The 57,671-nt window shown below is 72.5% G+C and carries 46 protein-coding genes (2 of these 46 only partly in view); 26 read left to right on the top strand and 20 right to left on the bottom strand.

The annotated features are described in order from the left end of the window. Nucleotides 1–379: the 5' portion of an FMN-binding negative transcriptional regulator gene (locus miv_RS04380; protein WP_207181604.1), read on the bottom strand. 245 nt of this gene lie to the left of the window's left edge; 379 of the gene's 624 nt are visible here — the first part of the coding sequence; the start codon lies at nucleotides 377–379; its stop codon lies off the left edge, out of view. A gap of 97 nt (nucleotides 380–476) precedes the next feature. Here miv_RS04380 and pdxR point away from each other — a divergent pair, with 97 nt between their 5' ends. Next, nucleotides 477–1,922, top strand: coding sequence for a MocR-like pyridoxine biosynthesis transcription factor PdxR (gene pdxR / locus miv_RS04375; protein WP_207181603.1), 1,446 nt, complete (start codon nucleotides 477–479; stop codon nucleotides 1,920–1,922). 173 nt (nucleotides 1,923–2,095) lie between these two features. Beyond that, a complete protein-coding gene (locus miv_RS04370; RefSeq protein WP_244748862.1) occupies nucleotides 2,096–4,648 on the top strand; it encodes a putative bifunctional diguanylate cyclase/phosphodiesterase in 2,553 nt (850 codons plus the stop codon). 200 nt (nucleotides 4,649–4,848) lie between these two features. Here miv_RS04370 and miv_RS04365 read toward each other — a convergent pair whose 3' ends face one another. Next, entirely contained in the window at nucleotides 4,849–5,910 is a 1,062-nt protein-coding gene (locus miv_RS04365; protein ID WP_207181600.1) for an HD-GYP domain-containing protein, read from the bottom strand. A gap of 1,005 nt (nucleotides 5,911–6,915) precedes the next feature. On the opposite strand from miv_RS04365, the gene miv_RS04360 reads away from it, so the two are divergent. Then, entirely contained in the window at nucleotides 6,916–10,515 is a 3,600-nt protein-coding gene (locus miv_RS04360) for an autotransporter family protein (protein WP_244748860.1), read from the top strand. A 130-nt stretch (nucleotides 10,516–10,645) separates the two neighbouring features. Here the strand turns inward: miv_RS04360 and miv_RS04355 are convergent, their stop codons facing one another. Then, nucleotides 10,646–10,849, bottom strand: a complete 204-nt coding sequence (locus miv_RS04355) for a hypothetical protein (protein WP_207181598.1) — start codon at nucleotides 10,847–10,849, stop codon at nucleotides 10,646–10,648. Nucleotides 10,850–11,239: 390 nt separating this feature from the next. On the opposite strand from miv_RS04355, the gene miv_RS04350 reads away from it, so the two are divergent. Both miv_RS04350 and miv_RS04345 read left to right on the top strand, forming a co-directional pair. After that, entirely contained in the window at nucleotides 11,240–12,613 is a 1,374-nt protein-coding gene (locus miv_RS04350) for an MFS transporter (protein WP_207181597.1), read from the top strand. A 169-nt stretch (nucleotides 12,614–12,782) separates the two neighbouring features. Continuing rightward, nucleotides 12,783–14,426 carry an OFA family MFS transporter gene (locus miv_RS04345; RefSeq protein ID WP_207181595.1) on the top strand — a complete coding sequence of 548 codons (1,644 nt, stop codon included), beginning with the start codon at nucleotides 12,783–12,785 and terminating at the stop codon, nucleotides 14,424–14,426. A 965-nt stretch (nucleotides 14,427–15,391) separates the two neighbouring features. Here miv_RS04345 and miv_RS04340 read toward each other — a convergent pair. Both miv_RS04340 and miv_RS04335 read right to left on the bottom strand, forming a co-directional pair. Then, nucleotides 15,392–15,808: an SWIB/MDM2 domain-containing protein gene (locus miv_RS04340; RefSeq protein WP_207181593.1), complete on the bottom strand. Its 417-nt coding sequence runs from the start codon at nucleotides 15,806–15,808 to the stop codon at nucleotides 15,392–15,394. 168 nt (nucleotides 15,809–15,976) lie between these two features. After that, nucleotides 15,977–16,996 (bottom strand): aldo/keto reductase, encoded by a 1,020-nt coding sequence (locus miv_RS04335; RefSeq protein ID WP_207181591.1) that lies wholly within the window; start codon nucleotides 16,994–16,996, stop codon nucleotides 15,977–15,979. A 298-nt stretch (nucleotides 16,997–17,294) separates the two neighbouring features. Between miv_RS04335 and miv_RS04330 the strand changes: the two genes are divergently transcribed. Next, nucleotides 17,295–18,467, top strand: a complete 1,173-nt coding sequence (locus miv_RS04330) for an MFS transporter (protein ID WP_048430470.1) — start codon at nucleotides 17,295–17,297, stop codon at nucleotides 18,465–18,467. Between the two features lie 26 nt (nucleotides 18,468–18,493). On the opposite strand, the gene miv_RS04325 is transcribed toward miv_RS04330, so the two are convergent. After that, nucleotides 18,494–19,132 carry a glutathione S-transferase gene (locus miv_RS04325; protein WP_048430499.1) on the bottom strand — a complete coding sequence of 213 codons (639 nt, stop codon included), beginning with the start codon at nucleotides 19,130–19,132 and terminating at the stop codon, nucleotides 18,494–18,496. 236 nt (nucleotides 19,133–19,368) lie between these two features. On the opposite strand from miv_RS04325, the gene miv_RS04320 reads away from it, so the two are divergent. Both miv_RS04320 and miv_RS04315 read left to right on the top strand, forming a co-directional pair. Beyond that, complete coding sequence (locus miv_RS04320; RefSeq protein WP_207181590.1) at nucleotides 19,369–20,172, top strand: polyamine aminopropyltransferase; 804 nt, start codon at nucleotides 19,369–19,371, stop codon at nucleotides 20,170–20,172. Between the two features lie 96 nt (nucleotides 20,173–20,268). Further along, the gene (locus miv_RS04315) at nucleotides 20,269–20,928 is read left to right on the top strand and encodes a sigma-70 family RNA polymerase sigma factor (RefSeq protein WP_207181589.1); all 660 of its coding nucleotides are present in this window, start codon (nucleotides 20,269–20,271) and stop codon (nucleotides 20,926–20,928) included. A 414-nt stretch (nucleotides 20,929–21,342) separates the two neighbouring features. Here miv_RS04315 and miv_RS04310 read toward each other — a convergent pair whose 3' ends face one another. Further along, nucleotides 21,343–21,621, bottom strand: coding sequence for a hypothetical protein (locus miv_RS04310; RefSeq protein WP_207181588.1), 279 nt, complete (start codon nucleotides 21,619–21,621; stop codon nucleotides 21,343–21,345). Between the two features lie 494 nt (nucleotides 21,622–22,115). Here miv_RS04310 and miv_RS04305 point away from each other — a divergent pair, with 494 nt between their 5' ends. From miv_RS04305 to miv_RS04295, 3 genes are all read left to right on the top strand, one after another. Beyond that, nucleotides 22,116–22,427, top strand: a complete 312-nt coding sequence (locus miv_RS04305; protein ID WP_048430467.1) for a hypothetical protein — start codon at nucleotides 22,116–22,118, stop codon at nucleotides 22,425–22,427. Between the two features lie 80 nt (nucleotides 22,428–22,507). Continuing rightward, nucleotides 22,508–23,677, top strand: coding sequence for a mandelate racemase/muconate lactonizing enzyme family protein (locus miv_RS04300; protein ID WP_058616949.1), 1,170 nt, complete (start codon nucleotides 22,508–22,510; stop codon nucleotides 23,675–23,677). After that, nucleotides 23,674–24,168, top strand: a complete 495-nt coding sequence (locus miv_RS04295) for a GNAT family N-acetyltransferase (protein WP_207181587.1) — start codon at nucleotides 23,674–23,676, stop codon at nucleotides 24,166–24,168. Before miv_RS04300 ends, miv_RS04295 begins: the two co-directional genes overlap by 4 nt. Nucleotides 24,169–24,190: 22 nt before the next feature. On the opposite strand, the gene miv_RS04290 is transcribed toward miv_RS04295, so the two are convergent. Together miv_RS04290 and miv_RS04285 are read right to left on the bottom strand one after the other, a co-directional pair. Beyond that, nucleotides 24,191–25,198 (bottom strand): TRAP transporter substrate-binding protein, encoded by a 1,008-nt coding sequence (locus miv_RS04290; protein WP_207181586.1) that lies wholly within the window; start codon nucleotides 25,196–25,198, stop codon nucleotides 24,191–24,193. A 106-nt stretch (nucleotides 25,199–25,304) separates the two neighbouring features. Beyond that, nucleotides 25,305–26,588 carry an alpha/beta hydrolase gene (locus miv_RS04285; RefSeq protein WP_048461084.1) on the bottom strand — a complete coding sequence of 428 codons (1,284 nt, stop codon included), beginning with the start codon at nucleotides 26,586–26,588 and terminating at the stop codon, nucleotides 25,305–25,307. Nucleotides 26,589–26,883: 295 nt separating this feature from the next. Between miv_RS04285 and miv_RS04280 the strand changes: the two genes are divergently transcribed. Then, complete coding sequence (locus tag miv_RS04280; protein WP_207181585.1) at nucleotides 26,884–27,678, top strand: glycosyltransferase family 2 protein; 795 nt, start codon at nucleotides 26,884–26,886, stop codon at nucleotides 27,676–27,678. Between the two features lie 12 nt (nucleotides 27,679–27,690). On the opposite strand, the gene miv_RS04275 is transcribed toward miv_RS04280, so the two are convergent. Then, nucleotides 27,691–29,139, bottom strand: coding sequence for a peptidoglycan-binding domain-containing protein (locus tag miv_RS04275; protein WP_207181584.1), 1,449 nt, complete (start codon nucleotides 29,137–29,139; stop codon nucleotides 27,691–27,693). Nucleotides 29,140–29,376: 237 nt separating this feature from the next. Between miv_RS04275 and miv_RS04270 the strand changes: the two genes are divergently transcribed. After that, nucleotides 29,377–34,692, top strand: a complete 5,316-nt coding sequence (locus tag miv_RS04270; RefSeq protein WP_207181583.1) for an alpha-2-macroglobulin family protein — start codon at nucleotides 29,377–29,379, stop codon at nucleotides 34,690–34,692. A 51-nt stretch (nucleotides 34,693–34,743) separates the two neighbouring features. Here miv_RS04270 and miv_RS04265 read toward each other — a convergent pair whose 3' ends face one another. After that, nucleotides 34,744–35,424 carry a spermidine synthase gene (locus miv_RS04265; protein WP_048426218.1) on the bottom strand — a complete coding sequence of 227 codons (681 nt, stop codon included), beginning with the start codon at nucleotides 35,422–35,424 and terminating at the stop codon, nucleotides 34,744–34,746. Between the two features lie 258 nt (nucleotides 35,425–35,682). On the opposite strand from miv_RS04265, the gene miv_RS04260 reads away from it, so the two are divergent. Then, the gene (locus tag miv_RS04260; protein WP_048426219.1) at nucleotides 35,683–35,886 is read left to right on the top strand and encodes a hypothetical protein; all 204 of its coding nucleotides are present in this window, start codon (nucleotides 35,683–35,685) and stop codon (nucleotides 35,884–35,886) included. Between the two features lie 285 nt (nucleotides 35,887–36,171). Further along, the gene (locus tag miv_RS04255) at nucleotides 36,172–36,432 is read left to right on the top strand and encodes a hypothetical protein (protein WP_058616954.1); all 261 of its coding nucleotides are present in this window, start codon (nucleotides 36,172–36,174) and stop codon (nucleotides 36,430–36,432) included. A 22-nt stretch (nucleotides 36,433–36,454) separates the two neighbouring features. Here miv_RS04255 and miv_RS04250 read toward each other — a convergent pair whose 3' ends face one another. Further along, complete coding sequence (locus tag miv_RS04250; RefSeq protein ID WP_207181581.1) at nucleotides 36,455–37,348, bottom strand: LysR family transcriptional regulator; 894 nt, start codon at nucleotides 37,346–37,348, stop codon at nucleotides 36,455–36,457. 96 nt (nucleotides 37,349–37,444) lie between these two features. On the opposite strand from miv_RS04250, the gene miv_RS04245 reads away from it, so the two are divergent. Continuing rightward, nucleotides 37,445–38,437, top strand: a complete 993-nt coding sequence (locus miv_RS04245; protein ID WP_207181579.1) for an aldo/keto reductase — start codon at nucleotides 37,445–37,447, stop codon at nucleotides 38,435–38,437. A gap of 222 nt (nucleotides 38,438–38,659) precedes the next feature. On the opposite strand, the gene miv_RS04240 is transcribed toward miv_RS04245, so the two are convergent. Next, nucleotides 38,660–39,439, bottom strand: a complete 780-nt coding sequence (locus miv_RS04240; protein ID WP_207181578.1) for a DUF1499 domain-containing protein — start codon at nucleotides 39,437–39,439, stop codon at nucleotides 38,660–38,662. A gap of 271 nt (nucleotides 39,440–39,710) precedes the next feature. On the opposite strand from miv_RS04240, the gene hisC reads away from it, so the two are divergent. The 4 genes from hisC to miv_RS04220 all read left to right on the top strand — a co-directional run bounded on the left by hisC (nucleotide 39,711) and on the right by miv_RS04220 (nucleotide 43,799). Next, complete coding sequence (gene hisC / locus miv_RS04235) at nucleotides 39,711–40,823, top strand: histidinol-phosphate transaminase (protein ID WP_048426224.1); 1,113 nt, start codon at nucleotides 39,711–39,713, stop codon at nucleotides 40,821–40,823. Continuing rightward, complete coding sequence (locus miv_RS04230) at nucleotides 40,816–41,745, top strand: prephenate/arogenate dehydrogenase family protein (protein ID WP_207181577.1); 930 nt, start codon at nucleotides 40,816–40,818, stop codon at nucleotides 41,743–41,745. The genes hisC and miv_RS04230 overlap by 8 nt, the downstream gene beginning before the upstream one ends. A gap of 107 nt (nucleotides 41,746–41,852) precedes the next feature. Continuing rightward, nucleotides 41,853–43,049 (top strand): patatin-like phospholipase family protein, encoded by a 1,197-nt coding sequence (locus miv_RS04225; RefSeq protein WP_207181576.1) that lies wholly within the window; start codon nucleotides 41,853–41,855, stop codon nucleotides 43,047–43,049. Nucleotides 43,050–43,070: 21 nt separating this feature from the next. Next, on the top strand, nucleotides 43,071–43,799 hold the full coding sequence (locus miv_RS04220; RefSeq protein WP_207181575.1) for an SDR family oxidoreductase: 729 nt from the start codon (nucleotides 43,071–43,073) through the stop codon (nucleotides 43,797–43,799). A gap of 289 nt (nucleotides 43,800–44,088) precedes the next feature. Here the strand turns inward: miv_RS04220 and miv_RS04215 are convergent, their stop codons facing one another. Beyond that, nucleotides 44,089–44,568 (bottom strand): cupin domain-containing protein, encoded by a 480-nt coding sequence (locus miv_RS04215; RefSeq protein ID WP_207181574.1) that lies wholly within the window; start codon nucleotides 44,566–44,568, stop codon nucleotides 44,089–44,091. Between the two features lie 311 nt (nucleotides 44,569–44,879). On the opposite strand from miv_RS04215, the gene miv_RS04210 reads away from it, so the two are divergent. From miv_RS04210 to miv_RS04195, 4 genes are all read left to right on the top strand, one after another. Continuing rightward, nucleotides 44,880–45,431: an SCO family protein gene (locus tag miv_RS04210; protein WP_207181573.1), complete on the top strand. Its 552-nt coding sequence runs from the start codon at nucleotides 44,880–44,882 to the stop codon at nucleotides 45,429–45,431. 168 nt (nucleotides 45,432–45,599) lie between these two features. Beyond that, entirely contained in the window at nucleotides 45,600–46,169 is a 570-nt protein-coding gene (locus miv_RS04205) for a QcrA and Rieske domain-containing protein (RefSeq protein WP_207181572.1), read from the top strand. Between the two features lie 221 nt (nucleotides 46,170–46,390). Next, on the top strand, nucleotides 46,391–48,193 hold the full coding sequence (locus miv_RS04200; protein ID WP_207181571.1) for a PQQ-dependent dehydrogenase, methanol/ethanol family: 1,803 nt from the start codon (nucleotides 46,391–46,393) through the stop codon (nucleotides 48,191–48,193). Next, complete coding sequence (locus tag miv_RS04195) at nucleotides 48,190–48,699, top strand: hypothetical protein (protein WP_048426229.1); 510 nt, start codon at nucleotides 48,190–48,192, stop codon at nucleotides 48,697–48,699. The genes miv_RS04200 and miv_RS04195 overlap by 4 nt, the downstream gene beginning before the upstream one ends. A gap of 76 nt (nucleotides 48,700–48,775) precedes the next feature. Here the strand turns inward: miv_RS04195 and miv_RS04190 are convergent, their stop codons facing one another. After that, nucleotides 48,776–50,449 carry a methyl-accepting chemotaxis protein gene (locus miv_RS04190; RefSeq protein WP_207181570.1) on the bottom strand — a complete coding sequence of 558 codons (1,674 nt, stop codon included), beginning with the start codon at nucleotides 50,447–50,449 and terminating at the stop codon, nucleotides 48,776–48,778. 378 nt (nucleotides 50,450–50,827) lie between these two features. Here miv_RS04190 and miv_RS04185 point away from each other — a divergent pair, with 378 nt between their 5' ends. Both miv_RS04185 and miv_RS04180 read left to right on the top strand, forming a co-directional pair. Next, entirely contained in the window at nucleotides 50,828–52,039 is a 1,212-nt protein-coding gene (locus tag miv_RS04185; RefSeq protein WP_058620728.1) for an acyl-CoA dehydrogenase family protein, read from the top strand. A gap of 76 nt (nucleotides 52,040–52,115) precedes the next feature. Next, entirely contained in the window at nucleotides 52,116–53,090 is a 975-nt protein-coding gene (locus miv_RS04180; protein ID WP_207181569.1) for an alpha/beta hydrolase, read from the top strand. Between the two features lie 124 nt (nucleotides 53,091–53,214). Here miv_RS04180 and miv_RS04175 read toward each other — a convergent pair whose 3' ends face one another. The 5 genes in view from miv_RS04175 to miv_RS04155 are tightly spaced (at most 52 nt apart) and all read right to left on the bottom strand, a layout consistent with a single transcriptional unit that may run on beyond the window. Further along, a complete protein-coding gene (locus miv_RS04175; RefSeq protein WP_048426231.1) occupies nucleotides 53,215–53,640 on the bottom strand; it encodes a helix-turn-helix domain-containing protein in 426 nt (141 codons plus the stop codon). Further along, a complete protein-coding gene (lnt, locus tag miv_RS04170; RefSeq protein ID WP_207181568.1) occupies nucleotides 53,637–55,337 on the bottom strand; it encodes an apolipoprotein N-acyltransferase in 1,701 nt (566 codons plus the stop codon). Before lnt ends, miv_RS04175 begins: the two co-directional genes overlap by 4 nt. Nucleotides 55,338–55,389: 52 nt before the next feature. Further along, nucleotides 55,390–56,430, bottom strand: a complete 1,041-nt coding sequence (locus tag miv_RS04165; RefSeq protein WP_048426233.1) for a hemolysin family protein — start codon at nucleotides 56,428–56,430, stop codon at nucleotides 55,390–55,392. Nucleotides 56,431–56,460: 30 nt separating this feature from the next. After that, on the bottom strand, nucleotides 56,461–56,949 hold the full coding sequence (ybeY, locus tag miv_RS04160; protein ID WP_207183389.1) for an rRNA maturation RNase YbeY: 489 nt from the start codon (nucleotides 56,947–56,949) through the stop codon (nucleotides 56,461–56,463). A 20-nt stretch (nucleotides 56,950–56,969) separates the two neighbouring features. Then, nucleotides 56,970–57,671 carry the 3' portion of a PhoH family protein gene (locus miv_RS04155; RefSeq protein WP_207181567.1) on the bottom strand. It continues 423 nt past the right edge of the window, so the window shows 702 of its 1,125 coding nt (coding positions 424–1,125); its start codon lies beyond the right edge, outside the window; its stop codon occupies nucleotides 56,970–56,972.

Below are 57,671 nucleotides of genomic sequence, written 5' to 3'. Positions count from 1 at the left end.
TGACGACGGCCAGCAGCCGCTCCGGCTCGTCGAAGAACTCGGCGGTCCCGTAGGCGTGGACCGCGACGTAGTTCCAGGTCGGCACGACCTTCCCCGTCTCCCGCTTGGTCGCGTACCAGGACGGCGTCACGTAGGCGTCGGGCCCGGAGAAGATCGCCAGCGACTCGGCCAGAGCCGGCTCGCGCCAATGCGGGTTGGCGCGGGCGAGGTGGCCGTAGAGCACGCCGCGCTCGCCCTCCTCCGGCGCGAGGAGGAGCGGCAGCGGCGTGCACAGGAGACCGACCGCCGTCGCGGTCACGAGGCTCGCGAGCGGCGCGGCCCGCATCGTCTCGTGGATCGCGGCCTCGTCGGTCTCGCGGAAGGCGGGCGGGACGTACATCGAAACTCTCCTCGGCCGCGACGGGGCCGGTACTGGTCCTTGCCCCGAAACCGGCCCATGCTGAACGGCCAGTTCGCCACGAAATGGGTGGGCCAGTTTGACCGAAGCCTCACGCCTCCCCGCCCCGGTCGGCCGCCGGATCGGCGCCGACCTGAAGGCGCAGATCGCCCAGGGCGTCTATCCGCCGGGGACGGCCGTGCCGTCGAGCCGGGCGCTCGCGATCGAGCTCGGGGTCTCGCGCACCACCGTGACGGCGGCCTACGACCAGCTCGTCGCCGAGGGGTGGCTCGAGACCCGGCCCGGGGGGCGGACGCGGGTCGCCGCCGGCATCCTGCCGGTGCCGCCCCCGGGGCCCGGCGAGGCGACGGCACCGCCGCGCCTGTCCGCCTTCGGTCACCGCCTCATGGCCGAGCCGCCGCCCGAGACGCGGCCGGGACCGGCGATCGATTTCCGCTACGGCGACCTCTCGGGCCGCGACTTCCCGGTCCTCGCCTGGCGGCGGGCGCTCACCGCCGCCGTCCTGCGCCGGCCGGCCCGTCTCGGCTACGACGATCCGCGGGGACTGCCGGAGCTGCGGGCGGCGCTCCAGGCCTATCTCTGGCGCGCCCGCGGCCTGCGCTGCGACCTCGACCAGATCGTCGTCGTCAACGGGTCGCAGCAGGGCATCGACCTCTGCGCCCGGCTGTTCGTCGATCCGGGCGACCGGGTGGTATTCGAGGAGCCGGGCTACGGCACGGCGCGCCGGACCTTCGCGGCGGCGGGCGCCGCGATCATCCCGGTCCCGGTCGATGCGGAAGGGATGCGGACCGGAGGGCTCGGCCCGGCGCGGCTCGCCTACGTCACGCCCTCGCACCAGTTCCCCCTCGGCGGCGTGATGCCGGTCGCGCGGCGTCAAGCCCTGCTCGCCTGGGCGGAGGCCTGCGGGGCCATGATCGTCGAGGACGATTACGACGGCGAATACCGCTTCGACGGGCAGCCCGTGGAATCGCTGCTGAGCCTCGATCGCACCGGCCGCGTCGTCTATGTCGGAACGGTCTCCAAGACGCTCTCGCCGCAGTTGCGCCTGGGCTACCTCGTGGTGCCGCCGGCCCTGGCTCCGGCCATGGCCGAGGCCAAGCGCCTCGCCGACCGGCAGGCGCCGGGGCTGGAACAGGCCGCCCTCGCCGCCCTGCTCGCGGAGGGCGGCTACGAGCGCCACCTGCGCCAGGCCCGCCGGCGCAACGCCGCCCGGCGCGCCGCCATGCTGGCCGCCCTCGCCGAGCATGTCGGTGCCGCGGTCCGGGTCGAGGGCGCGGCGGCGGGGCTGCACCTCGTCGCCTGGCTCCTGCGCGAGCCCGCCGCGCGGGAGGCCGCGATCGTCGCGGCGGCCAGAGCCGCGGGGATCGGCGTCTACCCGGTCGGCCCGCTCTACCACGACGCGGCGGTGCGGCCCGACCGGGCCGGACTGATCCTGGGCTTTGCCGGGAGCGAGCCCGCGGCGATCCGGGAGGGCATCGGCGCCCTCGCCGCCGTGCTGGCCTCCGGGTGCCCCGCGGCGGGCTGAGCCGGTGGCATCTCGGCCTTGCGCAATCGGGTCGGGGATAAGCGTTTCGGCAACGCTTTGCCTGTAAGCCCTAGCAGCGCCCGGGCGCGGTGCCGGTTCAGCATGACCGGGGGACCTTCTTGCAGCATCCACCTCGGGAGCCGGCCGCCACCGTCAGAATGGTAGGCCGTCGATTGGCAAATCTCCGGCTGGCAGGCAGACGGGACGTCGGGCTCGGGCGCCGGCTGTGGGTCACGGCCCTGCTCCTCGCGGCGGGTCTGCTCGCCCTCACGGCCATCGTCATCGCCCCCTCGGTCACGGCCTACCGCGACAGCCAGAGCAACCTCGCGCGCATCGGCCGGCTGCGGCAGGTGCTCGAGGCCGCCAACCGCCTCTCGGCGGAGCGCGGCCCCTCGAACGTGGTCATGGCGATCGCCCCCGGCAGCGATCCGGCGGCGGAGGCGCGGCTCGCGGCCTTTCGGGTGGCGAGCGACAGGGCACTGATGGGCATTGCGGCCCTCGAACAAGCGGACCCGGCCGCCCCGGCAGACGAGACCGATCGCCTCCTGCCGGATCGCATCGTCGCGGCGACGGGGGCCCGGCTGGAGGAGGCGCGGCGCGAGGTCGACCGGGTCGCCGGGGTGCCGGTCTCCGAGCGCCGCGCCGCGGACATCGCCGCAGCGGTCGCCCGGATGGTGGCGGTGGTCGACATGTACCAGGACGCCGTCGCCTGGGAGATCCGCGCCCTCGGCCAGGCCGACCCCCGCCTGATCGGTCCGGGGCTCGTCGGCCACGTGGTGAGCGACCTGCGCGAATATGGCGGCCGGATCGGCTCGGCCATCATCCCGGCGGTGGCGGTGCAGCAGCCGCTCGATCCGCTCCAGATCGCCGAGGCGGTGCAGATCCGGGGCCGCATCGTCGAGCTGATGCGGCTGCTGCGCGGCCAGGCGGCGTTCGGACCCGGCCAGCCGGTGGCGGATCTCCTGGCCGAGGTCGAGGCGACCTTCTGCGAGACGGGGCTCGGCCTCATCGACACGGCGATCGCCGAGGGACGCAGCGGCGGCCGCTACACGCTCTCGGCCGACGAACTCACCCGCCGCTACGTCCCGACCCTGAAGCCGGTCGAGGCCCTGCGCGACCGCTACCTCGCCGGAATGGTCGCGGGCTTCGCCGCCGAGCGCGACGCCGTGCGCACCCGGCTCGTCGCCGTGGCCTGCGGCACCGTGACGGTCCTGACGGTCCTCGTCGCCCTGCTGCTGTCGCTGCGGGCCTCGGTGCTGCGCCCGTTGCTGATCGCTCGCGAGACCGTCATGGCCTTGTCGGAGGACGGCGCGCCGGCCCCGCGCCGGCTGCCGGCCCTGCGGGTGACCGAGATCCGGCGCCTGTTCGACGCCCTCGCGGTGCTGGACGAGCGGATGCACGAGCGCGGTCGCCTGATGGCGACCCTGCGCCGGCAGGCCGAGACCGACGGCCTGACCGGAATGAGCAACCGCCGGGGCCTCGCCGTCGCGATGACGCGCCTCGCCGGGGCGTCCGGGGGCCTCGGGGCCGCCGCCCTGATGATCGACCTCGACGGCTTCAAGAAGGTCAACGACAGCCTCGGCCACGAGGCCGGCGACGACCTGATCCGGCAGGCCGGTGCGCGGCTCGCGGCCTGCATCGGCGGGGACGGCCTCGTCGCCCGCATGGGCGGCGACGAGTTCGCGGTTCTGCTGCCCGGCTGCGGCGAGCCCGAGCAGGCCACGGCCTTCGCCGAGACGTTCCTGCACAGCCTCTCCGAGCCGTTCCCGATCGCCGGCCAGACCATCCATCTCGGGGCGAGCGTCGGCATCGCGCTCAGCCCGCTCCACGGCCCCCTCGACGACGCGCTCCTCGCCTGCGCCGACATGGCGCTCTACGAGGCCAAGCGCGCCGGGCGGCACTGCCACCGCCTGTTCACGCCGGCCCTGCGCGACGCGACCCTGTCCTGGACCGCGCGCCAGCAGGAGCTGCTGCGGGCGCTGGCCGCCGGGGAGTTCGTGCTGTTCTACCAGCCGCAGCTGCGGCTGGCGGATCGCCGGGTCGTCGGCGCGGAGGCGCTGATCCGCTGGCGCCACCCCCGGCTCGGCCTCCTCGCCCCGGCGGAGTTCCTGGCTCCCCTCGAGGCGAGCCGGCTCGCCGTGCCGGTCGGCCGCTGGGTGCTGCGCGAGGCCTGCGCCCAGGCCGCCGCGTGGCGCCGGGCCGGCGCGGGCGACCTGAGGATCGGCGTCAACCTGTTCGGGGCGCAGTTCCACTCGGCGAGCCTCGTCGACGAGGTGAAGGCGGCGCTCGCCGATTCCGGCCTGCCGGCCTCCGCCCTCGAGATCGAGATCACCGAGACCATCATCCTGCGGCACGACGAGGGCCTGATCGCACCACTGCGGGCGCTGCGCGACCTCGGCGTCGGCCTCGCCTTCGACGATTACGGCACCGGCTACGCCTCGCTCAGCCTGCTGAAGCGCTTCCCGCTCACCCGGCTGAAGATCGACCGCTCGTTCGTGCAGGGCATGGTGGCCTCGCCCCAGGACCGGGCGATCGTGCAGTCGGTGCTGACGCTCGGGCGCAGCTTCGGGCTCGCCGTCATCGCCGAGGGCGTCGAGACCGAGACGATGGCCGAGAGGCTGCGGGCGAAGGGCTGCGAGGAGGCGCAGGGCTACCTGTTCGGCCGCCCGATGCCCGCCGAGGCGTTCACGGCTTTGTGCTGCGCCGACGAGCGGCGGAGCGCCTGAGGCCCGGCCGGGAGGCGCGCGTCCGGCCATCCCCGCGGACCGGTCGATGGGGCCGCCGCATCGACGATCGGCCCATACGGTGCGGGGGGTGGCGAGGGGATCGGCGATGGGACGATCGAGGGTCGAGACCGGCCCCCGCTTGCGGTCCCCCTGCCCCCTATGACCTGCCCCCCATTGAAAGAGGTGGCGGGCCGGCGGCCTCAGCCTGCAGCCTTCAGCGACTCGCCGAACGACTGCACGAGGCGCGCTTCGAGCTTGCCGTCCATGGCGGACAGGATCGCCATCGCATCGGCCATCGGCATCGGCGCCTTGTAGGGGCGACGCTCCGTCAGGGCGGCGTAGATGTCGCAGATGGTGAGCAGGCGCACGATGTCGCCGATCTGGCTGCCGGCGAGGCCGTCGGGATAGCCCGACCCGTCGAGCATCTCGTGGTGATGGCGCGCGGCGGCGAGCGTGATCGGGTCGCGCTCGCCGCCGGCCACCAGGATCTCGTGACCGATGGCGGCGTGGGTGCGCATCACGCTCATCTCGTCCGGCGCGAGCCGGCCGGGCTTGTTGAGGATCTCGAGCGGGATGCGCGCCTTGCCGACGTCGTGGATGAGCGCGGCGCGCACGAAGCGGAACTGGTCTTCGTGGCGAAAGCCCAGATGCAGCGAGAATTGCGCGGCGTGGCCGGCGACCAGAAGGCAATGCTGGTAGGTGGCATCGTCGTGGGTCCACACCGTGTCGAGCCAGCGGGCGAGGCCGCCCTCGCGGACCGCGGTGAGGATCGGGCCGAGGCCGGCCTCGACGGCGCCCATGCGGATCGGCTGGCCGGCCCGCGCCTCGGCGAGAAGGCCGCTCAGCGCCTCGCCGGCCCGGGCGACCCCCTGGCTGACCGTCTGGCCCGCACCCTCGGCGATGATGCCGACCTGGTTGGCGAGCGCCGCCACGATCGTCTCGGGCGGCACGTAGGCGGGCATGCACACCGTCGCCCCGAGGGTCTTGGCGTGGCGCAGCGCGTCCTGGGTCGCCTTGCGCAGCAGGCAGATCACCGGCAGGTGCTTGTCGGCGAAGCGGCGCTGAAGCGCGCGCAGGCAGTGATCGGCTTCCGGCCGGGACAGGGTCATGTCCGACACCACGCCGGCGAGCGCCCCCCGGCCTCGCCACGTCTCGTCCGGGCCGACGACGTCGCAGATGCCGATCCCCCGCAAGGCCGCACTGATCGCGGCACTGCGGTCCGGCCTGTCGGTCACGAGGACGAAGGTCCTCTCGTCGGGCATCGCGTCCCTCCTGGCGGCCGCACGGCTCCTCTGCGGTCCCTGATCTACAGGTTTACTCCCGAACAAATGCTTACGCCGATCGCGACCATCACCGGGCCGCCGCAAGCAGACCCAGCTCGGCGGCTGGTATCGGCGCGTCGTCGGCGCCACCCTCGTGGCGTTTCGTGGCCGCCCCCCGCCCGGCGCGACGCCCGGGGCCGGCGCGACGTCGCTTGTCGTTCTCCGATACAACCTATGAATGTTATCGGCCTAGAATGAACTCATCCTGCGATAACGTCGCCGTAACTGTTAGGCACGGCAGGCCCGGTCCGGCCGGGATCTCCATCCGGCGTGCCACGCATCCTCCGGTTCGGCGACCGGGCCCGTGCACCTCACGAAGTCCCGGCAGGGCCGACACTGCCCCGGCTGCGGGCGGCTCCGAATCGGCCGCTTTCACGGGCGCGGCGTTGGCGGTCGCGGCCGAGGGGCCTTCCGATGAGGCGCCTGCCCTCGGCAGCCTTCGCCGTGTCGTGCCGGTCCGAGCATCCCGGCCTTCAGGGCGCGCATGTCCTCGCCATCATCGTGGCGGCAAGGAGCGGGTCTCTTCCTCCATGCCGTCGTGACGATGTCGAGAGAGATGGAAAACGGGCGCGATACTATCGAATGAACCGGAACCGACCGGAATAGAACCGGGCAGGATTGCTCCGCACGGCCGAAGAAAGCTTTCCCGTGCGCGACGGGCAGCCGGGATCTCGACCCGGGCGGTGGTAGCCCGTCGATATCGGGTCCACGGCCCCGGTCATCGCGAAACCGCACCGTATGCTGTTTGTCTGACGCTAGGTCAGTCGATATCCCGGCCCCGAAGATCATCGATGGTCGATCTTTCATTGCGCGAGGCAGGATCCACCGTCTCCCGATCGTCGCCGTTGGTGTTTCTCGATATTTCTCAGGCCGCCCCGTCATCGGGACTTCATGCGGCCAAGCTAGGCGCCGGCCCGCAACAGAGAACATCGTCTCGAGGGGTCCATGCGTCCGACGCTCCACGCCGCGCTGCTTGCGGCGACCTGCCTGTTTCCGATCGATGCGTGGGCGCAAGGCGTTCCGACCTCGCCGCCGGTCGGCTTCCCGAACAGCACGTCGGTCACTCCCGGCACGGTGATGAACCGGGTGCTCGATTCCTATGCCGGGCTCCTTGCCGGCGATCCCGCGGCGCTGACCCGGAACTACCAGACCGTCGTCGCGATGACGCAGGGGCGCACCGACGCCCAGACCCTGGCGGCGATCCACGACGACCGCACGGGCCAGGCCTACAGCATCCTCAACGGCCTCGGACCGCTGACCTCGGCCTACCTCACGGGCGCCGGCGCGTCGGTCACCGGAACGTCCCCGAACAGCCTGACGCCGACGGCCTACGTCGCCACGACGCTCGCCGACTACGCGGCCAGCATCCGCACCGGCAACGACGCCAGCGCGGGCGCGACGACCTTCGGCAATGGCACGGCGACGCCGCTCGCCGCGGCGGTCGGCTTCATCAACGACGTGGCCCGGGCCAACGCCTCGACCGAGCCGGCCAAGCGGATCTTCGCCCGCTCCCAGGGCGACGCTCCCGCCATCAACCCGCTCGATCCCCGCTTCAACGCCTACAGCGCGACGACCAACAAGACCGGCCTCTCGACCCGCGACACCGCGGGCCTGGTGGTGCCGACCTACCTCCAGAACTTCCCCGTCCCGGCGGTCTACGGCACGGCGGATCGCTGGGTGCGCGGCTTCACGGTCACGCAAGCCATGATCGACGCCAATGGCGGCCGGCCGCTCACCGTGCCCAACGTCGGCACCTTCTCGGGGAGCACCTTCACGCCGACGACCTTCTCGGTCGGCGATTACGTGCCGGGCATCGGCACCTCGCCGCGGCCCTACCGGGTCTCGACCGGCGTCGCCGTGCCGACGCTGCTGCAGCCGGTCATCAACAGCACCAACCCCTATGCCGACGGCGCCTATCCGAGCGGCCACACCAATTCGGGCTACCTCCAGGCGCTGGCCACCGCCTTCCTGGTGCCGGAGCGGGGCCAGCAGCTCCTGACCCGGGCCTCGGAACTCGGCAACAACCGCATCCTGGCCGGCATGCACTCGCCCTTCGACGTGATGGGCGGCCGGATGGAATCGAGCGCGATCGTCGCCACCAACATCTACGGCGCGCTCTACGATTCGGCCGGCAACCGGCTCGACTGGACCGACCCGGCGAACAAGGCCGCCTACGGGGTCTACCAGGCCTACCGGCAAACGCAGTCCTATCTCGCCTCGACCTGCGGCGCGGCGAGCGTCGCGTCCTGCCTCAACGCGGCCGCCGCCGCGGGCACGACCGACGCCTTCGGCGACGCGGCGCGCAACAAGGCCGACTACACCGCCCGCCTGACCTACGGCTTCCAGCCCACCGGCACCGTCGCCCCGATGACGACCGCCGACGTGCCGCTGCAGGCACAGGTGCTGCTGCTCACCCGCTTCCCCTACCTCACCGACGCGCAGCGCACCGAGATACTGGCGAGCACCGGCCTTCCCTCCGGCTACCCGGTTCTCAGCGGCAACACCTATGACGGCTGGGGCCGGCTGAACCTCTACGCCGCCTTCGACGGCTACGGCGCCTTCACCCGCGCCGTCACCGTGACGATGGATGCAGGCCAGGGCGGCACCTCGGCCTTCGACACCTGGCGCAACGACATCGCGGGCCAGGGTTCGCTCACCAAGGCCGGCAGCGGCACCCTGGTGCTGACCGGTGCCAACACGTATGCGGGCGGCACCACGGTGGCGGGCGGCACCCTCGTCGGCCACGCCCGGGCCTTCGGTTCGGGCGCGATCCGCAACGATGCCAGCCTCGTCCTCGATCAGGCCGTCGACGGCACGATGGCCAACGCGCTTTCGGGCACCGGCACGCTCGCCAAGATCAATGCCGGCACCCTCACGCTGACCGGCCAGAGCGCCTTCACCGGCGCCACGGCGGTGCTCGGCGGCGGCCTCGCGGTGAACGGGTCGCTCGCCGGCTCGGTCGTCACGGTCGGCGCCGGCGGCCTGCTCGGCGGCACCGGCACGGTCGGCGGGGTGGCGGCGCAGTCCGGTGCGACGGTCGCCCCCGGCGGCTCCCTCGGCACCCTCACGGTCGCCGGCAATGCCAGCTTCGCCGCCGGCTCGACCTTCCAGGTCGAGGCCAATGCGAGCGGCCAGTCCGACCGCCTCGCCGTCACCGGCGCCGCCACGATCCAAGGCGGTACCGTCCAGGTGCTCGCCGCGAACGGCGCCTACGCCCCCCGCACCGGCTACACCATCCTGTCGGCCGCGGGCGGCATCTCCGGCACCTTCGCGGGCGTCGCCTCCAACCTCGCCTTCCTCACCCCGACGCTCCGCTACCAGCCCGCCGAGGTCGATCTCACGCTCACCCGCAACGACGTCGCCTTCGCCGCCATCGCCCGGACCCGCAACCAGGCCGCCGTCGCCACCGCCATCCAGGGCGCGGGCGCGGGATCGGGCGTCTACGACCGCACGGTGGGGCTGACGACGCCGGAGGCCGTCACCGCCTTCCAGGCGCTCACCGGCGACATCCACGCCAGCGCGGTCTCGGCCGCCTACGAGACCGCCTTCTTCGTCCGCGAAGCCATCCTCGACCGGCTGCGCTGGTCGGGCGAGGCGACTCGCGACTACGGGAGCCTCCCCGCCACCTACACCGCCGACCTCCCCGGACGGGCCGCGCCCGTCGCCCCGGTGCCGGTGCGGGTGCTCGATCCCCGGGTGTTCGGCCTCTGGGGCCAGGGCTTCGGCAGCTTCGGCCAGGCGCGAAACGACGGGAATGCCGTCACCCTCAACCGCGACACCGCCGGCTTCGTGCTCGGTGCCGATATCCGGCTCGAGAGCGGCCTCCGCCTCGGCGTGGCCGGCGGCTATACCCGCACCACCCTCGACGCGCCCGGCCAGACGGCGAGCGGGTCGATCGAAAGCGGGTTCGGCGGCGTCTACGGGGGCTACGAGGCCGGTCCCTTCGCCCTGCGGCTCGGCGCGGTCTATGCCGACAACAGCCTGCGCCTGCGCCGCTCCGTGGTGTTTCCCGGCGTCTCGGAGACCGAGAGCGCCCGCTACGGCGGATCGACGGTGCAGGGCTTCGGCGAGATCGGCTACCGGATCGCGCTTGCGGCGGGGACGCTCGGCAAGGCCTCCGCGTCCTTTATCGAGCCGTTCGTCGGCGGGGCCTATGTCGGCATCGACCGGGACCGGTTCGCCGAGACTGGCGGCGTCGCGGCCCTGAGCGGCGCCTCGCGGCTCGCCGAGATCCCGACGCTGACGGCGGGTATCCGCGGGCAGACCGAGGTGGATCTCAGCTTCGGCGCGCCGGTGTCGCTGCACGGGCTGGTGGGCTACCGCCGCGCCTTCGGCGACGTGATCCCGACGGCGCTCCTGGCCTTCGGGACCGGACCCAGCTTCGTGACCGCGGGGATCCCGATCAGCCGGGACGCGCTGGTGGCCTCGGCGGGCCTCGACCTGCGGGTGTCGCAGGCGGCGACGATCGGCGTGTCCTATACAGGCCAGGTCGGATCGCGGGCCGAGGACCACGCGATGAAGGGCAGCTTCACCTACCGGTTCTGAACTTTGGCGCAGGCCAGAAAAAGAGGGCGCGGCGCGAGCCGCGCCCTTCTTCGTTCGTAGGGTTGTCGCGAGGCGGCCGTCTCTAAGCCTCCTATGCGCAAGAGCTGCCCGAGGACGGGCCCGGGCCGGCCTACGCCGCCTTGAGACGCGGGACCGGGCAGCGGGCCGGGGTTCCCTCGTCGTCCGTGCTCCAGCGGCAGACCGGGCGGCCGGTCTCCGGATCGAGGGACCAAGTGGCGCGCAGGACGGTCTTGGGCACCGGAACGGCGGGAGCCGCGGGCAGGCGCACGGACACGGCGCCCTTCGGCGCGAAGGGCAGGATGGTGAAGGTCATGATGCACCTCTCGGGGGCGGCCGTCCGCGCGGCCGACGCCTCCGAGAGCGCCCGGTCAGGCGTCCCTGCGAGAAGCGGCCGGCACGAACGGCGCGGTCGATCGACTGTGACTGTCGCTCGGCATGGGGTTGATGGTTCCTGGATGGGCATGGCGTGGCGACGACGCGCCCGGGGCCACGGATGCTCCATACGCCCGTGGGCAAGCGTGTCAACGCGTTTGCGTGCCGCCGATGTCGCAGCATCTCCGCCCCTCGCGCAGGGCCGGGATGAGGCCGGGAGCGATGCGCGGGCGGCAGCTTTGCGTTAGGCCTCGGATCGGGCGCGAGGCGCGGCTCGCGTGAAAGAGTCGGCGGCGGGGGCGCGGCGCCGGCGTCAAGGAGAACCGGACGGATGACGGGAGCGGCGGGACCGGCGACGGCGGAGGTGGCCGACGGCCTGCCGACCCGGGCGAGGCTATGGGCGATGCTGGCGATCGGCATCGCCATGTCGATGGCGGTGCTCGACGGCGCGATCGTCAACGTCGCCCTGCCGGTGATGGCGAAGGACCTCCAGGTCACGCCGGGCGCCGCGATCTTCATCACCAACGGCTACCAGCTCGCGGTCACCGCCGCCCTGCTGCCTCTGGCCTCGCTCGGCGACATCCTCGGCTACAAGCGGGTCTACTGCACCGGCCTCGCGCTGTTCACGGCGGCCTCGCTCGCCTGCGCGCTCGCCGGCTCGCTGCCGATGCTGGTCGCGGCCCGCATCGTCCAGGGGCTCGGTGCCGCCGGCATCATGAGCGTCAACATCGCGCTCGTGCGCTTCGTCTACCCGCACCGCATGATCGGGCGGGGCGTCGGCACCATGGCGCTGATCGTGGCGATCGCCTCGGCGGCGGGGCCGAGCGTGGCGGCCGCCGTGCTGTCGCTGACGAGCTGGCCGTGGCTCTTCCTCGTCAACGTGCCCCTCGGCCTCGCGGCCCTGACGCTGGCGACCCGGATGCTGCCGGCAACGCCCCGCAGCGGCGCCCGGTTCGACGCCCTGAGCGCGCTCCTCAACGCCCTGGTCTTCTGCCTGCTCATCACCGGCGTCGACGGGCTCGGCGAGGCGGGACGGGGGGGCACGGCGCTCGCCCTGCTCACGGCGGCCAGCCTCGTCGGCATCGCCTTCGTGTGGATGCAGGCCCGCCTGCCGGCCCCGCTCCTGCCGATCGACCTCCTGCGCATCCCGGTCTTCGCGCTGTCGATGGTGAGCTCGGTCTGCTCGTTCTCGGCCCAGATGATGGCCTACGTCGCCCTGCCCTTCTACTTCCAGGACGTGCTCCACCTCACCAGCACCCAGACCGGGTTGCTGATGACGCCCTGGCCGATCGCCATCGCGGTGATCGCCCCCTTCGCCGGGCGGCTCGCCGACCGCTACCCGCCGGGCCTTCTCGGCGCCATCGGCCTCGTCGCCCTCTCGGCGGGGCTCGCCCTGATGGCGTCCCTGCCGGCCGAGGCCTCGCCGCTCGCGATCGCCTGGCGGCTGACGGTGTGCGGCCTCGGCTTCGGACTGTTCCAGTCGCCCAACAACAAGGTGATCATCACCAGCGCGCCGCGGGAGCGCAGCGGCGGCGCGAGCGGGATGCAGTCGACCGCCCGGCTGCTGGGCCAGTCCCTCGGCGCCGCGGTCGTCGCGGTGATCTTCGGGCACCTGCATGCCGGCGGCACCGCGACGGTGCTGTGGCTGTCGAGCGCGCTCGCGCTGACCGGCGCACTCGCCAGCGGATTGCGAGTCCGGCGTTGATGCAACGTCGTCCCGGGCCGGCGGATCGCAAACCCGCCCGCCCCCAAAGGCAACGCAACGATTTGGACGAAACCCGCCCCAGCACGCGCGACGACTATCCGGGATGAAAATCTTGCCGTAGACGTGCTGCGTCAACGGCCCGCCACGGGGCCGAAACCGGAGGACGTTCATGGACGCACGGGTCGTCGATCGCTCAACGGGTGCGCCCGGTCTCCTCGACCGCGAACGCATCGTCGCCCGCGCGGGCTTCAACCGCTGGCTCGTCCCGCCGGCGGCGCTGGCCATCCATCTCTGCATCGGCATGTCCTACGGATTGTCGGTGTTCTGGCTGCCGCTGTCGCGCGCTCTCAGCGTCGGCCAGCCGGCTCCGGCGGCCTGCCCGGAGATGGGCCTCCTGACCGCGCTGGTCACCACGACCTGCGACTGGCGCGTCAGCGACCTCGTCCTCACCTTCTCCATCGGCATCGTGATGCTCGGTCTCTCGGCCGCCCTGTTCGGCGGCTGGCTCGAGCGCGCCGGGCCGCGCAAGGCCGGGGTCGCCGCCGCCCTGTGCTGGGGCGGCGGCTTCCTCGTCGGGGCGCTCGGCGTCTCCCTCCACCAGCTCTGGCTGATCTGGCTCGGCATGGGGCTGATCGGCGGCATCGGGCTCGGGCTCGGCTACATCTCGCCGGTCTCGACCCTGGTGAAGTGGTTCCCGGACCGGCGCGGCATGGCGACCGGCATGGCGATCATGGGCTTCGGTGGCGGCGCGATGATCGGTTCGCCGCTCGCCGACATGCTCATCACCCGCTTCAGGGGCCCGGACGGCGCCGGCGTGTGGCAGACCCTCGCGCTGATGGGCGCGGGCTACCTCGTCGTCATGCTCTGCGGCGCCTTCGGCTACCGCGTGCCGCCCGCGGGCTGGCGGCCGGACGGCTGGACCCCGCCGGCAGCGAAGAACCGGATGATCACCAGCGGGCACGTCCACCTGCGCGACGCCCACAAGACCACGCAGTTCTGGCTGCTCTGGGCGATGCTGTGCCTGAACGTCTCGGCCGGAATCGGCGTGCTCGCGCTCGCCTCGCCGATGCTCCAGGAAATCTTCGGCGGCGCGCTGATCGGTCGGCCCGACCTCGGCCTGGCGCAGCTCGATGCCGGGCAGAAGGCGCAGGTCGCCGCCATCGCGGCCGGCTTCGTCGGCCTGCTCTCGCTGTTCAACATCCTCGGCCGGTTCTTCTGGGCCACGCTCTCGGACCGCATCGGCCGCAAGGTCACCTACGCCACCTTCTTCGCGCTGGGCTGCGTCCTCTACGCCGCGGCCCCCTGGGCCGCGGGCATCGGCTCGCAGGCGCTGTTCGTGCTGTTCTTCTGCGTGATCCTGTCGATGTATGGCGGCGGCTTCGCGACGATCCCCGCCTACCTCGCCGACGTGTTCGGGACCCAGTTCGTCGGCGCGATCCACGGCCGGCTGCTCACCGCCTGGTCGACGGCGGGCGTCGTCGGCCCCTTCGTGGTGACGGCGATCCGGCAGGCCCAGGTCGATGCGGGCGTGCAGGGCGCCGCCCTCTACGGCCGGACGCTCCTGATCCTCGCCGGCTTCCTGGCGGCCGGGTTCGTGGCGAACCTCCTGGTCCGGCCGCTCGCCGAGCGCTGGTTCATGCGCCCGGCCGACGCGACGGCCGGCGCCGCGGGGGCTTCCAACCCGTCCGGCTCCTTCGGGATCGGCCGCGGCGGCCTGACGCCGGTGGCGGTCGTCGCCTGGGCGGCGGTCGGCCTGCCGATCCTGTGGGGCGTGTGGATCACCCTGTCGAAGGCGCTGATCCTGTTTCGGTAACGCGCGCGGGCTGACTGCCCGCGATCCGCGACCTCGTCACGAGGCTCATAAGCCGTTCGACGAGGTCGCGAGCGGGACAAGGACTTTGGCTCGGGTCGGACAGGCACGGAGAGCCTGTCTGATGAACATCGATGGATTTCAACCCCTCCGGGTCATTCCGTGCCGCGAAAGCAGAGCCCGAAATCCAGAGCCGCGGACGTCAGAGGAAAGAACGACCAAACATTTAGAGCTTGTTTGACTGATCGGCATACCCTCTCCTATGAGCAACCTCATCCTGAGGTGTTGGCGATCGAAGATCGCACGCGATCAAAGATCGACTGACCTCGAAGGAGGACTCCAGAAATCTCCGAGATCCCTGGAGCCCTCCTTCGAGGCTCACTCCGTTCGCACCACAGGATGAGGCAGGAGGATGGGAGATAAAATCCCGTTGTCATCGTGTCGCAGCAAATCAAAGAGGCTCTCAGCTTTATCAAAGAAAAGCCGAGTGTCCGGATTCCGGGCTCCACTGCGTGGCCCCGACATGACGGGTAGGTTATCAGTACGGTCGAACAGGCCTTGGAATCCGGCGTCATCCGCGAGAGGCATCGAACGGCGATCAGAGACGGCACGACGCCGCTCCATCGAGCGGCATCGCCGTCCACACCACCAAGGCTGCATTTTCAGCGCTGCGCTACCGATCAGAGCGCATCACGTCGCAATCCCGCCGGCCGGCTGCCAGGCAATCCTCGCGGGCCGATTCCCGGCGCAGGACGCCGGCGAGCCAGACGCAGGCAACCACCAGGATAGCCAGAAAAAGGAGGGCGGCGAGAGCGCGGCCTCGGCCGGCATCGCCTGGATCGAGGGTTTGGGTCATCGGCTCGCGGATGGGCCCGGGGCGGGCGATCCGGCGGCCGGGAGCGCGGATGGCCGCGCTGGGCGGCCATCCGGGGAGAGACGGACCGGAGGAAGCCGGTGGCCGGGCAGTCCTACTTCAGGTGCTGGGCGAGGTACTTGTTCATCTCGAACATCGTCGCCTTGTCCTTGCCGAAGACCTTCTTCAGCTTGTCATCGGCGAGGATCTCGCGCTTGTTCTCGGGGTTCTGGAGCGAGTGCTTGCGGATGTACTCCCACACCTTGCTCACCACCTCGCCGCGCGGGATCGGGCTGTCGCCGACGATGGCGGCGAGCTCGGGCGTCGGCTGCAGGGGCTTCTGCAGGGCGTTGGGCTTGTCGCCGGATTTCGGCGCCGCGACCTTCTTGCCCTTGGCCGCGCCCTTGGCCTCGCCGGCGTCGTCGTCCTTCGCCGTGTCCTTGGCGGCCGCCTTCGTGGCCTTGGGAGCGGCCTTCGGGGCGGCTTCGGGTTCGGCCTTGGTCTCGGCCTTCTTGGTGGTCTTGATCGCCATCGGTCTCCTCCGGTCTGCAACCCGTCTCCCAGGGTCGAACAGTGGACATGCCTGGGCACATAGCGTCAACAACTAAGCCGTGGACGGCGCGTTCCAAGAGGAAATCGCCGTCGAACCGGAGTCATCCACATCGGATCACGCCGCGAGCCTGACGCTGAGGAGCGTGGCTCAGCCGCGGGCCTGCGTCCAGGTGGTCCGTCCCTCGAGCGGATAGGCCGGATCGGTGTAGCCCGGGGTCGAGGGATGGCCGGCCGGCACCAGGCGGTCGACCAGGGCCTCGTCCTCGGGGGTGAAGCGGTAGTCGAGGGCCCGGGCGTAGGAACGCCACTGCTCGAAGGTCCGGGGTCCGGCGATCACCGCCGTGACGGCACGGTTGTTGAGCACCCAGGCCACCGCGAAGTCGATCACGGAGGCGCCCTTCCCCTCCGCGTGGCGTTTGAGCTCCTCGGCGATGTGCAGGCTCTCGGGCCGCCACTCGGTCTGCATCATCCGGGTGTCGCCCCGCCCGGCGCGGGTGCCCTCGGGCGGGGCCTCGCCGGGGCGGTACTTCGCGGTCAGCACGCCGCGGGCGAGCGGCGAGTAGGGCACGACGCCGAGCCCGTAATGGGCGCAGGCCGGCAGGTGCTCGACCTCCGGCATCCGGTTGAGGGCGTTGTAGTAGGGCTGGCTCGCCGCCGGCCGGTCGATGCCGTGCTCGTCGCACAGCCGGCAGATCTCGGCGACCCGCCAGGCCCGGTGGTTCGACACCCCGAAGTACCGGACCTTGCCGGCCCGGATCAGGTCGGCCATCGCCCGCACGGTCTCGGAGAGCGGCGTGTCGTGGTCCTCCTTGTGGAGGTAGTAGAGGTCGATCCGGTCGGTGTTCAGGCGCTTGAGGCTGGCCTCGCAGGCCTGGACGATATGGGCGCGCGACAGGCCGCGGTCGTTCGGGCCTTTCCCCATCGGGTTCGCGACCTTGGTGGCGAGCACCCAGGCGTCGCGGTCCTGCGCGATGGCCCGGCCCACCACCTCCTCGGAACGCCCTTCCGTGTAGGCGTTCGCGGTGTCGATGAAGGTGATCCCCCGGTCGCGGGCATCCGCCACGATGCGGGCCGCCTCGTCGTCGGGGGTCGGCCCGCCGAACATCATCGTACCGAGGCAGAGCGGCGAGACCTTCAGGCCGGACCGGCCGAGCGTGCGGTACTCCATAGGGCGTCCCCCGTCCCGAAAATGGCGTTTGCGTGGCCGCGGCGCCATCCCGGCGCCGTCCCGCATCCGCGTTGTGGATGCTGGGGTTTTCCCCTTCTTCATCCGGTTCGGCAAGGTCGCGTTAAGCACGGGATCGCAAAGCTCCCACCCATGATCATCGCAGCCCTCTCCCTCGCCTTCTGCGCCGCCGGCGCCCTCGTCCTCGGTCTGGGGACCATCGTCACCGTCGAGCCGCCGCGGGACCATCCCCACGGCGCCGGCCTGATCTGACGACGGCGCGCGCCCGGTCACGGCCCCCGTGCCGACGGGAGCGCTGCCGCGCTTCCTTCTCGTCTACGCCGCGCTCTATGCCGGTTACGGCCTGACGACGCCGTTCCTGCCCGCGCTCCTGTCCGAGCGCGGGCTCTCGCCGACCGAGGTCGGGCTGGTGCTCGCCGCCGGAACGGCGATCCGGCTGGCCGCCGGCCCGCTGGCGGGCGGGATCGCCGACCGGCTCCGCGCCGGCCGCGGCGTGCTCGCGGCCTGCGGGCTCCTCGCGGGCTCGAGCGCCCTCCTCTACCTCGCCGGCCACGGCTTGTCCGGTCTGCTCCTCGCCGGCCTGGCGCATGCCGCCGCGACGGCGCCGCTCGCTCCGCTGGCCGATGCCCTGGCGCTCCCGGCCGCCGCGGCGTCCCGCTTCGCCTACGGCACCGTGCGGGGCGCCGGCTCGGCCGCCTTCATCGCCGGCACGCTCGCGGCCGGCCAGGTGACGGGCTTCGTCGGCCTGTCGGCCCTGCCGGTGGCGGGCGCCGCCGCGTTCGTGCTGCTGGCCGCCGCGACGCTGGCCCTGCCGGCCGGCCCCACCCGGGTCGAGGCGCCGAGCGCGGGACGGCCCGGCCTCGCCGAGTTGCGGGTGCTCCTGCACGCGCCCGCCTTCCGCCGCCTTGTCGCCGTCGCCGCCCTGGTGATCGCCAGCCATGCGGTGCACGAGGCCTTCGCGGTGATCCGCTGGCGCGAGGCCGGCCTCTCCCCCGGCACCGCGAGCCTGCTTTGGGCCGAGGCGGTGGCGGCGGAGGTGCTGGTCTTCCTGGTCGTCGGTCCCCGGCTGCTGGCCCGCCTCGGACCGGCCGGGGCGCTGGCGCTCGCGGCCGGGGCGGGAGCCTTGCGCTGGTCGGTGGCGGCGCTCACCGTCGCGCTGCCGGCGCTCGCGGCGATCCAGGCCCTGCACGGGCTCACCTTCGCGCTCCTGCACCTCGCGGCGATGCAGGTTCTCGCCCGGACGGTGCCGCCCGCCCTCGCGGCGACGGCCCAGACCCTCTACGGCACCCTCGGCCTCGGGCTCGCCACCACCCTGGCGACCCTCGCGGCCGGGCCGCTCTGGGCGCGGCTCGGCCCCGGCGCCTTCTGGGTCATGGCGGCGCTCTGCGCGGCGGCGCTGCCGCTGGTGCGGGGCCTTGCCGATGACGGCGCGCCGCGACGGGACGCGGGCTGAAGGATCGCAAGGGTCCCCCGCCCCCGTCACGCCGACATCGTGCGCCAGTTCCGGACGCTCGGGCGCTCCTGCATCCTCGCGTACCAGGCGTTCAGGGCCTCGCACTCCTCCGGCACGGGAACCCGCAGCAGACCGGCGAAGATCATCCCGCCGATGAGCGCGATGTCGGCCATCGAGAAAGCCTCACCCGCGACGAAGGACTGCCGGCGCAGCACACCATCGAAGTAGCGCATCCCCCGCAGAGCCTTGTCCCGCTGGTACAGGCCCCATTCGGGATTCTGGTAGACCTCGACGTGCGGGCCGAGGCCCGGGGTGGCGTGATGGAAGTAGAGGCTGAGCGCATCGAGTACCTCCAATTCGGCACGGCGGCTCATCATGTGGATCACGCCCTTCTCGCGCGGCGTCCGGCCGGTGAGGACCGGCGTGCCGTCGAGGGCATCGACGTACTCCGTGATCGCCGTGCATTCGGCGATGAGCGTGCCGTCGTCGAGTTCCAGGACCGGCAGGGTGCCGGAATAATTCTTGGCGCGGAAGGCCTCGGTCTTGTGCTCGCCCTTCCGGAGGTCGACCGACACGAAGCGAAGCCGGGATTGGAGCCCCTTCTCGGCGAGCGCGATCCGTACGCGCGCCGGATAGGGCCCGGTGTGCCAGTCGTAGATCGTCAGGGTCATCGTTCGCTCGCCTGCTGCCGGGGCCGATCCGTTAGACCCTAGATCGACCCCGATCGCCACGCAGCCCGGCGCCGCGGGGCCGGCCCTCGGGCTCTCGCGGTCGACCCGTCTCGAGCGGGCTCCAACCCCGGACGGACTCGCTTGCACGGGAGGCGGGAATCGGCGCCAATCGGGCCGCCCCCGCCCGCGAGGATGACGGCATGACGATCCCATCCGTGACGATCCCATCCGTGACGCTTCCGCCCATGACGGCCGCCCTCACGGCGATCCCGCCGGGGCTGGAGCCGTTCACCTTCGACCTGTTCGTGCCGGTCTACCGGCCGCTGCGGTCCGGCGCCTGGCACATCCATCACGGGCAGAACCTGCTCGCCCAGGGCTACTGGAGCCCGGCGCGGCTGGTGGCGAGCGTCACGGCCCTGGTCCGCGACGACGAGACCTGGATGTCGACCACCCCGATCGAGCTGGAGAGCCAGGAGATCGGCGTGCGCCTGTCTGCCGGTCACGTCGTCGTGTTCGGTCTCGGGATGGGCTGGTCGATGGTCGCGTGCGCCCTGCGGCCGGAGGTCACCGCCGTCACGGTCGTCGAGATCGACCCCGAGGTGATCGCACTGCACCGGGACCTCGACCTCGCCGCCCAGCTGCCGCCGGAGGCCCGCACCAAGATCCGCATCGTCGAGGGCGACGCCCTGGCGTGGCGCCCCGACCGGCCCGTCGACCTGCTGATGCCGGACATCTGGCTGCCGCTCGTCTCCGACGATCGCGTTGCGGACGTGCGCCGGATGCAGGCGAACGTCCAGGCCGCGAGCCTCTATTTCTGGGGCCAGGAGCTCGAGATCGCCCGCCATGCCGTGGCGGCCGGGCGCGCCCTCGACGCGGAGGGCGTCCGGGCCACCATCGCCGCCTTCGGTCTGCCGCTGATCGGTCCGGCGCTCCCCGGCTATGCCGAGAAGGTCCGTCAGGCGGCGGCGCGGCACATGCGCGGCCGCTGGCTTCCGGGCACGGTCGAACCCGGACTCGTGGCGGATGCCGGCTGAGCCCGGCTCGGATGCCGGCCATTCGAACTAGTACGCCCGGATCATTGTAATGGTACGTCAGAGCATGGCTTAAGCGGCGGCCGCCGGAGACCGCCGATGCCGCAGCCGACCATGACCACCCTGGACACCGCCGAATTGCCGGCCTTGCCGGCGGGCATCCAGGCCCATCTCGGGACGGTGCTGCGCGCCGCCTACGACGACGTGGCGGCGCCGCCCTGCGACCGGCTGGAGGCGCTGGTCGCGCGCCTCGCCGCGGCGCTCGCCGGCCTCGACGCCGCGCCCGCGGAGGCGTTCCGGCGCGACATGCTGGCGGAGGTGCCGCGGCTCAGGCGCCGGGCCGTGACGCTCTGCAACGACCGCACCCGCGCCGACGACCTGGTGCAGGAGACCCTGCTGAAGGCCTGGGCGGCGCAGGACCGGTTCACTCCCGGCACCCAGCTCGGCGCCTGGCTCTACACGATCCTGCGTAACCACTTCTACTCGGAGCACCAGAAGCGCGCCCGCGAGGTCGGCGATCCCGACGGGATCTTCGCCGGGCGCCTCGTGTCCCTGCCGGCCCAGGACGGCAACCTCGACCTGCGCGACGTGCAATCGGCCCTCGACCGTCTGGTGCCGGACCAGCGCGAGGCGCTGCTGCTCTCCGCCGTGCACGACCTGTCCTACGAGGACATCGCCGCCGCGATGGAGTGCCGGGTCGGCACCGTGAAGAGCCGGATCAACCGCGCCCGGGCGCGGCTGGCGGAAATGCTGGGCTGAATTCGGCCGCCCGCGGGTCCCGGAGCATGTTCCGACGAAGTGGATGCCGGCTCGTCGCCGAAAATGCGGCTAGATCGAAGACCTAGAGAGCTCCGCGATTGCAACGCGACACGGTACACGACCCTGGCCGGGAACCGTGCAGTCAAGCTCCATGACCCATTGCAAACCAACCCCTTTTCCGGACGACTGAAGCGAAGCGGAAGGAGATCCGGAATCCAGCACGAAAAGCCGCGAAGCGTCTCATTGTCTGCGACGGTGCAACGGGTGGAGCCGCTTCGCGGCATGTCCTCTGCTGGATCCCGGATCTCCTTCCGCTGACGCTCCAGTCGTCCGGGAAAGGGGGGGAACGCCCGCGTGTCGGCCTCCACTTTCTTCAATGTCGTGTACCGTGTCGCAACGCGATCGTGACGTCCCCTAGCGGCCGCAGCCGACGCAGATCCCGCCGTCGATCCGGTCGTCGGCCCGCTCCAGGCGGGTGCGCGTGTCGATCCCGCGCTCCATGCGCGCATCAGCCCCGCCGCCATGCGGCATCACCTTGCCGACCGCGCTGGTGTTCGGCGCCGTGATGGTGGAGCGCGGCCCGCCCCCGGTGTCGGTCTCGTCGGGCAGCTCCCGGGACCATGCGGCGGGACCGACGACGAACGCGCCCGCCAGGACCGCCCCGGCGAGCACGGCGCGGATGGATACGGACATGACCGGCTCCTGTCTCGGGAGACCCCAGGGATCGGGCAGCCGTCACGAGCCGCCCACCGGTCTCCGATGCGTCTTCAACGCGACAGGTCGGCGGCCGTTGCGCCCCCCGCTCCGTCCTCAGGCGCGGGGACGGCGGGCCGGGGTCTCGCGGTGATCGGGATGATGACCGAAGACGCCGGCGGCGACCACGACGGCGACGAGCCCCAGGGCGATCAGGAAAACCTGCATCTCAACTCCTTCGCGCGGGACGGCTCGCGACCGGACCCCGCACGCTCCCTACAAGATCCGCGCCACCTTCTGCCGGGTGGCCATAGCCGCCGCCCCATGACAGCGGGACGACAGGGACGGCACTCTGCCTGCGCGCGCACCCGGATGCCAAGATGCGATTCGCGTCCGATCCGCGTCCCATTGCCTACCCCTTTGCCGCAGCGGGAACGCCGGCCGGATCCTCCCGTTGCCCCGGTCCCCAGCATCCCGAGACCGGATTCCTTTCCATGCCGCTTCGTACCTCCCTCCTCGCCGCCGCCCTCGTCGCGGGGCTGGCCGGCAGCGCCGCCGCCCAGGGCATCGACAACGGCTCGGGTGCCGCCAAGCCGTCGACCGGCAATACCGGCTCGGGCATGTCGAGCCAGCCGCCGGGCACCGGCATCGGCGGCAACAACCCGGGCAGCATGGGCTCGACCGGCTCGCAAGGGTCGAGCGGCGGCAACATGGGCCCCGGTCCGACCGTGCAGCGCGAGGGCCCGACCGGCAGCGGCGCGCCGGGAACCGGCCCGGGGTCGCAGAAGAACGGCACCGCGCGCTGACGGCTCACGCGCCCGGCGCATTTGTCAGCGCCGGCGCAGCCGCCTACGAGACGGGACAGCGACCTCGTAGGGGATCACCCATGCGCATCACCGCCATCCGCGACATCGTCGCGCCGATCAAGTCGGACATCGCCAACGCCTGGATCGACTTCTCGACCATGACGGCGAGCGTGGTCGCGGTGGTCACCGACGCCGTGGTCGACGGCCGCCCGGTCGTCGGCTTCGGCTTCAACTCGAACGGCCGCTACGCCCCGCAGGGGCTCCTGCGCGAGCGCTTCATCCCGCGCCTGCTCGCCGCCGCTCCGGACGACCTGCAGGACGAGGACGGGTTCCTCGACCCGCACCTCGCCTGGGCGGCGATGATGAAGAACGAGAAGCCCGGCGGCCACGGCGAGCGCTCGGTGGCAGTGGGCGTGCTCGACATGGCCCTGTGGGACGCCCTCGCCAAGGCGAAGGGCGTGCCGCTCTGGCGGCTCCTCGCCGACCGCTACCGCGGGGGCGAGGCCGATCCGACCGCATGGGTCTACGCCGCGGGCGGCTACTACTACCCGGGCAAGGGCCTCGACGCGCTCCAGGACGAGATGCGCTCCTATCTCGACCGCGGCTACAGCACCGTGAAGATGAAGGTCGGGCTGGTGCCGCTCGCCGAGGACGTCGCCCGGATCGAGGCGGTGCTGTCGGTGCTCGGCGGCGACGGCGCGCGCCTCTGCGTCGACGTCAACGGCCGCTTCACCCTCGAGGAGGCGATCCGCTTCGGCCGCGCGGTCGCGCCGTACGGCCTGCGCTGGTACGAGGAGCCGGTCGATCCCCTCGACTGCCTGGCCCATGCCGCCCTCGCCACGACCTATGACGGGCCGCTCGCCACCGGCGAGAATCTGTTCTCGCACCAGGACGCCCGCAACCTGATCCGCCACGGCGGCCTGCGGCCCGATCGCGACATCCTGCAATTCGATCCCGCCCTGTCCTACGGGCTTGTCGAATACCTGCGCACCCTCGACGTGCTGCGCGCCCACGGCTGGTCGCCGCGTCGCTGCGTGCCCCATGGCGGTCACCAGTTCGCCCTCAACATCGCGGTGGGTCTCGGCCTCGGCGGCAACGAGAGCTACCCGGACGTTTTCGCCCCCTTCGGCGGTTTCGCCGACGCGGTGCCGGTGCGGGACAGCCGAGTCGCGATGCCGGACGTGCCCGGCATCGGCTTCGAGGCGAAGAACGCGCTCTACGCGGTGATGCGGCCGCTGGAGCAGGGGTGACCCGCGCGGGCCCGGGCGAGGACCGCCGGAGGGCCGCCGCCCGGGCCGCGCGCCCCGCCGACCTGCCGGCGCTCCTGGCGCTCTTTGCCGCGTCGGAGGTCAGCGCCGCCGCGCCCGGGGCACGGGCCGAGCGCCTGTGGCGGGAGAGCCTGGCGCATCCCGGCGTCGCGATCTTCGTGTCCGACGCCGAGACCGGCGGGGGCCTCGCGGCGACCTGCATGCTCGTCACCGCGCCGAACCTCCTGCGCGGCGGGCGCGCCCACGGCTTCCTGGAGAACGTCGTGACCCACCCCGCGCATCGCGGGCGCGGGCACGGCCGTGCCGTCGTCCGGGCGGCCCTCGCCCAGGCCTGGGCGAGCGGCTGCCACCACGTCCTAATGCAGAGCGGGCGCACCGACCCGCGGGTCCACGCCTTCTACGAGGGGATGGGCTTCGTGCCGGGTCGTCGGACGGCCTACGTGGCGGCGCGCCCGGGCGACCCCGACATCTGATCTCGCGACGGCCGCGAGCGTCCTACGACACCGCCCCGGCGAACTTTTCCAGGTGGCCCCAGGCCTCGGCCCCGTACTTGCCCTTCCACTCGGCGTAGAACCCGGCGGCCCGCAGCCGGTCCTGGAAGGGTGCGGCGGGGGCATCGTTGATCGTAAAACCGGCCTGGCCGAGCGCCGTGCGCAGGGTGTCGCCCTGGCTCGCGATGTCCCGGCGCTGATCGAGGGCGGCGGCGTCGAAGTGGCGGGCGAGCACCGCCTTCACGTCGACGGGCAGGCGAGACCAGGTCCGCTGACCGGACATCAGCCAGAACCCGTCCCAGATGTGGTTGGTGATGGAGAGGTACTTCTGCACCTCGGCGAGCTTGAAGCTCGCGATGATGGCGAGCGGGTTCTCCTGCCCGTCCACCACCTTGGTCTGGAGCGCCGAGTAGGCCTCCGAGAAGTTGAGCGCCACCGGCGCGGCACCCAGCGCCCGGAACGCCGAGGTGAACAGCGCGCTGTTCGGCACCCTGAGCTTCAGGCCGTCGAAATCGGCCGGGCTCGCGATCGGCCGGATGCTGGTCGTGGTCTGGCGAAAGCCGTTGTCCCACATCCGCTCGAACGGCACGAGGCCGGCCTTGGCGATCTCGGCCCGGATATAGGCGCCGAGCTCGCCGTCGAGGGCCGGCCAGACCTTGTCGTAGCCGCTCCACGCGAAGGCGACGTTGATGAGCGAGGCGCGCGGCACCAGCGTCGCGAGGTTCGAGGAGGATTGCGCGAACATCTCCAGCGCGCCGGACCGCAGCTGGCTCAGCATGTCGGCATCCGACCCGAGCTGCCCGTTGGGAAAGATCGCGACCTCGACGGCGCCGCTCGTCTCCTTCGCGACCTTGTCGGCCGCCTCGCGCAGGCGGATCGTCGCCGGATGGGTATCGGGCGTGACGACCCCGCATTTGAGCCGGAGCGGCCCGCCTTGGGCGCGGACATGCGGCGCCGCGACGACCGTGGCGGCGGCGCCCGCGATGAGGGTGCGGCGCGTGAGATGGAGCATGGGGTCGGCCTCCCGGATGTCCGGCTGCCCCGGCGCGGTTGCGCCGGAGGGCCGGATCTCGTCTGCCGCCCTGGTTACGCCGAGTCGCCGCGGGGTGCCACCGCCCTCACCGCCCCCCGAGTGCCCGGGCCGGCGCCGTCGCGAGGTCCACCGCGCCCTCCGCGGTGTCGCCGAGGCCCTGGCCGAGGGAGCGCAGGTGCTCGCCGTAGGTCTCGCGGCTCTGGGCGTCCACCACCGCCACCGGGGCCGAGACCGCGAGGCCCGCGGCGGTGCCGACCGTGGCGGCGGCGCCCGCGGTGATCTGGACGATGCGGTCGGAGAGGCCGACGCGGGAATCGGTGATCGTCTGCCCCTGGGCCAGGCGGTTGCCGAGGAGAGCCACGAGCTGCGGGCTGCCGGCGAACTTGCCGTGGTTGAGGGCGTCGCTGCCCTTCATGGAGGTGAGGTTCAGGACCGCGATGTTCTCGCGGGCGAGTTCGGTGCGGTAGGGCTCGGCCGTCGGGTCGATGGCCCCCAGCCGCGCGCCGGCCCCGCCCCAGACCAGGCGCGAGACCGCGAGCGCGTTGTCGTCCTGCGACACGAACAGGCTCAGGCGCGGCCGGCCCGGGCCCATATCGCGAAAAGCCTCGCGGGCGAGGTCGACGTCGACGTCGGGGGCGGCCAGCACCACGTCGCGGATCTTCGGAGCGACGCGCCCGTCGCGGATCGCCATCTGGCGCAGGGATTCGAGCACCAGCCAGTTGCCCATCGAATGGGCCAGCACCGTGACCTCGCCGACCTCCGGATTCTGGGCGAGGCGGCGCAGCACGCCCTCGAGCGCGTTGCGGGAATAGTTAGTGCTCTCCCGGTCGTAGCCGTAGGCGAGCACGCTGCCGCGGGACGGCCAGGTGAACAGCACCGGCACCACGTCCGCCCGGGTGTCGTGGACGATCTGGGCGAAGCGGTAGACCGCGTCCTCGAAGCGGTTGTTGAAGCCGTGGACGAAGACCAGCACGTTGCGCTTGCCCGTGCGGGCCGCGCTGCGGCGCAGGCGGGCCGCCGCCTCGGGCCGGTCCAGGGTCTCGGCCTTGAGCGTCACGAAGTCGGTGGCGGGGTTGCCGGGCAGTTCCTTGGGCCACTGCACGGTGCCTGGGGTGCGCACGGCGTCGGGCGGGATCGAGACGGTGATGTCGGCGTAGGACAACTCCGGCCCGCGATCGCCGGAATACATCTCGCCCGGATTGGCGGCGGTCTTGCGCGTGGTCGCGACCAGCATGTCGACCCGCGACGCCCCCGGCACCGTGGCGGCGACGGGCGCGAGCACGCCCTTCGGGGCGCCCGCGCAGGCGCCGAGCCCAGCCGCGAGGACGACAGCGCCTGCCAGGAGCCGGCCCCGCACGAGAACCCCCATCACCACGACCCGCTCCCCCGCCCCGCCGGAAAACCCGGACCGATTCGCTTGTGCCCGATCCTTGCGGGCGCGGCTTAAGAATGAGCCAAATCCGTGTGGCGCCAATGCGGTGACGGGGAGAAACCCGCCGATTGTGTCGCACCCGTTGCCGCCAGGGCACGGTCCCGCCGCGATGCGCGACAGACGGCGGGGTCTCGCGGCCCGGAGCGCTTATCCGGAGCGTCGCGATGTGCTCTAGAGCCGGCGACGGCTCCCCGGCTTCTCCCGTGGGGACGGGCTCTTCGCGCATCGGTCCATGGTCGCCCCCCTCCCCCTCTCGATCTTCCTCATCGCCCGCAACGAGGCCGACCGCCTCGGCGCCACCCTGGCGGCGGTGCGCGACCTGACCGACGACCTGATCGTGGTCGATTCGGGCTCGACCGACGGGACGCAGGCGCTCGCCGCCTCCTACGGCGCCCGGGTGATCGCCCGCGACTGGCCCGGCTACGGGCCGCAGAAGCGCTTCGCCGAGGAGCAGTGCCGCCACGTCTGGATGCTGAACCTCGACGCCGACGAGGTGGTGCCGCCGGAGCTGAACGCCGAGATCCGCCGGCTCTTCGCCGCGGGCGAGCCGCCGCACCCGGCCTACGCAATCGGCATCGCCGAGGTGTTTCCCGGCGAGGTCAGGCCGCACCGCTTCGCCTACACCCTGTGGCCGGTGCGGCTCTACCGCCGCGACTGCGGCCGCTACTCGCCCTCGCCGGTCCACGACCGAGTCGATCTCGACGCGGGCGCCACGATCGGACGGCTGCGCGGCGTGATCCACCACTTCTCGGTCCGCTCGCTCGGCGACCAGCTCGCCAAGCTCAACCGCTATTCCGACCAGCAGGCCGACGACCTGGAAGCGCGGGGCGTACGCCTGCCGACCTGGCGGCTCTTCGTCGAACTGCCGGGCAACTTCCTCAAGGCGTATGTCGGCCGGCGCCACTGCCTGCGCGGCGCCTACGGCTTCCTGCTGGCGATGAACTACGCGATCTCGCGCCACCTGCGGGTCGCCAAGCACTACGAGCGCCGGATCGTCGCCCGGGCACGGGACAGGCGCCCCGGCTGAGCCCTGCCGGGCTCACGGCCCGCAGCGCAGGGCCACCACCGCCCCGGCGACGCGGCCCGCGATCGCCCCGGCGGTGAGCGGCGGGCCCTCGCCCGCGGGCGAGACCGGCGCCTCCGCCCCGAGCAGCGCCTTCAGTGCCGCCGCCCCGACGAGCGGATGGGTGAGCGGCGGCACGATCCCGGCGACGAGGCGGGGCTGGGCCGGCAGGCGGGCGACGAGGCCGAGGAGGCGCCCCGCCCGGTCGAGGACGGGCGCGCCGGCCGCCCCCGGCTGGAGCGGGGCGAGCACGCCGCCGGCCGCGATCTCGCCCGTCGTCACGGTCGGTCCCTCCGCCCCCGCGGCGACCACGACCACGGCCTCCTCGGGCCTCGGCGGCGCGGCCGCGAGGACGAGAGCAGTGCCCGCCGAAGTTTGTCCTTCGAGGAGCACGAGGCCCGCCGCCTCGTCGCGCCGCAGGATCCGGGCCGGCTCGCCGGCGATCCGCGGCGCCGAACAGGCGGCCGGCAGCACCGCGACGACCCGGCGTTGGCCGACGACGATCCCGGTGGCGGCGCCGGGCCCGGCGGCCGGAGCGGCCGGTGCCGGCGCCTTGGCGGCGGGGTCCGGCACCGTGGCGGCCACCGGGCGCGGCGGCGGCGGCGCGGTCTCGCCCGGGAAGGGCACGAAGCTGTTGGCGATGGCGATCACCAGCCGGTCCATCTCCCGGGCCGAGCCCTTGTCGTAGGACAGGGTGAAGCCGCGCAGGCCGGCGGTCCCGGCGGCGGTGCGGATGTAGAACTTCCCCGTCGGCGTCTCGCCGGTGACCACCGTGAAGTCCGGGCGCTTGAGGCTGTAGGTCACCTTGCGCTCGGGCGTCGCCGCGGCGGCCTGCGCGTGGAGGGTGTCGAGGTCGGCCTCGCCGGGGGCGTAGGCGCGGGTATCGAGGGTGACGCGCCCATCCGGGCTCTGCCAGCGGGTGCCGCCGGCGATGCGGCTGCGCTTCGACAGCAGCCGCTCTGGCACGCCCAGGACGAGGCCGGTCGCGGGATCGGCCGCGACGGTGAACCGCGCCGCCTTCCGGGCGGCCTCCCCGGCCGCCAGCAGGGCCGCGCGAGCGGGGTCGTCCAGGATGCCGGTGGCGGCTCCGGCCGCAGCGCCGCCCCGGGACTGCCAGGCCCCGATCGCCTCGTAGGTGCGCCGGCCGAAGGTCCCGGTGACGACGCTGTTGTAGTTTCCGGCCCAGACCAGGGCGTCCTGCACCGCCCGCCGCTCGGCCTCGGGCCGCGCCTCGAAGGCGGCGCGGGCCGCCTCGAAGGCCGGGTCGGGCGCCGTCGGCCCGGCCGGGCGGGGCGCCGGGGCCTTCGCCGCCGTGCCGGCCTGGGACGAGCCGTGGGAAAGCGGCGCCTGCGCGCGGGCGACGGAGACGCCGCAGGCGAGGAGGGGCAGCAGACCGGCGGCGAGCAGGCGGGCGGGGCGCGGCATCGGGCTCTCCGGAAGATCGTTGCCCGACCTTGGCAGAGGCGGCGCCGGACTTCCAGGGTCCCGCCGGCATCGCAAACCGGCCGGCAGGCTCGAGCGAAGCAAAGCGTGGTCGGCGCAAGATCTCGCGCCACCGCGAAAGCCCGCGAATTCCATCCGAACCGGCGCGAGGTCGGATTGCACCGCGGCCGCACGCTGCACTAGGCTCCGGCCGGGCGAGGAAATGGGGACAGGCCGGTCATGGCGATCATCAACCGTGTCGGACACGTCGCCGGCCTCCTGGCGGGTCTCTCGGCCACGGTCCTGGCGTTCGGTCCGGCCGCGGCGCAGCAACCGGCGAGCCCGGCCCCCCGCCGCGCCGCCCTGGTCCAGCCGGCGGCCAGGAGCCAGGCCCCCAAGAGTTACGTCCGCCCGGCGCTCGCCAGCGATGCCGTGCGCCTCGAAGCCCGGCTGCAGGGCGAGGCCGGAGCGGGGGCGAAATCCGCCGCGCAGTGGCGCCGCGAGGCGGAGGGCTTGCGGGCGAAGGACGACCTCGACGGGGCCCTCGCCGCCTTCCGCCGCGCCGCCGTGGCCGAGCCGGCCGATTGGCGCAACTGGTATGCCCTCGCCGAGGCCGCCAACGGCGCCGAGAACGATGATGACGAGACCAACCAGACGCTGAAGGCGGAGGCCCGGGCCGGCGCCTACCTGGCCTACCAGCGCGCCGCCTCGCCCGCCGACGAGGCCAAGGCCCTGGCGCTGCTCGGCGCCGCCCAGGCCAAGCAGGAGAGCTGGCGCCCGGCGCTCGAGGCCTACGCGGCGAGCCTGGCGCTCGCCCGCGACGCGGAGACCGCCAAGACCTACGAAGCCTTGCGCGACGCCCACGGCTTCCGGGTGCTCGACTACAAGGTCGATTCCGACGCCGCCGCACCGCGGGCCTGCTTCACCTTCTCGGAGGCCCTCGACCCGAAGACCGAGATCGCGCCCTTCGTCGCCGTGTCGGGCACCGGGGACGCCGCCGTGACGGCCCAGGGGCAGCAGGTCTGCGTCGACGGGCTGCGCCACGGCGAGCGCTACGGCGTGGTGCTGCGCCAGGGCCTGCCGTCGAGCGTCGGCGAGAGCCTGCGCAAGGCCGCCGATTACGATCTCTACGTCCGCGACCGCAGCCCGCAGGCCCGCTTCACCGGGCGCAACTACGTGCTGCCCCGCACCGGCCAGGCCGGGGTGCCGCTCGTCTCGGTCAACGCCCCGAAGCTCGACGTCGAGGTGGTGCGGATCGGCGACCGCGGCCTCCTGCCGGCGCTCCGCGCCGACGAGTTCCTGTCGCAGCTCTCCGGCTCGGGCCTGCGCACCATCGCCCGCGAGCGCGGCGTGCCGGTCTGGAAGGGCACGCTCGACACCGCGCCCGCGGAGGTGAACCGCGAGGCGGTGACGGCCTTCCCGGTGCTCCAGGCGGTCGGCAGGATCGAGCCCGGCCTCTACGTGATGACGGCGCGCCCGAGCGGCACCGCGGCGCTCGCCGACGAGGAGGGCGGCTACGAGACGGAAGCGACGCAGTGGTTCGTGGTCTCGGATCTCGGGCTCACCGCCTTCAAGGGCCCGGACGGGATCCACGTGCTCGCCCGCTCCCTCGCCTCGGCCGGGGTGCTGAAGGGGGCGGAGATCCGCCTCGTCGCCCGCAACAACGAGGTCTTGGCGACCCGCGCCACCGACGCCCAGGGCCACGCCGCCTTCGATCCGGGGCTCGCCCGCGGCGAGGGCGGGGCGGCGCCGAGCCTCGTCGTGGCGCGGCTCGGCGAGGATTACGGCTTCCTCGACCTCTCGCTCGGCGCCTTCGACCTCGCCGATCGCGGCGTGAAGGGCCGGCCGGCGCCGGGCGCGGCCGAGGCCTACCTCTACCCCGAGCGCGGGGTCTACCGTTCCGGCGAGACGGTGCAACTCACCGCCCTCCTGCGCGACGCCAGGGGCGCGGCGATCCCGAACCTGCCCCTCACCCTGGTGGCCAGGCGCCCGGACGGGGTCGAGTACCGCCGGGTCCAGGCGCCGGACGGGGGCCTGGGGGGCCGCGCGGTCTCGCTGCCGCTGCTCCCCGGGGCGCAGGCCGGGACCTGGCGGGTCGCGGCCTATACCGACCCGAAGGCGGCGCCGGTCGGCGAGGCGAGTTTCCTGGTCGAGGATTACGTCCCCGAGCGCCTCGACGTGACCCTGACGCCGGCCGAAGCGGCGCTCCAACCGGGCGAGCCCGCGACGGTCGCGGTGAGCGCGCGCTATCTCTACGGCGCCCCCGGGGCCGGCCTCTCCGTCACCGGCGCGGTCGCGGTGCAGCCGGCCGCCCGCACCGGCATCAAGGGCTTCGAGGACTTTTCCACCGGCCTCGACGACGAACGCATCGAGCCGGCGACGGCGGAGCTCGACGCTCCGGTCACCACCGACCCGCAGGGACGCGCCAGCGTGCGGGCGCCGGTGCCGGGGATCGGCGGGCCGCGGCCGTTCGAGGCCAAGGTGTCGCTTCAGGTCGGCGAGCCCGGCGGCCGGGCGGTGCAGCGCAGCGTGACCCTGCCGATCCTGCCGGCGGGCCCGGTGCTGGGGATCAGGAAGACCTTCGGGACCCTGCGGGAGGGCGCGAGCGCGACCTTCGAGGTCGCCGCCGCCCGGCCCGACGGGACCCGGCTCCAGGGCGAGGCGACCTGGACGCTGCTGCGGGTCGAGCGGCGCTACCAATGGTACCGGGCCGACGGGCGCTGGGCCTACGAGCCGGTGAAGACCACCACCAAGATCACCAACGGCCGCGCGGCCCTGGAGAGCGGCGCACCGGCAAAGCTCGCGATGCCGGTCGATCTCGGCACCTACCGGCTAGAGGTGCGGGCGCCCGGATTCGAGGCCGCGAGCCTGTCGTTCGGCGTCGGCTGGAGCGGGGGCGAGAGCGCCGATGCACCCGATCTCCTCGACCTCACCCTCGACCGCGAGTCCTACGCCTCCGGCGCCACCCTGAAGGCGCAGCTGCGGCCGCGCTTTGCCGGCACCGCCACCGTCGCGGTGGTGAGCGACAAGGTGCAGGAGATCCGCACCCTCGACCTGCCGGCCTCGGGCGCCACCGTCGAGATTCCGGTGAAGCCCGAATGGGGCGCGGGCGCCTACCTCGTCGCCACCGCCTACCGGCCCCTCGACCAGGCGGCCAAGCGCCTGCCCGGCCGGGCGATGGGGCTGGCCTGGTTCGGGATCGACCGGGACGCCCGCACCCTCGGGGTGGCCCTCGAAGCGCCCGGGAAGGTCCGGCCCCGGGGCGAGCTGCGCCTGCCGATCCGGCTCACCGGGCTCAAATCCGGCGAGGAGGCCCGGGTGGCCGTGGCGGCGGTCGATGTCGGCATCCTCAACCTGACCCGCTACGCGACCCCCGACCCGTTCGGGTTCTTCTTCGGCCAGAAGGCGCTCTCGGCCGAGATCCGCGACCTCTACGGCTACCTGATCGACGGGATGCAGGGCACGCTCGGCGCGATCCGCTCCGGCGGCGATGCCGGCGGCGCCGAGCTCGACGGGGCACCGCCCGCCCAGGCGCCGCTCGCCCGCTATTCGGGTGTCGTCACGGTGGGGCCGGACGGACGGGCCGAGGTGAGTTTTCCCCTGCCCGCCTTCAACGGCACCGCCCGGGTGATGGTGACGGCCTGGAGCGCCGCGCGCGTCGGCGCGGCCTCCGCCGACGTGGTGATCCGCGATCCGGTGGTGGCGAGCGGCACCCTGCCGCGCTTCCTCGCCGTCGGCGACCGCTCGCGCCTCCACGTCGCCCTCGACAACGTCGAGGGGGCGGCGGGCGACTACGCGGTCGACGTCGACCTCGCCGGCCCGGCCATCGCGCCGGCCGGCGCGCTGACCCGCTCCCTGCCCCTCGCGGCGGGCGGGCGCGCCAGCGTCGAGATTCCCCTCACCGCCGCCGGGCCGGGCCTCGCCCGGGTCGATCTGCGGCTGACCGGTCCGGGGTTGACCGAACCCGCCGGCCAGAGCTTCGCGCTGGCGATCCAGCCCGGGACCGGCACGCTCCTGCGCCGGGAGATCCGCACCCTGGAGCCCGGTGCCAGCCTGACCCTCTCGGGCGATCTCCTCGCCGAGGTGATCCCCGGCACCGGCGCGGTGACGCTCGCGGCCTCGCCCCTGTCGGGCATCGACGTGCCGGCCCTGCTCCAGGCCCTCGACCGCTACCCCTATGGCTGCACCGAGCAGGTGGTGAGCCGGGCCCTGCCGCTCCTCTCGGTCAACCGCCTGGCGGCGCTCTCCCAGCTCGGCCTCGACGGCACCGCCGACGAGCGGGTGCGGAATGCGATCGACCGGGTGCTGACCCGCCAGGACGCGAGCGGCGCCTTCGGGCTATGGTCGGCCGGGAATGCCGAGGACCTCTGGCTCACCGCCTACGCCACCGACTTCCTCACCCGGGCGAAGGAGAGGGGGTTTGCGGTCCCGCCGACGGCGCTGACCCTCGCCCTCGACCGGCTGCGCAACACGGTGGCGAACGCCAACGACGTCACCGAGGGCGGCCTCGACCTCGCCTACGCGGCCTACGTGCTCGCCCGCAACGGCCGGCCGGTGATGGGGGACCTGCGCTATCTCGCCGACACCAAGCTCGCGGCCTTCGCGACGCCCCTCGCCCGCGGCCAGATCGCCGCGGCGCTGGCGCTCCTCGGCGACCGGACCCGGGCCCGCACCGCCTTCGAGGCGGCGGTGGCGGCGCTCAAGGCCGAGCGCGACGCCGGCACCTACCGGGCCGATTACGGCTCGCGCCTGCGCGACGGCGCCGGGCTGATCGCGCTCGCCGCCGAGACCGGCATCGCCCGCGACGCGATCGGGCCGCTCGGCACCGTCGTCGGCGAGGAGCGGACCTCCGGCCGGGCGACCAGTACCCAGGAACAGGCCTGGATGGTGCTGGCGGCCGCCGAGCTCGCCAAGGACACCGCAAAGGACACGGCGAAGGAGGCGCCCGCCCTCGCCCTCGACGGCGCGCCGGTGGCGGGCGCGCTCTATCGTACCTTCCCGGGGGCGGCGCTGGACGCCAAGCCCGTGACGGTGACGAACCGCGGCAGCACCCCGGTGCCGATCACCCTCGGCATCTCCGGCAACCCGGCTCTGCCCGAGCCCGCCGCCGCCAAGGGCTACACGATCGAGCGCAGCTACCACCGCCTCGACGGCAGCCCGGCCGACCTCGCCCAGCTGCGCCAGAACGACCGGCTGGTGGTGGTCCTGAAGGTGACCGAGGCCAAGGCCAGCGCCGGGCGCCTCCTCCTCGTCGACCGCCTGCCGGCGGGCCTCGAGATCGACAACCCGAAGCTCCTCGACGCCGACGCCACCGCCGGTCTCGCCTGGGCGAAGTCCGACGTGAAGCCCACCCATACCGAGTTCCGCGACGACCGCTTCGTCGCGGCCTACGACCGCGACCCGAGCCAGTCCGCCTTCTTCAGCGTCGCCTACACGGTGCGGGCGGTGACGCCGGGCCGCTACGTCCACCCGGCGGCGACGATCGAGGACATGTACCGGCCCGAGCGCTACGGCCGCACCGCCTTCGGCACGCTGGAGGTCGGTGGGGCGCGGTAGGAACGATCCGGGATGGCGCGCCGGCCCGCGGATCCGCCGCGGGCCGGGCCGTCATCGCGCCGCGCCCAGCTTCTCGCCGATCCAGACCACGTGCCGGCCGCCACTGCCGGCCGAGCGCACCTTGTGCTCCTCGACCATGAAACCGCCGCGCTGGAACCGGGCCTTGAACTTGCGGTCGGGGCGCTCCGACCAGACCCCGAGCAGGCCGCCCGGACTGAGGGCCCGATGCGCCCGGCCGAGGCCGGCCACGTCGTAGAGCCGGTCGTTGGTCTGCTGGACCAGCCCCTCCGGGCCGTTGTCGACATCGAGCAGGATGGCGTCGTAGGCGCCCGGCCCGTCCTGGATCACGTGGTGGACATCGGTCTCGCGCAGGGTGACGCGGGGATCGTCGAGGCTGCCGGCGAAGAGATGCGCGAGCGGACCCCGCGCCCAGGCGGCGACGGCGGGCACCAGCTCGGCGACGACGACCTCCGCATCCGGAGCGAGTTCACTCAACGCCGCCCGCAGAGTGAAGCCCATGCCGAGCCCGCCGATCAGCACCCGGGGACGCCGCCACTCGCGCAGGCGGCCGCAGGTCAGGGTGGCGAGCGCCCGCTCCGAGCCGCTGCGGCGGCTGTTCATCAGCTCGATCGAATCGACCACGATCGCGAACTCGTCGCCGCGCTGCATCAGGCGGAGCGACGAGGTCTCGCCGGGGATCGGGCTGGTGTCGAGGTGAACCCAGGGGATCAAGGATCGGACTCCATCGGGACCGCGCCGGGCGCCGCCGGGTCGCGATCGGGCATCGGGAAACGCGGGGGAACGTGGGGGCAGGCGCGCCGGATCGTCGGCGGACGGCCGCGAACGCGGTGCGGGCGGAGCGCCGGGATAGGGCCGGCTATCGCACGGCGCGCCCCGCCCCGTCGAGCGGCGGTCCCTCCCGCATTCTCTCCGCCTTTCGGGCGCGCGAAGGTGTGTCCTCGGCCGCGGTTCCGTGCCATAAACCCCGAGATGAGCGAGAACGAATTCTATCCCTTCACCATCGAGGTGGCCCCGCTGACCAGCCCGAAAGGAAAGTTCGGCTGGGCGATCCGCAAACACGGCAAGCTGCTCGAGCGGTCAGACCGTCCGCATGACAGCGAGGAGCGGGCCTATGCCAGCGCCACCGCCGCCGTGGAGCGCGCCTTCCGCCCCGCCGATCCGCGCCGCCGCTGAGGCCGCAGGCCCCGCTGCGCGACGGGGAGCGGCCCGGCCCGGTCGGACGCTCCATGGATGGGCGCTGCTCGCGAGAGAAAGAGTTTCGCCTTGTCAATGATCATGACATCGTTCATGATCAAACTGTCGATGCGCGGCTGGATTTTCTTGATTTTCGTTGCCTGGAAGACAAGGCGACGGCGTCGAAACATCCTCCCGGCGTGATCGCGAAATCTGTCCAGCGGCACCGATCGCGGGCAGAGTGCCCCCGGGCGGGTCCGCATTTCCGCCACCGGAGGACCAGCCGTGGCCAAGATGTTCATCACCGGCTCCGCCCAGAGCCCCTCGACCGAGGAGTTCAAGGCGCGCATCGCGCGGCTCTCGGCGATGCCGGTCCACACCGCATCCTCGGCGAATGCCCGCAAGAACCGGCCCTCCAAGCCCGGCTTCGGCAAGTCGTTCCCGCAGGACTCGGCCGAAGCGCGAGAGCCGACCGAGACGGACGATACCCCGGAGGCCTCCGCCGAGGGCGAGGGCGCGGAGAACGCCGAAAAGGACGCCGACTAGATCCGGCGCGCGGGCGCGTCCGTCACGGCTCCGCCCGCCGCACCAGGTCGAGGAAGGCCCTGAGCGGCGCCGGCACCTGCCGGCGCCCCGGATAGTAGAGGTGGAAGCCCGGAAAGGGTGGACACCACGCCTCCAGGAGCCGCACCAGGCGGCCGGCCGCGAGATCGGCGGCGACCTCGGCTTCGAAGACGAGGCCGAGACCGATCCCGTCGAGGGCGGCGAGGCGGATGAGATCCTGGTCCCCGAGGATCAGCGGCCCGTCGAGATCGAGGGCCGGTACGACGCCGTCGCGCTCCAGCTCCCACGCGAACAGGCCGCCGCCGGGAAAGCGCTGGCGCAGGCAGGCATGGCCGGCGAGGTCCTCCGGCCTCTGCGGCATCCCGTGCACCGCGAGGTAGGCGGGCGCGGCGACGACGGCGAAGCGCTGCGGCCCGCCGAGCGGCACCGCCACCATGTCGAGGGCGACGCGCTCGCCGAACCGCACCCCGGCATCGAAGCCCTCCCCGACGATGTCGCTGAGCGCGTCGTCGTTGGCGACCTCGACCCGGATCCCGGGATGCGCCGAGAGGAGCCGGGCGACGAGCGGCCGCAGCACCAGACGGCAGGCGCTGTGCGGCGCGTTGAGCCGCAGGGTCCCGGTGGGCCGCCCGGCCGACGCGGAGGCCTCGGTCACCGCCTGCGCGATCTCGTCGAGAGCGGGACCGAGCCGCTCGAGCAGGGCGGCGCCGGCCTCGGTCGGGGCGACGCTGCGGGTGGTGCGGTTGAGGAGACGCACGCCCATTCGCTCCTCCAGGCCCCGCAGGGCGTGACTCAGGGCCGAGGGCGACAGGCCGAGCACGGCCGCCGCACGCCGGAAGCTGCGGTGATGGGCCACCGCCGCGAAAGCCGCGAGATCGGAGAGGTCGGCGCGGACCATTGGTGAACACGGCTCATCGGTTCATGCGGGACGGCGCAGCTTATCCGGCGGGCGCCGGAACGCCAGATCGGGGCGGTCCGACAGGAGGATCCATCCATGCGACGACGCTCCCTCGGCCGCTCCGGCCTCACCGTCTCCGCCTCCGGCCTCGGCTGCATGGGCTTCTCGGAATTCTACGGTCCGACCGACGAGGCGGCGGCACCGGCCGCCCTCGCGGCCGCCCTCGACCTCGGCTACGATTTCTTCGACACCGCCGACATGTACGGCCACGGCCGCAACGAGACCCTGATCGGCGGCGTGCTGCAGGGCCGCCGCGACCGGGTGGTCGTCGCGACGAAGTTCGGCATCGTGCGCGAGCCGGGCTCGGGCGCACGGCGGATCGACAACAGCCCGGCCTACCTCACGGCGGCCTGCGAGGGATCCCTGCGCCGCCTCCGCGTCGAGACCATCGACCTCTACTACTGCCATCGCCGCGACCCGGCGGTGCCGGTCGCCGAGATGGTCGGCGCCATGGCGCGCCTCGTCGAGGCCGGCAAGGTGCGGGCGCTCGGCCTGTCGGAGGTCTCGCCCGAGACCCTGCGGGCCGCCCACGCGGTTCACCCGATCGCCGCGGTGCAGACCGAGTATTCGCTGTGGAGCCGGGAACCGGAATCCGGCCTGATCGAGACCTGCCGGGAGCTCGGCGTCGCGCTCGTCGCCTATTCGCCGCTCGGCCGCGGCTTCCTGACCGGCCAAGTCGACGTCGCGGCGCTCGCGCCGGACGATTTCCGCCGCAGCAACCCGCGCTTCCAGGGCGAGGCGCTCGACCGCAACCGCCGCCTCGCCGAGGCGCTGTGCGCCTTCGCCCGTGCGCGCGACGCCACGGCCGGCCAGGTGGCGCTCGCCTGGCTGATGGCCCGGGCCCCGCACGTCGTCCCGATCCCCGGCACGCGCCGGCCCGAGCGCCTGGCCGAGAACGCCGCCGCGGCCGACGTGACGCTGACCCCGGCCGACATCGCGGCACTCGACGATCTCTTCGCTCCCGGCGCGGCGGCGGGCGCCCGCTACCCCGAGGGCGGGATGGCGGGCATCGAGAGCGCGGCCGGCTAGAGCGCTTCACGATCGCGTTGCAATCGCGAAGCTCTCTAAGTCTTTGTTTTGCCGCATTTTCTTCGACGAACCGGCATCCACTTCGTCGGAAAATGCTCTAGGCAGATTCCGACGAAGCGGACATCGGTTCGGCGGCAAAAATCTCCGACGAAACAAGATCCGAAGCGGGCGAAGCGTTGGCCTGCCAACGCAAGTCTGCTTCAGCGGGAGCGGCCCGGCGCCTCACTTCATCGCGAGGGCGAGGTTGCCGATCTCGTCGAGATAGGCGCGGATGTGATCGGCGTTCTGGCCGTAGTCGCGGTCGCCGAAGCGGGTCGAGGAGCGCACGTCGATGCGGGTGCCGTCGGCCCGCGGGTGCAGCCGCACCGTGACGTCGTAGGGCAGGCCGAGCAGGCGCGAGCGCACCACCGCCTCGATACGGCCGTTACCCACCCGTCCGCCGGGCTTGTAGGATTCGACCACCTGCCACTTGCGGTTCTGCGCCGCCTTCAGGGCGAGCGCGAAGGCTTCGTCGGGCCCCAGATCGAGGGTCAGCGGGGCGATCTGCGGGTAAGCCTCGCGCTGGAGCGCCCGGGCCGCCGGGCTCGAATCCCGCGGCAGGCGCCAGCCCCGCGCCACCCAGGCGGCGCGGGATCGCGAAAAGGCCGGCGGGTTCTCGATATCGGTCGAGACGTCGGTGAGCGGCGGCAGCATCGCGCCGCGCATGGTCATGTAGGCCGGATAGGCCAGGACCAGGGCGGCGAGCAGAAGCCCCCCGACCGCGATGCCCAGCCCCCGCGCGCCCTCGCGCCAGATCCGCACGAAGGCCGCGAGCGCGAGCAGCACCGCCAGAGCCGCGAGCCCGACCCCGGAGCCCAGCACCGCCAGCGCAGCGTCGGTCTCCGCCCGCGGGTCGCGCACCAGGACGAGGGCGATGGCGACCACCGCGAGGGAGAACCAGGCGAGGCGCAAGGACCAGGGCGCCGCCCGGGTGACGGGCTCCTCGAGGATCAGGCGACGCATGAGGCGGAGAACCGAGAGGGGCGGCGCATGATCCGACGGGGTCCGGCCGCGCCGGGATGGGCGGCATCGCCCCCCGGGTGTATCGCCCCGCGGCGGCGGACGCTACCGGCCGCGCCTGCGGCGCACCGGCGAATCGGGGACGGGCGGGATCCGGGACGCCCCCTGCCCTGCGCGGCCCGGCGCACAGCCCTGCTCCGGCGCCGTTTCCCAAACCGCCGACTTGTTCTAGACGGCATCAGGTTCTCTTCGTTCCCCGAGCCCAGGTCCGCCCATGTCCGCCGCCCTCCGCCCCGTCCCGCGCCCCGGTGTCCTCGAGATCGAGGCCTACGTTCCGGGCAAGAGCGCGGCGCCGGCCGGCGTGAAGCTCCACAAGCTGTCCTCGAACGAGACCCCGATGGGCCCGAGCCCGGCGGCGATCGCGGCGATGCAGGAGACGGCGGGGCATCTGGAGCTCTATCCCGACGGCTCGGCGGCCAAGCTGCGTCAGGCGATCGCGCAGAAGTACGGCCTCGACCCGGAGCGCATCGTCTGCGGTGCCGGCTCGGACGAGCTGCTGTCGCTCCTCACCTACGCCTATATGGGCCCGGGCGACGAGGGCGTTTATTCGCAGTACGGCTTCCTCGTGTACCGCATCGCCATCCTGGCGGCGGGGGGCACGCCGGTGGTGGTGCCCGAGCGCGACCACACGGCCGATGTCGACGCGATCCTGGCGGCGGTGACAGACAAGACCCGCATCGTCTACCTCGCCAATCCCAACAACCCGACCGGCACCTACCTGCCCTTCGACGAGGTGCGCCGGCTGCACGCCGGCCTGCCCAAGACCGTCCTGCTGGTGCTCGACGCGGCCTATGCCGAGTACGTCCGGCGCAACGACTACGCGGCCGGCCTCGAACTGGTGGCCGAGTCCGAGAACGTGGTGATGACCCGCACCTTCTCGAAGGTGTACGGGCTCGCCGCGCTCCGCATCGGCTGGATGGTGGCGCCCGCCGCCATCGCCGACGCGGTCAACCGCATCCGCGGTCCGTTCAACCTGGGCGCGGCGTCGATCGCCGCCGGCGCCGCCGCGGTGGCCGACGACGCCCACATCGCCGCCGCGGTGGCGCATAACGACGCCTGGCTGCCGAAGGTGACGCGGGCGCTGGAAGGCCTCGGCCTGACCGTGACGCCGAGCGTCGGCAACTTCGTGCTGATCCACTTCCCGGAGACCGCCGGGCGCAGCGCGGCCGACGCCGACGCCTACCTCACTGCCCGCGGGATGATCCTGCGCCGGGTCGCGGCCTACGGCCTGCCGAACGCGCTGCGCATGACCATCGGCACCGCCGAGGCCAACGAGGCCGTGGTCGCGGCGCTCACCGCCTTCGTGAAGGGCGAGCCACGTGGCTGAGCCGTTCCGGCGCCTGGCGCTCGTCGGCCTCGGGCTGATCGGCTCCTCCCTCGCCCGGGGCGCCCGGGCGGGTGGCCTCACGCGCGAGATCGTCGCGATCGACCGCGACGAAGGCGTGATCGAGCGCGTGCGGGCGCTCGGCCTCGCCGATATGGCGACGACCGACCTCGCCGCCGGGGTCGCGGGGGCCGACCTCGTGATCCTGTGCGTGCCGGTCGGCGCCATCGGGGCGGTGGCGGCCGAGATCGCCGGGGCGCTCGCCCCCGGGGCGATCCTGTCCGACGTCGGCTCGGTCAAGGCCGCGGTGGTGGCCTCCGCCACCCCCCACCTGCCGGACGGCGTGAGCTTCGTCCCCGCCCACCCGGTCGCCGGCACCGAGCATTCGGGACCGGATGCGGGCTTCGCCAGCCTGTTTCACGGCCGCTGGTGCATCCTCACCCCGCCGGAGGGCACCGACCCCGCGGCGGTGGCGCGGGTGCGCGCGTTCTGGGAGGGCCTGGGTTCGGTGGTCGAGACGATGAGTCCGGCGCATCACGATCTGGTGCTCGCGATCACCAGCCATGTCCCGCACCTCATCGCCTACAACATCGTCGGCACCGCCGCCGACCTTGAGACCGTGACCCAGTCCGAGGTGATCAAGTTCTCGGCCGGCGGCTTTCGCGACTTCACCCGCATCGCCGCCTCCGACCCGACGATGTGGCGCGACATCTTCCTCACCAACAAGGAGGCGGTGCTGGAGATGCTGGGCCGCTTCAACGAGGACCTGTCGGCGCTCGCCCGCGCGATCCGCTGGGACGACGGCGAGGCGCTGCACGCGCTCTTCACCCGCACCCGGGCGATCCGCCGCGGCATCGTCGCCATGGGCCAGGAGACCGCCGAGCCGGATTTCGGGCGCCGCGCCGGCCCCAAGGCGGCGGAGTGAGGCTCGGGCGGAACCGTTCCGCCTCTCAAGCTTTGCCATAAGCGTTGCCGTTTCGTCGCGTTCGTCGGATACTCCCGGTGAGGCGGCTGGGTGAAACTCGTGGTGTGATGATCGTGTCTCGTCGATCGACCTGGATGCGCGGCCTGGCGGTGGCCCTGATCGGGGCGCAGGCGGCCGCCTGCGCGTCGCTGCCGCGCACGCCCTACACCGCGGCGGAAGCCGCAACCGCCACCGTGCCGGGCCAACAGGCCGACATCCGCTTCTGGGCCGACGGCTCGGCCCGCAGCTTCGCGGCGGTGGCCGACCGGGTGAAGGCCTCGCGCGAGCCGTTCAGCTACCTCGCCCTCTCGGGCGGCGGCGGCGACGGGGCCTACGGCGCCGGCGTGCTCAACGGCTGGAGCCAGACCGGCCGGCGGCCGAACTTCACCATGGTCTCGGGCGTCTCGACCGGCGCGCTCATCGCGCCCTTCGCCTTCCTGGGCCCCGCCTATGACGGGTACCTGCGCGAGATCTACACCAGCGGCGAGGCCGCGACGCTCGTTCGCTCGCCCAACCCCCTCAACGTACTGACCGGCGACGGCCTGTTCGGCGACGCGCGCCTGCGCGACCTCGTCGGGCGCTACGTCACCCCGGACCTGATCGCGGCGGTGGCCGAGGAGCACAACAAGGGACGGCGCCTTCTCGTCGTCACCACCAACCTCGATTCGCAGCGCGCCGTGATCTGGGACATGGGCGCCATCGCGGCGAGCGGCCAGCCCAACGCCCGCGACCTGTTCCGCGACGTGCTGACCGCCTCGGCCAGCGTGCCGGCAGTCTTCCCGCCGATGCTGATCGACGCCCAGGCCGGCAACCACGCCTTCCAGGAGATGCATGTCGACGGCTCGGTGGTGACCCCGGTCTTCACCCTGCCGGAGGCCTTCCTGACCCAGGACGGGCGCATCGCCGAGAGCCGCGGCAAGCCCAACATCTACGTCGTCATCAACGGCCGCATCGAGCCGAGCTTCGACCTCGTCCAGAACGGGACCCTGCCGATCGCCGTGCGCTCGCTCTCGACCGTCGGGCGCTCCCGCGCACGGGCCACGCTCGCCAGCACCTACGCCTTCGCCCGCCGCAACGGCATGGGCTTCAACCTGACCTACATCGACCGGCGCATCCCCGAGGTCCCGGCCTCGCAGGGCTTCGACACCGCCTACATGCGCAAGCTCTACGACGACGGCTACCAGAAGGGCAGCAGCGGCACGGTCTGGCAGACGAACCTGCCGCGCGACGGCGAGCCGGCGGTGCCCGCGCTGGCGCTGCGGTAACGCGAACGAAGGGGGAGTATCGTGGCGGGCGAACTGGACGGCAAGGTCGCGGCGGTCACCGGCGCGGCATCGGGCATCGGGCTCGCGAGCGCCGAGGCGATGCTGGCGGCGGGGGCCCGCGTGGTCCTCGTCGACCGGGACGAGGCGGCGCTCGCCGCCCTGTGCGCCCGGCACGGCGCGGCGGCGCTCCCGCTGGCCCTCGACCTCCTCGATCCCGCCGCCTGCGCCGGTCTGCCGGCGCGGATCCTGGAGGCGGCCGGCCGGCTCGACATCCTGCACGCCAATGCCGGGACTTACGTCGGCGGCGACCTCGTGGACAACGAGTCGGCGGCGATCGACCGGATGCTGAACCTCAACGTCAACGTCGTGATGAAGAACGTCCACGACGTGCTGCCGCACATGATCGCGCGCGGTTCGGGCGACATCATCGTGACGAGTTCGCTCGCCGCCCACTACCCGACGCCGTGGGAGCCGGTTTACGCCTCGTCGAAATGGGCGATCAACTGCTTCGTCCAGACGACCCGGCGGCAGGTGTTCAAGCACGGCATCCGGGTCGGCGCGATCTCGCCCGGCCCGGTCGTCACGGCGCTCCTCGCCGACTGGCCGCCCGAGAAGCTGGCGGAGGCCCGCGCCTCCGGCAGCCTGCTCGAGCCCGAGGAGGTGGCGAACGTGGTGATGTTCATGCTGACGCGCCCGCGCGGCATGACCATCCGCGACGTGGTGATGCTGCCGACGAACTTCGATCTGTGATGGCCGCGCCGGGGCAGGTCGGCACTTGCCGACTGCGACCTTCGGATATCCCATCCTACCACCTCATCCTGAGGTGATAGTCGATCAAAGATCGACTGACCTCGAAGGAGGGCTCCAGGGATCGCAGCGACTTCTGGAACCCTCCTTCGAGGTCAGTCCATCGTAGATGGACTGACACCTCAGGATGAGGTGGTAGGGTACGATAATATTGCCAAGATCAGTTATTTTATCAAACAGGATCTGATACTTTTTTATCGCGGGAACATCATGCCCGTCCGGCAACGCCCGCTCACTCTCCCGAGCCGTACCAGGTGAAGTGCTTCTTGATCGGCGCGATCACGTCCCAGGTTCCCGAAAAGCCCTTCGGCGTCACGAAGGCGTCGCCGGCCCGATAAGTGCGGGCGGTACCCTCGGCATCGGTGACGATCACCTCCCCCTCCAGGATCTGGATGAACTCGGCCCGGCCGAAATCGATGCGGAACTTGCCGACCGCGCAGGTCCAGATGCCGGCAGCGAACAGGCCGTCGGGGCTGGTGTAGATGTAGGTCGCGGTCTGGACCGGATCGCCCGACAGGATGTGCGAGCGCGGCCAGGCATAGGGCGCGGCCGGTGGCTGCACCGCCGGGAAGTCGACGGTGCGCTGCACCGGGCCGTCGAGGAGCGGCGGGGCGGAGCGCGACCGGAACGGGATCATCCTCGCGAGCGGCATGGCGCCGAGATAAGCCAGGAGCGGCCCGGAGGTGGTGATGAGCTGCTTGATGATCGCCATGGCCTCGCCGCCGATTGTTTCCGCCTCGGCAACATTGGGCCGGGCGGCCTTAACGGCGAACTGCGCCGGTCGTGCAAATCCGCCCGAATGCCGCCGGGGCGGCATGGAGCGGTTAAGGAAGTCCTTTCGCGATCAGCGTGGCGTCGCGTGTCGTCTCCCGGTTCACATCGCGCCATCACGACCTTGCGAGGTGCGGGCATAACCCCGCGACATCGTCCGCCGGTCGCTGGCGCCGGCCTGCGGAGACGCCTTAAGTCGTGTCGGGGCGCAGGGTCGAAGCCATGTTTTCCGTCTCGGCAAGGGTGCGGCCGGTGGCCCGGGCGCTCGCGCTGGCGCTGCTCCTCGCGGGCGGGGCCGTCGGCGCGCCCGCCGCGCGTCCGGCCTCCGGCCCCCTCGCCTGGCCGGCCGGGCATGCTCTCGTCGACCAGACCGGCGCCGTGCTCGACGAGGCCCGCTTCGCCGGGCGCCTGCGCCTGGTCTATTTCGGCTACACGCGCTGCCCGGACCTGTGCCCGACCGCGCTGATGACCGTGACCCAGGCCCTCGACGAGTTGCCCCCTGCCCTGCTGGCCCGGCTGGTGCCGGTGCTGGTCGCGGCCGATCCCGAGCGCGACGGACCCGCGGCGCTCGCCCGCTACCTCGACACCTTCCATCCCGCCATCGTGGCGGTGACCGGCCCGGTCGCGGTGATCGACGCCCTCGCGGCCGCGGTCGCGGCGCCGATCCGGCGCCACGACGGAGTGGTGGACCATCCAGGCGACCTCTTCCTCGTCGGCCCGGCGGGCGAGGTGCTGGCGCGGCTGCCGAACGGGATCGATCCGGACGCCCTCGCCGCGACGCTCCGGGCGGCCCTGGCCCGCTGACGCGCTCTATTGCATTGCACAAGTCGCTCTCGCGTCGCACCAAGTAGAGCGTGCGTCGCGCCACGTCGAAACGACGACATCCCGACACGAAGCGGGTTGACGCCCGCACCCTGTCGGCTACTCATAGGTGAAATCATAAGAACATAATAACAGGCAGCGGGAGGAAAGATGGCTCGTGAGGGACAGCGCGCGCCCGGTCTCGACCGGCGCAGCGTCGTGATGGGAGCCGTTGCCTGCTGCGCGGCCGGGGGCGCCGCGTTCGCGGGGCCGGAGGACACGCTGCCGCAGAAGGGCGACCGGCTGGTACTCGCCGACGGGGCGAAGGCGGGGCAGGCCGTGACGCTCGACGGCCTGCCGGTCGGCGGCGAACTCGTCGAGGCGGTGGCGGTCGATCCGCAGGGCGTCCGGCGCGAGGGCTCGCGATTCTCCAAGATCATCCTGGTGCGGGTGGCCCCCGATCAGGTCGCCGAGGACCAGCGCGCCCACGCGGTCGAGGGCGTCGTGGCGCTCTCCGGCGTCTGCACGCACCAGGGCTGCACCATCTCGGGCTGGAACCACGAGACGAAGCGCCTGAGCTGCTTCTGCCACCATTCCGAGTTCCTGCCCGCCGAGGGCGGACGGGTCGCCAAGGGGCCGGCGCGCAAGCGCCTGCCGGTCCTGCCGCTGGCCAGGGGCGAGGGCGGCGCGCTGATGGTGGCCGGCGGCTTCACGGCCAAGCCGGGGCCGGGCGCCGCCTGAACGGGATCGAGGCGGCGCCCGCGCCGCCTCGCGATGCGACCGGCAGCGCTGCCGCGCTGTCCGACCCTAGACGAGGACGGCAACCCTGTCGGTCCTCGCCGAGGAGAGACCGGGGCCCGCGCAGCAACGACGCGGGTCCGGACAATCACCCGGGCAAAAGCACCGGGATCGAGGAAATGCCGGGCCGGCCCCTGCCTGTCCCCGTCTGTCAGGAGAGCAGCATGTCACGTCTCGTTCGGGCCAGGCACTGGCTCGCCGCGGTCGCGCCCTGTGCGGTGGCCCTCGCGCTCGCCGGTGCGCCGGCCAAGGCCGGCCCGGCCGACAAGGTCGACTACAAGCCGGTCACCGACCAGAGGCTCGCGAATCCCGAGCCGGAGAACTGGCTGCAATACCGGGGCAACTACCAGAGCTGGGGCTATTCCCCGCTCGACCAGATCACTGCCAAGAACGTCACCAAGCTCGTCCCGGCCTGGAGCCTGTCGACCGGCGTCAGCGAAGGCCACCAGGCCCCGCCGATCGTCAACAACGGGGTGATGTTCGTCACAACCCCGCAGGCCCAGGTGATGGCGATCAACGCCCGCACCGGCGAGATCCTGTGGCGCTACCAGAAGGAATTGCCGCCGGAGCTGTCGCAGCTCCACCCGACCAACCGCGGCGTCGGGCTCTTCGGCGACAGCGTCTACATGACCACCACCGATGCCTGCGTGGTCGCGCTCGGCGCCACCACCGGCAAGGTGAAGTGGGAGAAGTGCGTCGCCCCCTGGCAGGACGGCTACTACATGACGCTCTCGCCGCTGGTGGCGAAGGGCAAGGTCGTGGTCGGCGTCTCGGGCGGCGAGTACGGCGTGCGCGGCTTCATCACGGCGCTCGACGCGGAGACCGGCAACGAGGCCTGGAAGACCTACACGGTGGCCGGCCCCGGCGACCCGGCGGCCGACACCTGGAAGGGCGATTCCTGGAAGGCCGGCGGCGGCTCGGTCTGGATCCAGGGCAGCTACGACCCGGCCGCCAACCTCGCCTATTTCGGCACCGGCAACGGCGGGCCCTGGACGCCGGACGCGCGGCCGGGCGACAACCTCTACACCTCGTCGGTCGTGGCGCTCGACCTCGACAGCGGCAAGATCAAGGGCCACCACCAGTATCACTGGAACGACGCCTGGGACTGGGACGAGGTCTCGGCGCCGGTACTGATCGACATCGAGCGCGACGGCAGGAAGATCCCGGCCGCGATCCATGCCGGCCGCAACGGCTACCTCTGGACGCTCGAGCGCAGCAAGGACGGGCCGTTGAGCTTCGTCGACGGCAAGCCGTTCGTGCACCAGGACGTCTTCGCCTCGCTCGATCCGAAGACCGGCCGGCCGACCTACGACCAGTCCAAGATCCCGGGCATCAACCGCCGCGCCGCCTTCTGCCCCGGCCTGTGGGGCGGCAAGGACTGGCCGCCGGAGGCCTACAACCCGAAGACCGGGCTGTTCTACATCCCGTCCAACGACAACCTGTGCTCGGAACTGGCCGGCGCCCAGGCCGGCACGCGCAAGCCCGGCGAACTCTATATCGGCATCCCGATCGACGAGGTGCTGAACTCGCTGCGCCTACGCGACGGGGTCGACAAGTCGAAGCCCTTCGCCATCGGGGCGATCCAGGCCTGGGATCCGAAGACCGGCAAGAAGGCCTGGCAGCACGACTTCCAGGATTCGGCGAACTGGGGGCCGCTGCTGACCACCGGCAGCGGGCTGATCTTCGCCGGCGGCACCAGCGACCGGAAGTTCCGGGCGCTCGACGGCACCACCGGCAAGGTGCTGTGGGAGACGCGGCTCAATTCCGGCGTCACCGGCGTGCCGTCGAGCTACATGGTCGACGGGATCCAGTACGTGGCGGTCCAGGCCGGCTGGGGCGTCGACGCCGAGCGGATGCTGACCGGCATCAACGCGCTCATCCCCGAGGAGCGCCGGGTCAGCGTCCTGCCGCAGGGCGGGGTGATCTGGGTCTTCCGGGTGATGGGCGAGGAGGCGGCGGCCCGATGAGGCGCCGCCTTTCGGCCCTCGGGTTCGCCGCCCTCGCGGCGGCGAGCCTGACCGGAGCGGCGCGGGCACAGGGCCCCGCGCCGGCCCAGGAGAGCGCCGCGAAGCAGGGGGCCGCGAGCCCCCTCCCCGCGCAAGCCGACGCCCTCGTCGCCTACGTGACGAAGGCCATGACCGACCACGACGCCTCCGCCTTCGAGCGGCTGGTGAACTGGACCGGCACCCGGGCGCATCGCAAGCGGCTGACGCTCTACCAGATCCGCTCCGGCTTCGGCCGGCCGATCAAGGCGGCCTCCCTGGAGCCCATGCCGCAGGACGGCCTGGCGGAAGCGACCTCGCGCGGCACCCTCAAGGCCAACATGCCGGTGACGGAGCGACTGCGGGTGGTGTTCGACGAGCCGCCGGTGGAGGGCGACGCGCCGCCCACCAGCGTGTTCCTGATCGGCCGGGAAGACGGCACCTACCGCATCGCCCTCCTGGTCCCGACCGGGCCGCCCAAGGGCAAGTGACGGCAGGCAAGGGGCGGCAGGCAGGGGGGCGGCAGGCACTGATGGCGGGTCAGTGACGGCGGGATCCGGGGGGCCGTCAGGCCGCCCGGACGGTGGCGAGGAAGCGGCCGACCTCCGCCGAGAGCTGGCTCGACTGGCGCGACAGGTCGGAGGCGGAGGCGAGGAGCTGAGCGGCGGCGGCGCCGCTCTCCTCCGAGGCGTGGGCCAGCTCCACGATGTTGCTGGTGACCACCCCGGCACCGGCCGAGGCCTCGACCACGTTGCGGACGATCTCCTGGGTCGCCGCGCTCTGTTCCTCGACCGCGGCGGCGATGGCGGTGGCGCCGGCATCGACCTCCCTGATACGGTCCCCGATCGTACCGATGGCACTTGCCGCCTGGGCGGTCACACCCCGGATCTCGCCGATCTGGCCGACGATTTCCTGCGCCGCCCGCGCGGTCTGGGTCGCGAGCTCCTTCACCTCGGCCGCCACCACGGCGAAGCCGCGGCCGGCCTCGCCGGCCCGCGCCGCCTCGATGGTGGCGTTGAGGGCGAGCAGGTTGGTCTGGCTGGCGATCGAGGAGATCAGCCCGACCATGTCGCCGATGCGCACCGAGGTCGTACCCAGGGCCTCGACGAGGCGGCTCGTCTGGTCGGCCTCGCGCACCGCCCCCTGCGCCAGGCCCGCCGCGTTGTGGACCTGGCGGCCGATCTCCTGGATCGAGGCCCCAAGTTCCTCGGCGGCGACCGACACGGTGCCGACATTGTCGGAGGCCTGCGCGGCGGCGGCAGCCGCCGTGGTGGAGCGTCCGGAGGTCTGTGCCGCCGCCGCCGCCATGGCCTGGGCGGTCGCCTGCAACTGGGCGGCGGAGGACGACACCCGGTCGACGACGCCGCCGACCGCCTCCTCGAAACGCCCGGCCATCTCCCGCATCGTCGCCCGGCGCTGCTCCTCGGCCGAGGCACGGGCAAGGGCGCTCTCCTCCTCGATCTGCCGGGAGCGGATCAGGTTGTCCTTGAAGACCTGGACCGACGCCGCCATCGAGCCCACCTCGTCCTTCCGGCCGAGACCGGGAACCGGGCGGGCCGCGTCGCCGGCGGCCAGGTGCCGCATCGCCGACGTGATCGCGGCGAGTGGCGCCAGCACGCCGCGCAAGGTCGTCGCGAGGGCGAAGATCGCCGCCGCCAGCCCGCCGAGAACGATGCCGGTGCCGATCGTCTGGTTCAGCCGGTACGCCGCGGCGAAGCCGTCGTAGAGCTCGCCCGCCTCGGCGATCTGGAGATCGACGAGCTTCGCGACCTGCTCGCTGACCGGGTCGATCGCCTGGTACAGGCGGGTCCGGACGAAGGCATCGAGTGCCGCCTGGTCGTTCGCGTGCAGGATCGCCTGGAGATCGGACACGCTGCCGTTGGCCGCCTCCATGCTGAGCCGGGCCGCGCCGGCGAGGCGTCGCTCGGCCTCGTCCATGGTGGTGAGCATGTAGGCCTGCCAGGTCTCGGCGATGCGCGTCTGCGCTTCCCGCACCGAGGCGGTCCCGGCCGGCCAGGAGATGTTGCCGTTGCGCACCTTGTGCGCCGTGTCGACGATGTTGACCGCATACAAGTCGGCGATGATCTTGAGATCGCGCAAGGGCACGACGCGATCCCGGTACATGCCGTTCATGTCGCGATTGGCGAGGCTCGACGCGTACCAGCCGATCCCGGCGATCGTCACGATGGAGGCGAACAACGCTGCCAGTGCGGCCAGGAGGCGCGCGCGAATCGAAGACATCGTGGAAGATCCAGAAGGCGGAAATAGTCGATAATTTACGAAGTAAATTTGACGCAGATTAATGCAGAGTAAATCATTATATACTACCCGTCCCTATGATATTTGTGATTGGAATCGGCCGCGCGCGGCATCCGGACACTCCAAACCGTTACTAACCGTCCTCCCGACCGGTTCAACTATAAGAAGATTTGCCTCGCTCCGGCGTGATCGGCACAGCGACCGGCGCAAGCGGCGGGAGGCTGTCGCGGCCGCGTCCATCCCTCGGATTGGGTCGGAGCGGTACCGAATGCGAGGTGCCTCCGCACGGTCGCGCTTGACCACGGGCCTCCGGACGGCGCAAGCGTATGGAAATATAGTTCCACGCCGGAGGATTCGCCGATGGACTTCACGCTCTCCCCCCGCATCGAGGAGTACCGCGCCCGCATCGCGGCCTTCGTCGAGAGCGAGATCCTGCCCGTCGAGGCCGACCGCGGCACCTGGGACGAGCACGAGAATATCGGCCCTGAAGCCTTGGCGGCCTTGCGCGCCAAGGCCAAGGCCGCCGGCCTGTGGTGCCTCCAGCTCAAGCCCGAGACCGGCGGACAGGGGCTCGGCAAGGTCGGGATGGCGGCCTGCTACACCGAGATGAACCGTTCGATCTTCGGGCCGGTCGTGTTCAACTCCGCCGCCCCCGACGACGGCAACATGATGGTGCTGGAGGCCCTCGGCACGCCCGAGCAGAAGGCGCGCTGGCTGGAGCCGATCGTCTCGGGCGCCGTGCGCTCGGCCTTCGCGATGACCGAGCCGCATCCTGGCGGCGGCTCCGACCCGTCGATGATCCGCACCCGCGCCGAGCGCCAGCCGGACGGCTCGTGGCGGATCTCGGGCCGCAAGTGGTACATCACCGGCGCCGAGGACGCCGCCCACTTCATCCTGATCGCCCGCACCTCGGACGATCCGCGCTACGGGCTCACCGCCTTCCTGTTCCACCGCGACCAGCCGGGCTGGGAGATCGTCCGCCGCATCCCGATCATGGGGCCGGAGGAGCATGGCGGCCATTGCGAGCTCGCCTTCGACGGGCTCACCATCAAGCCCGAGGACGTGCTCGGCGGCGAGGGCAAGGGCCTGAAGGTGACGCAGGTGCGGCTGGGCCCCGCCCGGCTCACCCACTGCATGCGCTGGCTCGGCCTCGCCGGCCGCTGCGTCGAGATCGCGCAAGAGTATGCGGCCACCCGCGAGGGTTTCGGCGTGCGGCTCGCCGAGCGCGAGAGCGTGCAGCTGATGCTCGGCGGGCTGGCCATGGACATCGAGATCGGCCGCCTCCTGGTGATGCGCGCCGCCTGGGAGCTCGACCAGGGGCGCTTCGCCCGGAAAGAGGTGTCGATGGCGAAGGTCCACGTCGCCAACACCCTGCACCGGGCGGCCGATATCGGCATCCAGATCAACGGCGCCCGCGGCTACTCGAAGGACACGGTGCTGGAATGGATCTACCGCTACGCCCGCCAGGCGCGGCTGGTCGACGGCGCCGACGAGGTCCACCGCATGGTGCTGAACCGCCACCTCGAATCGGAAGGCCGCGGCTTCTTCGCCTGGCCGACCGCGGAGGCCTGAGGTCCAAGGTCCGAGAATCCCTCCGGGCGGAGATCTGCTAATGGTCTGCGCCCCCCGGTCCCCGTTCGAGCCGCCCATGCCCGCCCTCCATCCCGACGTCCAGGCCCTGCTGGTGATGCTGCGCGCCGCCGACGCGCAACCCCTCGAGTCGCTGCCGCCCGAGGCGGCGCGGCGCAGCTACCTTGCCGGACGCCGGGCCCTGCAGCCGCCGCCGGACGAGGTGGCGCAGATCCGCGACCTCGCCGCCCCCTCCCCGGCCGGGCCGGTACCGCTGCGGCTCTACCGCGGCGAGGGCCCGGCGCCGGAGGACCGGCTGCCTTGCCTCGTCTACCTGCATGGCGGCGGCTGGGTGCTCGGCAACATCGACTCGCACGACTGGGTCTGCCGGCGGCTCGCCAACCTGACCCGGGCCTGCGTGATCTCCGTCGATTACCGGCTCGCCCCCGAGCATCCCTTCCCGGCGGCCGTGGAGGATGCGGCCGCGGCGCTCGCCTTCGTGGCCGAGCGGGCGGAGGGGCTGGGCGTCGACGAGACCCGGCTCGCGGTCGGCGGCGATAGCGCGGGGGGCAACCTCGCGGCGGTGCTGGCCCTGATGGGCCGCGACGGCACCCTGCCGCAGACCGCCCTGCAGGTTCTGCTCTACCCCGCCGTCGATCTCACGCAGACCAGCGAGGGCTACGAGCGCATCGTCGCGGGCCAGCCCCTCACGGCGTCGACGATGCGCTACTTCGTCGATCACTACGTGCCGCAGGCCCGCGACCGGACCGACTGGCGCGCCTCGCCCGCCCGCGCGGCGAGCCTTGCCGGCACGGCCCCGGCCCTGGTGCTGACCTGCGGCCATGACCTGCTCTGCGAGGAAGCCCGCGCCTACGCGCACCGGCTGGAGCGCGAGGGGGTGCCGGTCACCGCCCTGCATCTCTCCGACCAGACCCACGGCATCCTGACCATGAGCCGACTGGTGCGGACCTCCGCGACGATCCTGAGCTTCGTGGCCGAAAACCTGCGGGAGCGCTGGAGCCTCGGCGCGGAGGGTGGGCGCGGGGGGCGCTGACGGGCCGCGTCTCCGGGCGGGTCGTCCGCGATCCGGTCGCTCTTCCCGCCTCGGGAGACCGGATCACCGGCCGTCGCGACGCCGATCGGCCATGCCGACCGGCCGTGACGACCCGCCATGACGATCACGGCGCGTCGTCGGGGCTCGCTCCACCGGTGCCGATCGCCTCGACGAGGCTGATGATGCGGCGACGGACCTGGTTGTCGCCGATGCGCTGGAAGGCGCGCACCAATTGCAGGTCCTGGCTGGTCCAGAGCACGTCCTGGGCGAGGGCGTCGCCGGTGGGCTCGGCGCCCGTCTCGTCGCCGCGGGCGCCGTCCTGGCGCGGTGCACCCTCGTAGAAGAAGCTCACCGGCACGCCCAGCATCTCGGAGATCTGGCGCAGCCGGCTGGCGCTGATCCGGTTGGCGCCCTTCTCGTATTTCTGGATCTGCTGGAACGTCACGCCCAGGGCGTCGCCGAGCCGTTCCTGGCTCACGCCGATGAGGAGACGCCGGACACGCACGCGATGCCCGACATGACGATCGACCGGATCCGGTGCCTTCTTCACATTGACGCTCCGCGGGGCTGCGCGCGCCCGCGGCGGTACCGCGCCGCAACGGCCAACGACAGGCACCCTAGAAGCATCCAGCCGAAAAGAACATCACCGAAACGTACGTATGGCGGACTTTCCCTAAGGTTCCTGGGGAGATGCCGGTCGAGCACCCCTTCCGCCCCGACGGTCAACATGCCGGTCACCCGGCCGTACGGGTCCACCACGGCGCTGACACCGGTGTTCGCCGCGCGCACCAGAGGAATACCTTCCTCGACCGCCCGCAGCCGCGCCTGGGCGAAGTGCTGGCGCGGCCCCGGCGTGTCGCCGAACCAGCCGTCGTTGGTGACGTTGAGGAGCAGTCCCGGACGCTCGCGGTGCGAGGCGACGGCCCCGGGGAAGATCGCCTCGTAGCAGATCGAGGGCGCCACGGGCGGCAGGCCCGGCACGGCGAGGGGGATGCGCTCCCGCGCCTCGCCCGGCGTGAACCCGCCCGGCACGGCGACGAACTGTTTCAGGCCGAGTGCCCGCAGGAGGCCGTCGATCGGATCCGGCAGGTACTCGCCGAAGGGCACGAGGTGGAGCTTGTCGTAGCGCCCGCCGACGATCCCGTCCTGCCCGATCATCAGGATGGAGTTGTAGAAGCGCAGCCGTTCGCCGGGCAGCGGCTCGTCGGCCCGCGCGGCGCCGGTGACGAGCAGCGTGCCGGGCGGCAGCGCGCCGCCGATCCGGCGCAGGGCCTGGGGATCGCGCTGGATCAGGAACGGGAACGAGGATTCGGGCCAGATCAGGTGGGTGACGTCGCGCAGGCCCTGGCTGTCCGGCGCGGTGGCGCTGTCGCTCAAGCCCAGATAGCGCTCGAGGATGCCCTCGCGGTTGCGCGGGTTGAAGCGGGCATCCTGCGGGATGGCGGCCTGGACGAGGCGCAGGCGCACGCCGGGCACCTCCGGCATCGGACCGGCGGGCAGCCGCAGCGCCCCGCCGACGGCGAGGCCGGGGAGCATCAAGAGCGCGGCCGCGGGCGGCCCGAACCGCCGGGCCGGCCCGGCCGCATCGGCCAGGGTGGCCGGCGCCGCGCAGGCCAGCACCGCCAGCACGGTGAGCCCGTAGAGGCCGACGACCGAGGCGGCCTGCATCAGCCAGAGGTTCTGGCCGAGCGCCATGCCGAGGGTGTTCCAGGGAAACCCGGTGAACAGGTGCCCGCGCAGCCACTCGGCTCCGCTCACCCCGAAGGCCAGGGCGGCGATGCGGCCCGGCCCCGGCGACCACAGGAGGCGCGCCACGGCGAAGCCCGCGCCGTAGAACAGCCCGAGCGCCGCCGGCAGGCCGAGCACGCCCAGCGGCATCAGGTAGGCGAACTGATCGGCCTCGACCAGGAAGGCGGCGCCGAGCCACCACAGCCCGGCGGTGAGGTAGCCGAAGCCCCAGGCCCAGCCGATCAGACCGGCGGAGAGCGCGGTACCGGCCCGCCGGCCGAGGCGCGAGGACGCGGTGGCGGCCCCGTCGAGGAGCCAGACCGCCGGAACGAGCGCGAGGCAGAGCGCGGGCAGGAACCCGAAGGGCGGCATCGCCAGGGCGCCGCTCGCCCCGGCGAGCCAGGCGAGGCCGAGCCGCACCCAGCCGGAGGTCAGGGCGACACGGTGGGCCAGGGCCGTGAGGCCGAGGGGCGTCGCCGGGACGGCGCGGGCCGTCCCGTGGATGTCGGTGTGCTGCATCGGCGGGCTCGCGGGGGCGCGCGCGGCGCCGCACGGGCGCCGCGGAAAACAATCAGGCGGCGGAATCCGTCCGGATGCCGGCCTCGGCGCCGGGCGGCGGGAGGGCGAGCGGCGTCTCCGGCCCCTCGATCCGGGCGAGGCCGCGATGCATGCGCAGGCGCTTGATCCGCCGCGGGTCGGCGTCCAGCACCTCGACCTCGAAGTCGCCCGGCACGGCGATGACCTCGCCCCGTGCCGGGACACGGCCCGCGATGGTGACGATCAGGCCGCCGAGGGTGTCGACCTCCTCGGCCGCCTCGCCCACCGCCGCCACGAGGTCGAATCCGGTCGCCTCGGCGACGTCGTCGAGGCTGGCGCGGGCATCGGCAACGAAGATCTCGCTCTCGCCGTCGACCTTGAGCACCCGGTGGCCCTCGGCCACGTCGTGCTCGTCCTCGATGTCGCCGACCACGACCTCGATCAGGTCCTCGATCGAGATCAGGCCGTCGGTGCCGCCATACTCGTCGATGACCAGCGCCATGTGGGTGCGGCTCGCCTGCATCCGGGCGAGCAGATCGATCGCCGGCATGGAGGGCGGCACGAACAGCACCGGGCGCAGGATGCGGGTGGTGGCCAGCGTCGCCGCGAGATCGACTCCGGCGAGGTCGGGCAGGCGGTCGCCCTCGGCTTCGGCCCGGCTCGCCATGTAATCGACGAAGTCGCGGATGTGGACCATGCCGCGGGGGTCGTCCAGGCTCTCGCCGTAGACCGGCAGGCGGGAATGGCCGGCGGAGCGGAAGACCTTGAGCAGGGCGCCGAGCGCCGTGTCGATCGAGACCGCCACCACCTCGGACCGGGGGATCATCACGTCGTCGACCCGTACCCGGTGGAGGCTCAGCACGTTCTTGAGCATCGCCTGCTCGACCGGGGAGACGGCGTGGTCGCCGTTCTGCATCTCGGCGAGGGCGTCCGAGAGGCCGTCGCGCTGGGCGTCGCGCGTCTTCAGGTGGAAGATGCTGAGGAGGCGGTCATACCAGGGTTCGCGCCCCGGACTGTCGTCCTCCGGAATCGCCTGCGCGGTCGCGACGGCGCTGCGACTTCGATCGTTGCTCATGTCTCTCGCGTCTGGGGTGGGAGCGGCGGCTCACTCGGCCGCATCGCCGTACGGGTCCGGCACGCCGAGGCGCCGCAGGGCCTCGACCTCCAACGCCTCCATGGCGTCGGCCTCGGCATCGCCGAGCTCGTGGTCGTGACCGAGGAGATGCAGCGTGCCATGAACCACGAGATGGGCGAGGTGGTGGCCGAGGGGCTTGGACTGCTCCCCACTCTCGCGCAGCATTGTGTCATACGCAAGAACCACGTCGCCGAGGAGGCGAGGTCCGCCGCCATGGGGCTGCTCGTTGGGGAAGGACAGCACGTTGGTCGGCTTGTCCTTGCCCCGCCAGGCGCGGTTCAGCTCCTGCACCGCGGGGTCGTCGGTCAGGACGACGCTGATCTCGATCGGCCCACCGGGCGGCACGACGGCGAGCGCCGCCTCGACGGCACGGGCGATGAAGGCCTCGAGGTCGGGCGCGACGTCCTCCCAGCGCTCGTCCTCGACCGAGACGTCGATCTCGTTGTCGTTCTCCTGCATGTCCTGCTCGGCTCGTGCGCTCACGGCAGCGGCCCCCGGCGCGAGGGCATCGGGCGCTGCGGCGCCTCCGGATTCTCCCGGGCATCGGCCTCGTAGGCCGTGACGATCCGGCGCACCAGGTCGTGGCGGACCACGTCGACATCGCGAAAAGTGACGCGGCCGACGCCCTCGACGCCGTCGAGAATCCGTACCGCCTCGACGAGGCCGGATTTCTGGCCCGGCGGCAGGTCGATCTGGCTCGGATCGCCGGTGACGATCATCCGGGAATTCTCGCCGAGCCGGGTCAGGAACATCTTCATCTGCATCGAGGTGGTGTTCTGCGCCTCGTCGAGGAGCACCACCGCGTTGGTGAGCGTGCGCCCGCGCATGAAGGCGAGCGGCGCGATCTCGATCATGCCGGTCTGGAGGCCGCGATCGACGTGGCGCGCCTCCATGAAGTCGTAGAGCGCGTCGTAGATCGGGCGGAGATACGGATCGACCTTCTCGCGCATGTCGCCGGGCAGGAAGCCCAGCCGCTCGCCGGCCTCGACCGCGGGGCGCGACAGGATCAGCCGCTCGGCATGGCCCTGCTCTAGCAGCGAGACGGCGTAGCCGACGGCGAGCCAGGTCTTGCCGGTGCCGGCAGGCCCTTCCGCGAAGACCAGCTCGTGGGCGCGCAGCGCCTTGATGTAGGCGTCCTGCGCCGCGTTGCGGGCCCGTACGCCGCCCCGTCGCCGCGTGGC

Source organism: Methylobacterium indicum (assembly GCF_017347565.1).
Taxonomy (GTDB): domain Bacteria; phylum Pseudomonadota; class Alphaproteobacteria; order Rhizobiales; family Beijerinckiaceae; genus Methylobacterium; species Methylobacterium indicum.
The sequence above is the reverse complement of the archived record's forward strand: the minus strand, read 5'-3'. Positions and strand labels throughout refer to the sequence as shown.

Bases quoted from the DNA above. Each gene is read 5' to 3' on its own strand.
- miv_RS04350 (WP_207181597.1), top strand. From the start codon at position 11,240: ATGACGGGAGCGGCGGGACCGGCGACGGCGGAGGTGGCCGACGGCCTG.
- miv_RS04335 (WP_207181591.1), bottom strand. From the start codon at position 16,996: ATGGAGTACCGCACGCTCGGCCGGTCCGGCCTGAAGGTCTCGCCGCTC.
- miv_RS04300 (WP_058616949.1), top strand. From the start codon at position 22,508: ATGCGCATCACCGCCATCCGCGACATCGTCGCGCCGATCAAGTCGGAC.
- miv_RS04190 (WP_207181570.1), bottom strand. From the start codon at position 50,449: ATGTCTTCGATTCGCGCGCGCCTCCTGGCCGCACTGGCAGCGTTGTTC.
- miv_RS04365 (WP_207181600.1), bottom strand. From the start codon at position 5,910: ATGCCCGACGAGAGGACCTTCGTCCTCGTGACCGACAGGCCGGACCGC.
- miv_RS04345 (WP_207181595.1), top strand. From the start codon at position 12,783: ATGGACGCACGGGTCGTCGATCGCTCAACGGGTGCGCCCGGTCTCCTC.
- miv_RS04280 (WP_207181585.1), top strand. From the start codon at position 26,884: ATGGTCGCCCCCCTCCCCCTCTCGATCTTCCTCATCGCCCGCAACGAG.
- miv_RS04245 (WP_207181579.1), top strand. From the start codon at position 37,445: ATGCGACGACGCTCCCTCGGCCGCTCCGGCCTCACCGTCTCCGCCTCC.
- miv_RS04360 (WP_244748860.1), top strand. From the start codon at position 6,916: ATGCGTCCGACGCTCCACGCCGCGCTGCTTGCGGCGACCTGCCTGTTT.
- miv_RS04215 (WP_207181574.1), bottom strand. From the start codon at position 44,568: ATGGCGATCATCAAGCAGCTCATCACCACCTCCGGGCCGCTCCTGGCT.
- hisC (WP_048426224.1), top strand. From the start codon at position 39,711: ATGTCCGCCGCCCTCCGCCCCGTCCCGCGCCCCGGTGTCCTCGAGATC.
- miv_RS04275 (WP_207181584.1), bottom strand. From the start codon at position 29,139: ATGCCGCGCCCCGCCCGCCTGCTCGCCGCCGGTCTGCTGCCCCTCCTC.
- miv_RS04340 (WP_207181593.1), bottom strand. From the start codon at position 15,808: ATGGCGATCAAGACCACCAAGAAGGCCGAGACCAAGGCCGAACCCGAA.
- miv_RS04225 (WP_207181576.1), top strand. From the start codon at position 41,853: ATGATCGTGTCTCGTCGATCGACCTGGATGCGCGGCCTGGCGGTGGCC.
- miv_RS04185 (WP_058620728.1), top strand. From the start codon at position 50,828: ATGGACTTCACGCTCTCCCCCCGCATCGAGGAGTACCGCGCCCGCATC.
- lnt (WP_207181568.1), bottom strand. From the start codon at position 55,337: ATGCAGCACACCGACATCCACGGGACGGCCCGCGCCGTCCCGGCGACG.
- ybeY (WP_207183389.1), bottom strand. From the start codon at position 56,949: ATGCAGGAGAACGACAACGAGATCGACGTCTCGGTCGAGGACGAGCGC.
- miv_RS04285 (WP_048461084.1), bottom strand. From the start codon at position 26,588: ATGGGGGTTCTCGTGCGGGGCCGGCTCCTGGCAGGCGCTGTCGTCCTC.
- miv_RS04165 (WP_048426233.1), bottom strand. From the start codon at position 56,430: ATGAGCAACGATCGAAGTCGCAGCGCCGTCGCGACCGCGCAGGCGATT.
- miv_RS04315 (WP_207181589.1), top strand. From the start codon at position 20,269: ATGCCGCAGCCGACCATGACCACCCTGGACACCGCCGAATTGCCGGCC.
- miv_RS04195 (WP_048426229.1), top strand. From the start codon at position 48,190: ATGAGGCGCCGCCTTTCGGCCCTCGGGTTCGCCGCCCTCGCGGCGGCG.
- miv_RS04180 (WP_207181569.1), top strand. From the start codon at position 52,116: ATGCCCGCCCTCCATCCCGACGTCCAGGCCCTGCTGGTGATGCTGCGC.
- miv_RS04290 (WP_207181586.1), bottom strand. From the start codon at position 25,198: ATGCTCCATCTCACGCGCCGCACCCTCATCGCGGGCGCCGCCGCCACG.
- miv_RS04205 (WP_207181572.1), top strand. From the start codon at position 45,600: ATGGCTCGTGAGGGACAGCGCGCGCCCGGTCTCGACCGGCGCAGCGTC.
- miv_RS04240 (WP_207181578.1), bottom strand. From the start codon at position 39,439: ATGCGTCGCCTGATCCTCGAGGAGCCCGTCACCCGGGCGGCGCCCTGG.
- miv_RS04310 (WP_207181588.1), bottom strand. From the start codon at position 21,621: ATGTCCGTATCCATCCGCGCCGTGCTCGCCGGGGCGGTCCTGGCGGGC.
- miv_RS04355 (WP_207181598.1), bottom strand. From the start codon at position 10,849: ATGACCTTCACCATCCTGCCCTTCGCGCCGAAGGGCGCCGTGTCCGTG.
- miv_RS04260 (WP_048426219.1), top strand. From the start codon at position 35,683: ATGAGCGAGAACGAATTCTATCCCTTCACCATCGAGGTGGCCCCGCTG.
- miv_RS04270 (WP_207181583.1), top strand. From the start codon at position 29,377: ATGGCGATCATCAACCGTGTCGGACACGTCGCCGGCCTCCTGGCGGGT.
- miv_RS04305 (WP_048430467.1), top strand. From the start codon at position 22,116: ATGCCGCTTCGTACCTCCCTCCTCGCCGCCGCCCTCGTCGCGGGGCTG.
- miv_RS04250 (WP_207181581.1), bottom strand. From the start codon at position 37,348: ATGGTCCGCGCCGACCTCTCCGATCTCGCGGCTTTCGCGGCGGTGGCC.
- miv_RS04200 (WP_207181571.1), top strand. From the start codon at position 46,391: ATGTCACGTCTCGTTCGGGCCAGGCACTGGCTCGCCGCGGTCGCGCCC.